This window comes from Lysinibacillus sp. GW821-FHT14F06, from assembly GCF_058803665.1.
Genome location: NZ_JBXAPF010000001.1, coordinates 280,718 through 338,388, shown reverse-complemented (window position 1 = coordinate 338,388; position 57,671 = coordinate 280,718). Strand labels below are relative to the sequence as shown.

The 57,671-nt window shown below is 35.0% G+C and carries 57 protein-coding genes and 6 pseudogenes (2 of these 63 running past the window's edge); 17 read left to right on the top strand and 46 right to left on the bottom strand.

The genetic code is table 11. The features are described from left to right. The 4 genes in view from AC1RNS_RS01680 to AC1RNS_RS01665 are tightly spaced (at most 60 nt apart) and all read right to left on the bottom strand, a layout consistent with a single transcriptional unit that may run on beyond the window. Positions 1-347, bottom strand: the 5' end (the start) of a protein-coding gene (locus tag AC1RNS_RS01680; RefSeq protein ID WP_492990310.1) for an MBL fold metallo-hydrolase. Its footprint begins 730 nt before the window's first position; only the first 347 of its 1,077 coding nucleotides appear in the window; the start codon lies at positions 345-347; its stop codon lies off the left edge, out of view. Further along, positions 340-2,001, bottom strand: a complete 1,662-nt coding sequence (locus AC1RNS_RS01675) for an ABC transporter permease (RefSeq protein ID WP_492990456.1) — start codon at positions 1,999-2,001, stop codon at positions 340-342. The genes AC1RNS_RS01680 and AC1RNS_RS01675 overlap by 8 nt, the downstream gene beginning before the upstream one ends. A gap of 60 nt (positions 2,002-2,061) precedes the next feature. Beyond that, a complete protein-coding gene (locus tag AC1RNS_RS01670) occupies positions 2,062-3,087 on the bottom strand; it encodes an ABC transporter substrate-binding protein (RefSeq protein WP_492990309.1) in 1,026 nt (341 codons plus the stop codon). Beyond that, entirely contained in the window at positions 3,084-4,049 is a 966-nt protein-coding gene (locus AC1RNS_RS01665; RefSeq protein WP_492990308.1) for an ABC transporter ATP-binding protein, read from the bottom strand. The genes AC1RNS_RS01670 and AC1RNS_RS01665 overlap by 4 nt, the downstream gene beginning before the upstream one ends. Positions 4,050-4,185: 136 nt before the next feature. Between AC1RNS_RS01665 and AC1RNS_RS01660 the strand changes: the two genes are divergently transcribed. From AC1RNS_RS01660 to ulaA, 4 genes are all read left to right on the top strand, one after another. Beyond that, complete coding sequence (locus AC1RNS_RS01660; RefSeq protein WP_492990306.1) at positions 4,186-5,082, top strand: LysR family transcriptional regulator; 897 nt, start codon at positions 4,186-4,188, stop codon at positions 5,080-5,082. A gap of 80 nt (positions 5,083-5,162) precedes the next feature. Further along, positions 5,163-5,621, top strand: coding sequence for a PTS sugar transporter subunit IIA (locus AC1RNS_RS01655; RefSeq protein WP_492990304.1), 459 nt, complete (start codon positions 5,163-5,165; stop codon positions 5,619-5,621). After that, positions 5,618-5,881, top strand: coding sequence for a PTS sugar transporter subunit IIB (locus AC1RNS_RS01650; RefSeq protein WP_492990303.1), 264 nt, complete (start codon positions 5,618-5,620; stop codon positions 5,879-5,881). The genes AC1RNS_RS01655 and AC1RNS_RS01650 overlap by 4 nt, the downstream gene beginning before the upstream one ends. A 43-nt stretch (positions 5,882-5,924) precedes the next feature. Continuing rightward, complete coding sequence (ulaA, locus tag AC1RNS_RS01645; RefSeq protein WP_492990302.1) at positions 5,925-7,193, top strand: PTS ascorbate transporter subunit IIC; 1,269 nt, start codon at positions 5,925-5,927, stop codon at positions 7,191-7,193. A gap of 88 nt (positions 7,194-7,281) precedes the next feature. Here the strand turns inward: ulaA and AC1RNS_RS01640 are convergent, their stop codons facing one another. From AC1RNS_RS01640 to AC1RNS_RS01575, 14 genes are all read right to left on the bottom strand, one after another. Further along, positions 7,282-7,581 (bottom strand): hypothetical protein, encoded by a 300-nt coding sequence (locus AC1RNS_RS01640; protein ID WP_492990301.1) that lies wholly within the window; start codon positions 7,579-7,581, stop codon positions 7,282-7,284. Next, complete coding sequence (locus AC1RNS_RS01635) at positions 7,563-8,555, bottom strand: anti-sigma factor (protein WP_492990300.1); 993 nt, start codon at positions 8,553-8,555, stop codon at positions 7,563-7,565. The genes AC1RNS_RS01640 and AC1RNS_RS01635 overlap by 19 nt, the downstream gene beginning before the upstream one ends. Further along, complete coding sequence (locus tag AC1RNS_RS01630; RefSeq protein ID WP_492990299.1) at positions 8,548-9,036, bottom strand: sigma-70 family RNA polymerase sigma factor; 489 nt, start codon at positions 9,034-9,036, stop codon at positions 8,548-8,550. Before AC1RNS_RS01630 ends, AC1RNS_RS01635 begins: the two co-directional genes overlap by 8 nt. 129 nt (positions 9,037-9,165) lie before the next feature. After that, entirely contained in the window at positions 9,166-11,685 is a 2,520-nt protein-coding gene (locus AC1RNS_RS01625; protein ID WP_492990298.1) for an ABC transporter permease, read from the bottom strand. Further along, positions 11,682-12,377 (bottom strand): ABC transporter ATP-binding protein, encoded by a 696-nt coding sequence (locus AC1RNS_RS01620; protein ID WP_492990297.1) that lies wholly within the window; start codon positions 12,375-12,377, stop codon positions 11,682-11,684. Before AC1RNS_RS01620 ends, AC1RNS_RS01625 begins: the two co-directional genes overlap by 4 nt. 94 nt (positions 12,378-12,471) lie before the next feature. Continuing rightward, a complete protein-coding gene (locus tag AC1RNS_RS01615) occupies positions 12,472-13,509 on the bottom strand; it encodes a sensor histidine kinase (RefSeq protein WP_492990295.1) in 1,038 nt (345 codons plus the stop codon). Beyond that, positions 13,506-14,195, bottom strand: coding sequence for a response regulator transcription factor (locus AC1RNS_RS01610; RefSeq protein ID WP_492990293.1), 690 nt, complete (start codon positions 14,193-14,195; stop codon positions 13,506-13,508). Before AC1RNS_RS01610 ends, AC1RNS_RS01615 begins: the two co-directional genes overlap by 4 nt. Before the next feature lie 172 nt (positions 14,196-14,367). Further along, on the bottom strand, positions 14,368-15,642 hold the full coding sequence (locus AC1RNS_RS01605; protein WP_492990291.1) for an NtaA/DmoA family FMN-dependent monooxygenase: 1,275 nt from the start codon (positions 15,640-15,642) through the stop codon (positions 14,368-14,370). Positions 15,643-15,802: 160 nt separating this feature from the next. Then, entirely contained in the window at positions 15,803-16,216 is a 414-nt protein-coding gene (locus AC1RNS_RS01600; RefSeq protein ID WP_492990289.1) for a DUF350 domain-containing protein, read from the bottom strand. A 21-nt stretch (positions 16,217-16,237) separates the two neighbouring features. Then, the gene (locus AC1RNS_RS01595) at positions 16,238-17,530 is read right to left on the bottom strand and encodes a glutathionylspermidine synthase family protein (RefSeq protein WP_492990288.1); all 1,293 of its coding nucleotides are present in this window, start codon (positions 17,528-17,530) and stop codon (positions 16,238-16,240) included. Positions 17,531-17,532: 2 nt separating this feature from the next. After that, positions 17,533-17,841 (bottom strand): hypothetical protein, encoded by a 309-nt coding sequence (locus AC1RNS_RS01590; protein WP_492990286.1) that lies wholly within the window; start codon positions 17,839-17,841, stop codon positions 17,533-17,535. A 15-nt stretch (positions 17,842-17,856) separates the two neighbouring features. Continuing rightward, positions 17,857-18,318 (bottom strand): hypothetical protein, encoded by a 462-nt coding sequence (locus AC1RNS_RS01585; RefSeq protein ID WP_492990285.1) that lies wholly within the window; start codon positions 18,316-18,318, stop codon positions 17,857-17,859. Between the two features lie 329 nt (positions 18,319-18,647). Then, a complete protein-coding gene (gene paiA / locus AC1RNS_RS01580) occupies positions 18,648-19,166 on the bottom strand; it encodes a spermidine/spermine N(1)-acetyltransferase (protein WP_492990283.1) in 519 nt (172 codons plus the stop codon). Between the two features lie 26 nt (positions 19,167-19,192). Further along, positions 19,193-19,645 (bottom strand): MarR family winged helix-turn-helix transcriptional regulator, encoded by a 453-nt coding sequence (locus tag AC1RNS_RS01575; RefSeq protein WP_492990282.1) that lies wholly within the window; start codon positions 19,643-19,645, stop codon positions 19,193-19,195. Positions 19,646-19,758: 113 nt separating this feature from the next. Between AC1RNS_RS01575 and AC1RNS_RS01570 the strand changes: the two genes are divergently transcribed. Beyond that, positions 19,759-20,388, top strand: a complete 630-nt coding sequence (locus AC1RNS_RS01570) for a YczE/YyaS/YitT family protein (RefSeq protein WP_492990281.1) — start codon at positions 19,759-19,761, stop codon at positions 20,386-20,388. Positions 20,389-20,499: 111 nt separating this feature from the next. Next, positions 20,500-21,450, top strand: coding sequence for a LysR family transcriptional regulator (locus tag AC1RNS_RS01565; RefSeq protein WP_492990280.1), 951 nt, complete (start codon positions 20,500-20,502; stop codon positions 21,448-21,450). A 238-nt stretch (positions 21,451-21,688) separates the two neighbouring features. Here the strand turns inward: AC1RNS_RS01565 and AC1RNS_RS01560 are convergent, their stop codons facing one another. From AC1RNS_RS01560 to AC1RNS_RS01545, 4 genes are all read right to left on the bottom strand, one after another. Continuing rightward, positions 21,689-22,459, bottom strand: a complete 771-nt coding sequence (locus AC1RNS_RS01560; RefSeq protein WP_492990279.1) for a DUF817 domain-containing protein — start codon at positions 22,457-22,459, stop codon at positions 21,689-21,691. Between the two features lie 484 nt (positions 22,460-22,943). Next, positions 22,944-23,960, bottom strand: a complete 1,017-nt coding sequence (locus AC1RNS_RS01555) for an alpha/beta fold hydrolase (protein WP_492990277.1) — start codon at positions 23,958-23,960, stop codon at positions 22,944-22,946. A 394-nt stretch (positions 23,961-24,354) separates the two neighbouring features. Continuing rightward, positions 24,355-25,032 (bottom strand): response regulator transcription factor, encoded by a 678-nt coding sequence (locus AC1RNS_RS01550; protein WP_492990276.1) that lies wholly within the window; start codon positions 25,030-25,032, stop codon positions 24,355-24,357. A gap of 2 nt (positions 25,033-25,034) precedes the next feature. Beyond that, complete coding sequence (locus AC1RNS_RS01545) at positions 25,035-26,195, bottom strand: sensor histidine kinase (protein ID WP_492990275.1); 1,161 nt, start codon at positions 26,193-26,195, stop codon at positions 25,035-25,037. Positions 26,196-26,881: 686 nt separating this feature from the next. Between AC1RNS_RS01545 and AC1RNS_RS01540 the strand changes: the two genes are divergently transcribed. Both AC1RNS_RS01540 and AC1RNS_RS01535 read left to right on the top strand, forming a co-directional pair. Next, positions 26,882-28,633 (top strand): protoglobin domain-containing protein, encoded by a 1,752-nt coding sequence (locus AC1RNS_RS01540; RefSeq protein ID WP_492990274.1) that lies wholly within the window; start codon positions 26,882-26,884, stop codon positions 28,631-28,633. Positions 28,634-28,797: 164 nt separating this feature from the next. Then, positions 28,798-30,072: pseudogene (locus AC1RNS_RS01535) on the top strand (hypothetical protein); the annotation flags it as partial. A 112-nt stretch (positions 30,073-30,184) separates the two neighbouring features. On the opposite strand, the gene AC1RNS_RS01530 reads toward AC1RNS_RS01535, so the two are convergent. After that, entirely contained in the window at positions 30,185-30,898 is a 714-nt protein-coding gene (locus AC1RNS_RS01530; protein WP_492990273.1) for a hypothetical protein, read from the bottom strand. A 365-nt stretch (positions 30,899-31,263) separates the two neighbouring features. Between AC1RNS_RS01530 and AC1RNS_RS01525 the strand changes: the two genes are divergently transcribed. Next, a complete protein-coding gene (locus AC1RNS_RS01525) occupies positions 31,264-31,773 on the top strand; it encodes a DUF3231 family protein (RefSeq protein ID WP_492990272.1) in 510 nt (169 codons plus the stop codon). Between the two features lie 833 nt (positions 31,774-32,606). On the opposite strand, the pseudogene AC1RNS_RS01520 reads toward AC1RNS_RS01525, so the two are convergent. The 3 pseudogenes from AC1RNS_RS01520 to AC1RNS_RS01510 all read right to left on the bottom strand — a co-directional run. Then, positions 32,607-32,987: pseudogene (locus tag AC1RNS_RS01520) on the bottom strand (DUF3797 domain-containing protein); the annotation flags it as partial. 247 nt (positions 32,988-33,234) lie between these two features. Continuing rightward, positions 33,235-33,788 (bottom strand): annotated as a pseudogene (locus AC1RNS_RS01515) (hypothetical protein). A gap of 64 nt (positions 33,789-33,852) precedes the next feature. Continuing rightward, positions 33,853-34,676: pseudogene (locus AC1RNS_RS01510) on the bottom strand (tyrosine-type recombinase/integrase). Between the two features lie 776 nt (positions 34,677-35,452). Between AC1RNS_RS01510 and AC1RNS_RS01505 the strand changes: the two are divergent. Then, entirely contained in the window at positions 35,453-36,676 is a 1,224-nt protein-coding gene (locus AC1RNS_RS01505) for an ISL3 family transposase (protein WP_492990271.1), read from the top strand. A gap of 49 nt (positions 36,677-36,725) precedes the next feature. Here AC1RNS_RS01505 and AC1RNS_RS01500 read toward each other — a convergent pair whose 3' ends face one another. The 6 genes and pseudogenes from AC1RNS_RS01500 to AC1RNS_RS01475 all read right to left on the bottom strand — a co-directional run bounded on the left by AC1RNS_RS01500 (position 36,726) and on the right by AC1RNS_RS01475 (position 40,557). Continuing rightward, positions 36,726-37,169: a hypothetical protein gene (locus tag AC1RNS_RS01500; protein WP_492990269.1), complete on the bottom strand. Its 444-nt coding sequence runs from the start codon at positions 37,167-37,169 to the stop codon at positions 36,726-36,728. Positions 37,170-37,371: 202 nt separating this feature from the next. Then, the gene (locus tag AC1RNS_RS01495) at positions 37,372-37,812 is read right to left on the bottom strand and encodes an NUDIX hydrolase (protein ID WP_409368969.1); all 441 of its coding nucleotides are present in this window, start codon (positions 37,810-37,812) and stop codon (positions 37,372-37,374) included. Between the two features lie 348 nt (positions 37,813-38,160). Then, positions 38,161-38,541, bottom strand: coding sequence for a hypothetical protein (locus AC1RNS_RS01490; RefSeq protein ID WP_492990268.1), 381 nt, complete (start codon positions 38,539-38,541; stop codon positions 38,161-38,163). A gap of 244 nt (positions 38,542-38,785) precedes the next feature. Then, positions 38,786-39,165: pseudogene (locus AC1RNS_RS01485) on the bottom strand (DUF6262 family protein). After that, positions 39,158-39,807 (bottom strand): annotated as a pseudogene (locus tag AC1RNS_RS01480) (tyrosine-type recombinase/integrase); the annotation flags it as partial. The pseudogenes AC1RNS_RS01480 and AC1RNS_RS01485, both read right to left, overlap by 8 nt. A 309-nt stretch (positions 39,808-40,116) precedes the next feature. Continuing rightward, the gene (locus tag AC1RNS_RS01475) at positions 40,117-40,557 is read right to left on the bottom strand and encodes a DUF1259 domain-containing protein (protein ID WP_492990267.1); all 441 of its coding nucleotides are present in this window, start codon (positions 40,555-40,557) and stop codon (positions 40,117-40,119) included. 385 nt (positions 40,558-40,942) lie between these two features. Between AC1RNS_RS01475 and AC1RNS_RS01470 the strand changes: the two genes are divergently transcribed. The 4 genes from AC1RNS_RS01470 (at position 40,943) to AC1RNS_RS01455 (ending at position 42,913) form a co-directional block, all read left to right on the top strand. Continuing rightward, the gene (locus AC1RNS_RS01470; RefSeq protein ID WP_492990266.1) at positions 40,943-41,074 is read left to right on the top strand and encodes a hypothetical protein; all 132 of its coding nucleotides are present in this window, start codon (positions 40,943-40,945) and stop codon (positions 41,072-41,074) included. Between the two features lie 73 nt (positions 41,075-41,147). Beyond that, the gene (locus AC1RNS_RS01465; protein WP_492990265.1) at positions 41,148-41,756 is read left to right on the top strand and encodes a stalk domain-containing protein; all 609 of its coding nucleotides are present in this window, start codon (positions 41,148-41,150) and stop codon (positions 41,754-41,756) included. Positions 41,757-42,205: 449 nt separating this feature from the next. Beyond that, positions 42,206-42,373, top strand: coding sequence for a hypothetical protein (locus tag AC1RNS_RS01460; protein ID WP_492990264.1), 168 nt, complete (start codon positions 42,206-42,208; stop codon positions 42,371-42,373). A 309-nt stretch (positions 42,374-42,682) separates the two neighbouring features. Beyond that, positions 42,683-42,913: an integrase core domain-containing protein gene (locus AC1RNS_RS01455; protein ID WP_492990263.1), complete on the top strand. Its 231-nt coding sequence runs from the start codon at positions 42,683-42,685 to the stop codon at positions 42,911-42,913. Positions 42,914-43,020: 107 nt separating this feature from the next. Here the strand turns inward: AC1RNS_RS01455 and AC1RNS_RS01450 are convergent, their stop codons facing one another. From AC1RNS_RS01450 to AC1RNS_RS01420, 7 genes are all read right to left on the bottom strand, one after another. Continuing rightward, on the bottom strand, positions 43,021-43,248 hold the full coding sequence (locus AC1RNS_RS01450; RefSeq protein WP_492990262.1) for a hypothetical protein: 228 nt from the start codon (positions 43,246-43,248) through the stop codon (positions 43,021-43,023). 110 nt (positions 43,249-43,358) lie between these two features. After that, positions 43,359-43,577, bottom strand: a complete 219-nt coding sequence (locus AC1RNS_RS01445) for a hypothetical protein (protein WP_492990261.1) — start codon at positions 43,575-43,577, stop codon at positions 43,359-43,361. 156 nt (positions 43,578-43,733) lie between these two features. Further along, positions 43,734-44,741, bottom strand: coding sequence for a transglutaminase domain-containing protein (locus tag AC1RNS_RS01440; RefSeq protein WP_492990260.1), 1,008 nt, complete (start codon positions 44,739-44,741; stop codon positions 43,734-43,736). Positions 44,742-45,035: 294 nt separating this feature from the next. Continuing rightward, entirely contained in the window at positions 45,036-45,206 is a 171-nt protein-coding gene (locus tag AC1RNS_RS01435; RefSeq protein WP_492990259.1) for a hypothetical protein, read from the bottom strand. A gap of 45 nt (positions 45,207-45,251) precedes the next feature. Continuing rightward, positions 45,252-45,491 (bottom strand): DUF722 domain-containing protein, encoded by a 240-nt coding sequence (locus tag AC1RNS_RS01430; protein ID WP_492990454.1) that lies wholly within the window; start codon positions 45,489-45,491, stop codon positions 45,252-45,254. A gap of 98 nt (positions 45,492-45,589) precedes the next feature. Then, positions 45,590-45,751, bottom strand: a complete 162-nt coding sequence (locus tag AC1RNS_RS01425; RefSeq protein ID WP_492990453.1) for a Holliday junction resolvase RecU — start codon at positions 45,749-45,751, stop codon at positions 45,590-45,592. A gap of 283 nt (positions 45,752-46,034) precedes the next feature. Then, positions 46,035-46,184, bottom strand: a complete 150-nt coding sequence (locus AC1RNS_RS01420) for a hypothetical protein (RefSeq protein ID WP_286924182.1) — start codon at positions 46,182-46,184, stop codon at positions 46,035-46,037. Positions 46,185-46,450: 266 nt separating this feature from the next. On the opposite strand from AC1RNS_RS01420, the gene AC1RNS_RS01415 reads away from it, so the two are divergent. The 3 genes from AC1RNS_RS01415 to AC1RNS_RS01405 all read left to right on the top strand — a co-directional run bounded on the left by AC1RNS_RS01415 (position 46,451) and on the right by AC1RNS_RS01405 (position 48,449). Then, positions 46,451-46,735 carry a hypothetical protein gene (locus AC1RNS_RS01415; RefSeq protein WP_492990258.1) on the top strand — a complete coding sequence of 95 codons (285 nt, stop codon included), beginning with the start codon at positions 46,451-46,453 and terminating at the stop codon, positions 46,733-46,735. Between the two features lie 129 nt (positions 46,736-46,864). Beyond that, positions 46,865-48,292, top strand: a complete 1,428-nt coding sequence (locus AC1RNS_RS01410) for a recombinase family protein (protein ID WP_492990257.1) — start codon at positions 46,865-46,867, stop codon at positions 48,290-48,292. After that, complete coding sequence (locus AC1RNS_RS01405) at positions 48,276-48,449, top strand: hypothetical protein (protein WP_283872963.1); 174 nt, start codon at positions 48,276-48,278, stop codon at positions 48,447-48,449. The genes AC1RNS_RS01410 and AC1RNS_RS01405 overlap by 17 nt, the downstream gene beginning before the upstream one ends. A 67-nt stretch (positions 48,450-48,516) precedes the next feature. On the opposite strand, the gene AC1RNS_RS01400 is transcribed toward AC1RNS_RS01405, so the two are convergent. The 7 genes from AC1RNS_RS01400 to AC1RNS_RS01370 form a co-directional block, all read right to left on the bottom strand. After that, positions 48,517-50,919, bottom strand: a complete 2,403-nt coding sequence (locus AC1RNS_RS01400; protein WP_492990256.1) for a DUF2357 domain-containing protein — start codon at positions 50,917-50,919, stop codon at positions 48,517-48,519. Continuing rightward, on the bottom strand, positions 50,888-52,750 hold the full coding sequence (locus tag AC1RNS_RS01395; protein WP_492990255.1) for an McrB family protein: 1,863 nt from the start codon (positions 52,748-52,750) through the stop codon (positions 50,888-50,890). Before AC1RNS_RS01395 ends, AC1RNS_RS01400 begins: the two co-directional genes overlap by 32 nt. 774 nt (positions 52,751-53,524) lie before the next feature. After that, positions 53,525-53,911, bottom strand: a complete 387-nt coding sequence (locus AC1RNS_RS01390; protein WP_492990253.1) for a GntR family transcriptional regulator — start codon at positions 53,909-53,911, stop codon at positions 53,525-53,527. Continuing rightward, positions 53,908-55,494, bottom strand: a complete 1,587-nt coding sequence (locus AC1RNS_RS01385) for a hypothetical protein (protein WP_492990251.1) — start codon at positions 55,492-55,494, stop codon at positions 53,908-53,910. The genes AC1RNS_RS01390 and AC1RNS_RS01385 overlap by 4 nt, the downstream gene beginning before the upstream one ends. After that, on the bottom strand, positions 55,484-56,185 hold the full coding sequence (locus AC1RNS_RS01380; protein ID WP_492990249.1) for an ABC transporter ATP-binding protein: 702 nt from the start codon (positions 56,183-56,185) through the stop codon (positions 55,484-55,486). Before AC1RNS_RS01380 ends, AC1RNS_RS01385 begins: the two co-directional genes overlap by 11 nt. A gap of 18 nt (positions 56,186-56,203) precedes the next feature. Then, complete coding sequence (locus AC1RNS_RS01375; RefSeq protein ID WP_492990246.1) at positions 56,204-56,983, bottom strand: ABC transporter permease; 780 nt, start codon at positions 56,981-56,983, stop codon at positions 56,204-56,206. 4 nt (positions 56,984-56,987) lie between these two features. After that, positions 56,988-57,671 carry the 3' portion of an ABC transporter ATP-binding protein gene (locus AC1RNS_RS01370; protein ID WP_492990244.1) on the bottom strand. 219 nt of this gene lie beyond the right edge of the window, so the window shows 684 of its 903 coding nt (coding positions 220-903); its start codon lies beyond the right edge, outside the window; it ends in the stop codon at positions 56,988-56,990.

Genomic DNA, 57,671 nt, shown 5'->3' with positions numbered 1-57,671 from the left:
GCAACATCCTTATTAACAATTATCCATTCACCAATGGATTCTGGGTGAAAAATACTTATATTTGGAAATGTCATTTTTAATTGCAGTGCAGTCATATCACTCATAATAATGGGTCCATTATATCCCCACTTTTCGAGTAACGGAATAGCACCGACATGATCAATATGGGAATGGGAAATAAATACTGCCTCAAGCCTTGCTACGTGATCCTCAGTTAAGTTTGGCAAGGTCTTTTGAGGATTATTCATCACACCACAATCAAGTAAAATAGCACGCCCCTCTTTTTCAATAAAAAAACAATTACGTCCATATTCACCGACTCCACCCAAAATCTCGATATTAAGCATTTTCATGTCCTCCCCGCTTTTGCAGCCACTCGAGTAGAAACATGAAAATAACGGTCATGACAACTGTTATGACTGCAACAGCCATTCCTACCCCAACATTTCCTTGCTCAAACTGACTGTAAATAAATGTTGCCCCAGTCTCCACTGATGGAGGCAAAATTAATAATCCAGCAACAAGCTCACGCATGGAAATAATAAATGTCATCATCATACCAGCAAGAATTCCTTGCATTAATAAAGGAATTATAATCTGGCGGTAAACATCCCATTTACTTCGTCCAAAAATAGCTGCTGATTGAAAGATTGATGAATCTATTTGAGATAATGAGGATTTTGTGTATTGCACAGAATATGGTAAGAAAAGAACACAATACGTGACAACAACCATTGTCTTTGTGTTATATATGGTTGCTGGTAACCATGGCGCATTCCAGAACATGATTAACCCAACTACAAAGACAATTCCAGGTACAATAGTGGGCATTAAACTAAAGAAGTCTAATACTTGCTGTTTTTTCGTTTCACCCTTTTTAATATATAGAGCAATACACAATCCAATAATAGCTGTCACAATAGCTGTTATAACAGAAAACATCACACTATTTAAAAATGCCGATAATCCTGCGCTTCCCCCTGTAAACACCTCTTGATAGGATGCAAAGCTAAAATTTCCTGCCTGCAAACCATCTCCCCTTACTTTTTGCAAAGATGTCACAACAATGGAAAAATAAGGAATGACAATTGACAATATAAGAATAATTCCCACAAACATCCAAGAGCCTAATTTGATAGTCCATTTATCCTTAACCACACGCATTGCTGGTGTTTTACCAGATAGAACGCCATATGTATGTTTACGTCCGATAAGATTTTGAATATACCAGATGACAAGACAAACTGATAGTAAAAATAAAGACAGGGATGTCGCCATGCTAATGTCTACTGGCCACCTTGATAGGTAAGTGTGAATTTCCGTTGTAAATACTTGAAATCCAATTCGACTTCCAAAAGTGGCGGGTGTTCCAAACTCTGCAAGCGTTTTTATAAAAATAAGCAAGCTTCCTAGTACATAGCTAGATACCACTAAAGGCAAAACGATTTTAGTCCAATTTCTCCATGGGCTTCGTCCAAAAATGAGTGCTGCATCTAAAAAGGAGCCATTGATACGAAGGAGCGTATTTTTCAACATTAAATATAAAAAGGGAAAGAGATGTAAGCTCATAATCATCACCATACCAAATAAAGAAAAGAAGGTATCCGTCAACCAAGCTGTTCTCGGGAATAGCTGTTGGAGAAAGCCATTATGCTGCATAAACAAAATCCATCCCATTGAACCAATATATGGAGGAGTCATAAAAGGAATAGTTAAGATAATATCGAGCCAATCATAGCGATATAAGCTTGTTTTCGTTCTGATAAATGCCATAGGAAATGCAATAATGGTTGTTCCAACTATTACAAGCACCCCTAATAGTATAGAGTTTCCAAGTGTACGCCACACTCTTTCAGCTTCCAGCATTCGATTGATTTGTGAGATGTCGAATTGCCCATCCTTAATAAAAGTGTAACCTAATATAGCTATTAATGGGGCGATAGCAAATGTGACAACAATTGTCAGTAAAAAACCAAAAGTGCGTCTGCCTTCCATTATCATTGATGTTTCAATCCTTCCATCTAAAAACTTGAAGGAGGTCACAAAACCTCCTCTTATTCCTTAACGAAACATATCATTAAATTTCGTCAATATCTCAAGCTGCTCCGCTTCTGCACCTTTCCAATTCACAGTTAGCTGTGGAATTTCAGCTAATGCAGCACGATTTTTCACAGGTATTTCTTTGTTGCCAGGAAGTAAGTAAGCATCTGTTACAAGCTTCTGTCCTTCATCAGATAATAAAAAATCTACGTATGCTTTTGCAGCCTCAACATGCTTTGCATCCTTTAAAATCCCAACTGCTCTTGGGCTGACAACTGTTCCACTTTTCGGATACATAATTTCCACTGGCTCGCCATCTGCTTTTGCCTTATAGGCCATATAATCGACGCCTGCAATCGTAGCATTTTTATCACCTGTTATGACGGCATCTAATGCTTCCTTATTTGCACCATTTACCTGTAAGCCATTGTTCTTCCACATCTCCATCGTTTTCCAAGCTGCTTTTTCCGCTAGTGCATAGCCATATAGAAAATCTACAGCAGAGCCTGACAAGCTTGGATCGGGTATATTGATTTTATTTTGCCATTGTTTCTTTGCTAAATCTGACCAATCTGTCGGTACTTCCTGTGTATTTTTTGTGTTATAAGCTATACCTAACGCTGAAGCACTGTATCCATAGTAATAGCCCTCAGCATCTGACCAGTCAGAATTAATTTTTTCTGCTTGGTCAGCATCTTTATAGCTTTGTAGGTGTTCTGTTTCCTTTAAGCCATCCATAGATGCCACAGATGCCAGTACAACAACGTCAGCTACAGGGTTATTTTTTTCTGCCTCTAATCGAGACAAAATTTTACCAGTTGTCCCTTGAAACATCTCCACTTTTATACCTGTTTTTTCTTCAAATGCTTGTTGAATATTTGCTGCTAATCCATCTGGACCTGCTGAATATACTGTTAATATTTGCTCTTCTTTTGGCTGTGCACTTGCTTTCTCTATTTTCTCTACTTCTTTGTTACCACATCCAGATAATGTCAATGTCAATAAAATGCCAGCAGCCGCAAATAGTGTTAAACCTCTTTTTTTCAATGTGAACCCTCCAATTGATATATTTGTTTTTTGTCAATAAATACTTCAAGTTTTATACCATGTTCTATGGGCTGAGCCTCATAAAAGCTCCATTGCTTGCCTTCTACCTCAGCCTGTACTAAATACCGATCTCCAACAAAGGTACTTTTTATAATTGTTGCAAATTTTGCAATTGTACCCGGGTGTCGTATTCTGGAGACTCCCTCTGGTCGCACTATATAATTACCTTTTTCAAACCAATTCACTTTACCAATAAAATCAGCCACATATGGAGTTGCAGGTGCATGATATATTTCCTCAGGTGTTCCTATTTGTGCGATTCTGCCTGCCTCCATCACAATAATTTGGTCAGACATTGTCATCGCCTCGGTTTGGTCATGGGTGACAAAAATCGCATGACAATTCAGCTCATTAATAATTTGCATAATTTCAGCCTGCATCTGCTCTCTAAGTACTGCATCAAGAGCTGATAGAGGCTCATCAAACAAAATAAGTTTAGGATTTGTTGCAAGTGCCCTCGCAAGTGCTATCCGCTGCTGCTGCCCACCTGAAAGTTCTCCAGGTTTACGTTTCTCATATCCCTCCATTTTCACTACGTTCATTACATGCTGTACTCGTGTAGGAATATCTGCCTTTGGAACAATACCCTTCAGTCCAAACGCAATATTTTGAAAAATAGTCATATGAGGCCATAGCGCAAAATCTTGAAAAACCATTGCAATATTACGCTTATTGGGTTTCATATTTTGTTGGAGCTTAGATGAATACATAATCGTTTCATCAAAGCGAATTTCTCCATTTGTTGGTTGTTCAAGTCCAGCTAATATTTTTAATAATGTAGTCTTCCCGCAGCCTGACTGTCCTAGAATCGTAATAAATTTACTCTCTAATTCCAAATTAATAGGCCATAGCACCTGAGCATGTCCAAATTTTTTCTCGATATTTGTTAGTGAGATTTTCATCATATCCTCCTCGCTAATACAACTATAAATCCCAGATATTTAGAAAATATTAATCTTCTATTAATAACTCGTTAAAAAAAATCTAATAAAATTAAGCAAATACAAGATTTTTTCTAATTTACTTTAGGAGGATAAAATGAATAATGTAAAATTACAGGCATTTTGCCTACTCGTAGAATTTAAAAAATTAGCCCCAGTTGCCAAAGAGCTTGGCATTACAGCGCCAACAGTTTCCTTTCATATTCGCTCGATTGAGGAGGAATACGGGATACATTTATTTCGTACAAATGCAGGGGGATATCGTTTAACAGAAGCAGGCGAGGGTCTCTATCACTATGCTCGCCAAATTGTCCAACTCCAAAAGGATATGAACCGCTTTGTCCATAATCTTTTGGCAGGTCATATCGGTTCCATTCGTCTTGGTGCTAGTGGGCTGCCTGCCCATATTTTTATGCCTGAACTTATTCATCAGATTTCTACAGCTTACCCAGAAATTCGAATATCACTGGAAGTAAAAACAGCCCCAGACATTGAAAAAATGGTGGCTCTTCAAGAGTTAGACTTTGGTTTGATAATGGAAACAAAACAGGAAAACCCGTCACTAGTTTATGAAACAATTGGAGAAGATTCACTTGTTTTAGCACTAAGCCCTCGTCACGAACTTGCAGTAAAAAAGGACATCACCAAATCGGATGTCCTCAAAAATAAAATATTGTTGCATACTTCCTCTAGTTCAACGAATCACTTTATCGAAAAGTGGATGGACCCAATCCATCCATCCATTTACACAATCGAGCTGGATTCTGTTAGCACAATTAAAAAAATGCTTACTTTTGGACAGACAATTGCATTTCTGTCAGTTGCACTTATTGAGGATGAATTAAAATCAGGACTATTAATGAAGCGGGATTTAGAAGATGAAATACTAAATCGAAAAATCCAACTAATTTACCCTAAATCTCGCTTAGACAGCAAAATAGATTCATTTGTCAAATCATCCATTTACGATTTAGCCAAACAATTAAAAATATAGCGTGCTTTGACATAATTCCACAGGCAGCAATAATAACATGAAATGGGAGCTTTTAATCCCAATTGAGGGGAGGGTTGTATTTGCTGCTGGAGTTCCTAACTAAAGAAACGATACAGCTCGCAAAATTTGTAAACTCTTGGCAAGATGCTATTCGTTTGGCTGCAGATCCACTTTTACTGCACAACAAAATTGAGGCACGTTATATTGAAGCAATGATTCATTCTATTGAAGAACATGGACCATATATCGTCATTACACCTAAAGTAGCCATACCGCATGCACGACCAACAGATGGTGTGAAGGAATCTGCAATAAGCCTTTTAAAACTACAAGAGCCTGTGTGGTTTGACACGGAGAAGCCTGTTTTCATCATTTTCGTCTTAGCTACTACGGATAATACAGCACATTTGCAGGCATTAGCCGATTTAACACAGATTTTACAGAACCGAGAGCGAATTGACAGCATTATTGCCTGTCAGCATACAGACGCTATTATGAAAATAATCCAACACTTTTTGGAAAGGGAGCAATCTTCATGAAAATATTAGTGGTGTGTGGGAATGGATTAGGTAGTAGCTTTATGCTGGAATTGATGATAAAAAAAGCATTAACGGAACTTGGTAAGGTTGCAGAGGTAAGTCATACAGATTTAGCATCTGCTAAGGCTGAACAGGCAGATATTTATATTGGTGCAGAGGATATTGTTAGCCAGTTAGCTAGTAAGAACGGTCACATCGTAAGTGTGGTTAATATGATGAGTGTTGCTGAGATTACATTAAAGCTTGGTCCGCTGCTATAAATTCGATGACTTTCAAAAAATTTGGATAGGATGAGGTGTTAATATGTTAGATGTTATCATGAATGACATTTTAGGAACACCAGCTATATTAGTCGGCCTATTCGCATTTATTGGTTTATTAATTCAAAAAAAGTCAGCTTCAACGGTTCTTTCCGGTACGCTAAAAACAGTAATGGGCTTTGTCATTCTAGGTGCTGGTGCTACTGTGTTAATTGGCTCATTAACTCACTTTAGTAAAATGTTTGATCACGCCTTTACCGTTCAAGGGGTAATTCCAAATAATGAAGCCATTGTAGCAGCCGCTCAAACTTCCTTCGGCACATCCACAGCAATGATAATGGTTTTTGGTATGATAATGAACATTGTGTTTGCACGATTTACGCCCTTTAAATATATCTTTTTAACTGGTCATCATACATTATTTATGGCTTGCTTAATCGCAGCATCACTGTCAGTTGGTGGTATGAGTGGTACCCCTCTTATACTCATTGGCTCCATTTTACTGGGCATTTGTATGGTCTTGTTTCCAGCTATTTTGCAGCCTACTGTACGTCAAATTACAGGCAGTGATGATTTTGCTGTTGGTCACTTTGGCAGTGTTGGTTATTACGTCTCTGCTAAAATTGGCAAGCTTTTTGGAAACAAGGCAAAATCAACAGAGACAATACGTGTTCCTAAGTCTTTAGGATTTTTAAGAGATACCTCTGTAGCCATCTCCTTAACAATGAGTGTATTTTTTATTATTGTTGCTCTTATTGCAGGACCCTCTTATATTGAAGGACAATTATCTGGCGGCTCTAACTTTATCGTCTTTGCTATTATCCAAGCTATTACCTTTGCCGCTGGTGTTTATATCATATTAGCTGGTGTACGGATGTTGATTGCTGAGATTATCCCTGCCTTTAAGGGCATTGCAGATAAACTTGTGCCTAATACAAAGCCTGCTTTAGACTGCCCTACGATTTTCCCATTTGCGCCAAATGCAGTTATCATCGGTTTCCTATTTAGCTTCTTAGCTGGGCTAGTATCTATGTTTATTCTGCCATTAATAGGGCTAAAGGTAATTGTCCCTGGGCTTGTACCTCATTTCTTCACTGGTGCTGCTGCGGGCGTTTTCGGTAATGCGACTGGTGGGAGAGTTGGCTCTATGGCAGGTGCGTTTGCCAATGGATTAATTATAAGCTTTATCCCTGCGATTCTACTCATATTTATGGGTGATATCGGTTATGAAGGAACAACTTTTGGTGATTCTGATTTCGGCATTGTAGGGATTATTATTATTAATGTCTTAAAATTATTTGGTGCAGTTTAGAAGGTAAAGCAAACACCATTGAAGAAAATCCCGAATTCCTTAGATGATGGAATTCGGGATTTCTATAGACCATGGAGCTAAAATCTATTTAAGGAAACGGTATTACAATCCACCCTAAAATAAAAATACATGCTGTAAAAATAGTGATAAATAGTAAAATACTTAATCCAAAAAATCCTAGTGATCTACTTTTTTTAGAGCATATGGCAATGATACTGAAAGGCGCTGCCAAATAAACTGTCCATATATAGAAAAGATTAGAGGTCATATCCATATTCGTTAATATCGTTATATTTAGCAATAAAAGTGGACATAAGCCACAAATAATACCAATCCAGCCCGCTGCTATAAAGCCCTTTTCATAGCGTTTTAACGAGACCAATTCCATAATTTCACCTCACCCATCTTCATTGCTCGTGCAATATTCATTTTTTTTAATGCCAGAATTTCGTTTTTTGGACCAGTAACTACAACGCCATAGGTCTTAACACCATTTTTCTCAATATAAGCAATGCGTTCTGGCAATGCTAAATTTTTTGCGCTTGAAACCGCTGTTGCGAGTTCTTCATGTTGCTCCATTGACTTTAAGATATTGAAAAATACCTCCTCATTTGACGTTGCATCTTGAAACGGAGACCACTTGGTGTTATCACGTTGTACTGGATAACCAATTGGTGAAACAACATGACCGTCTTTGCTTAGGTTTGTTTTTTCAACTCCTGTATCAATAGCTGCCCACACGACATCGACATTTGGCATAGCTTTTACTGCTTCCTGAACGGTCATTAGATCAAAAAATGAAATATAGGCCTCTACAACCGTTTCATTTGGCAAGCCCTCAAGTACCTTCCATTCGCGCGCGGAATTTAATAGTAATTTAACGTTTCCTGGATGTAGTATCCATTGATTTGTTTCAGTTGGATGTTTTGGCGCCACTCGTTCTAAGAAAGTCGTCACTTCTTTTTTAGATAGACCTCCTAGAAAGAAACGTAAATCATAGGTATTAGCCTTATAGTCTTCCTCCCCAATACGCTTATACTGATCAAAGGTAAGCTTCATTGATAGAGGCGTGAAGGACATATCAAATTCTAATTCCTCAAGTGATGTATTAGGTTCTGTAACATACAGTGTTTCACTTGCTACATCCATTAATGTTGTCGAACTGGTTCCAAATGCATAATATATAAAGGTTACCAGAAAGCTAGCCGGCACAATCAATAACATTGTCGTTATTGTTCCAAGAATCAATTTCCATTTTGATGTAAAAATTGTTCTTTTTATAGCTTTTTGATATTTACTTTGATCCTGTGCATTTGCCATTTCTTTTTTGGAGCTAGCTATCAATTTTTCATAGTCATCCATATTGTTGTCTCTCCTTTTCGATTAAAGCTCTCATCTTTTTCCGTCCACGCAATAAATGGCTTTTTAAGGTATTTAATTTTATATCTAAAACATTGGCAGCTTGCTCATAAGTACAGTCATGCACATCACACAGCATAATTGCCTGCTTTTCGTAAGGTGATAGCTGGTCGAGTAAAGTGATTAATGTATGAAAAGATTTCTCAGTTACAGCAATCGTTTCTGGTGTCATAAATGTTGATCGTTCAAGATTATTTGTTAGATCAACACGATGTTCTTTTCGTATGTAATCAATGTAAGTATAGTAAGCTACTTTAAATAGCCACGGTTTAATGTCTTGGACTGTATGTGAAAGTAATGTAATATGTGCTTTATAAAAGGTATCCTGCATTAAATCCTCTGCAACTACTGTATTTTTACATAAGGAATATAAATATCGATAAATATCTTTTATATAGCTTAAATAGAGCTGTTCAATGTCCATCTCTTCCCACCTTTCACTCTATCCTCGATATAGCACGAGAAAAAGTTGCACTTATTAAAATTTTTTTGCTCTCAGCATTGAAAAAGCTGTTCCATCAATGACAACAAATGAGGGAACAGCTATATGACTCTATTCTACTTCACGTAATCGCTCAACTATGGTCTTTTTTGAAAGAGACCGATAGGCGACTAGTGTAACGATTATTGACAAAATCAATAGGATAATGAGTGCTAAAGAGGTTGGCCAAATGGTCATTTCAAATTCTGTAAAATCAATTTGATCAGTTAGTCCTTTAGCAACAAAATAAATAACAATCATTCCAATCGTACACATTAGCCCACCTGTTAGAAGAATACTAATGATGCCTTCAAAGAGCAGCAATTTCTTAACTTGTTTCTTTGTCATACCAACGCTTTCCATCAGGGCAAATTCATTGCGTCGTGTAAGTACACTTGTTAGCATTGTATTTATATAATTCAATACCCCGATAAAGGCAATAATAAAACTTAAACTGTAACCAATTGTTTGAAAAACACGGATAAAGCCATTTAATTCTGCATTATAATCGTCTCTTGATTTCACCACCAGATCAGAGGAAGCTTTAGTTATTGATTGTAAAGTGCGTTCCACCTGTTCTTTCTTATGTTCTTCAGCATGTAGTGTGATGGATAGAAGTTTTGCATCCTTTGCCAACTTCTTCATTTCCTCTGTAGGCATATAAATTTTAAATCCAGCCGGTGTATATGTTTTATTGCCAGCAGCATATATGGCATCCAATGATAGTACAGCTAGCACCTCATAGCTTTGTCCCTGCTCTGTTAGTGTCACAACATCACCTGGCTGATAGTAGCTCTGATGTTGATTGCCCATATAACCTTCTGTGATGATGATATACTTTCCAGAAGCAAATTTTTCCCTATCCAATGTTCCTGCCACAATGTCTTGCTTACTTATCAAATTAAACCAGCCCTCACTGATTCCGTATAGGTCGCTCCAAACCTTGCCCTGATTTAAAATTGAACGATAGATAGGCTCCTTTGCATTTTCCTGTTCTGCGATTAGTTGTAAAACGGCTTGAATAGTATCATCAATTGCAATAGAACTCTCTTGTAGATAAACACGATCTGCACGCTGCACACCGTCTATTGACTCTAATGCTTGCCCTATCTCCTCTGTTAAGCCATTATCATTTTCGGTAGTCTCTTGTGCACTACTTGAGGTACTTTCAGTTATAACAAAATCTCCAGCAATAAAAGAATTGACATACGTATTGACGTTTATGGATGAAATAACAATATATATAATACTAAATAACAGAATACTTAATGAAAGGGAGGAAAGCATCAGGACAAGCTTTTTCTTTTGTCGGAATAAATTGCGTAGCGCCATTTTAGGAAGTCTAGCTCCCTGTGTCGATGTTTTTACTTTTTTCTTTCCTGCCATTGTCATTCCTGAATATTTCACTGCTTCAATTGGGGAAATTTTGGATGCTAATCGACCTGGTTTACTAGCTGCAATTCGCACTGTTAAATATGAAAAAAGCGCTGCGCCTAGAAAAATCATGGGGTGTACAGAGTAGACAATCTCCTCTTCTATATTCGAGATAGACATCATCATTGGGGATAACCACATTCCTACCCCATAGCCGAGTGCAAGACCAATAGGCAAAGCTATTACATATAGTCGATTTGCCTGAAGAGTAATGAGTTTTTTCAGCTGCTTTGGTGTTGTGCCTATGGTTTTTAACAAACCGTAAAAGCGTATATCTCGTATAACAGAAATGTAAAAAATATTATAGATTAACAAATACCCACTTAACATTGTGATAATGATGAGTACTAAAAATGGTATAATCGATGCCAGATTTTCAGACAAGGAAACCGCTGTATAAGCCCAATTAACACCATATACAGTTTTTACACCTGTTTCTTCCATGATCTTCAGTAGCTTTTCTTCGATATTCCAGGAATTATTCAACATAACATTTAAATTTACATTATTTGTATAAGTTCCTGTTTTTCTCGTTTCTACTGGATCAATATGTGAGAGATTTCCTTCTACAAATGCTTCTGAAACATAACCTAGCCCTGCCATAGCAATATATTGATCAGCCTCGTAAAATCCTGCTACCTGAAAATCCTTTGTCACAATCTGTCCGTTCACATTGATTTGAAGCCGGACTTTCTCGCCAAGCTTATGTTGTATATTCAGTAAATCGAGTGTCCAAGTATTTAACACAATATCTTGTTCAGTCTTTGGCAAGCCGCCTGCCTGAAATTTTATAAAGCCATTATTGACAATCTGTTGATCTATTTGCTTTAGTTCAACAGAATATCCCTTTAATTGTTCGTCAACAATTTCTCCAACTGAAACGGATTTTCCATATTTATGTATTGCAGGATGTTTGGATAATTGCTCGGCTTCTTGTGGTGTAAGATATTTGAATACCCCATGGAAATCACTGCCTACGGTTTTCATATAGGTCCGTTCGATTGTTTGATTAATACTAAAGCCAGTTGTAAATACAGCAGTTATCAGTAGTGTGGTTAAAATAATAGCACTGATAATAAGTATATTTCGTTTTTTATGAGCATTCATACTGTTCTTTGCAATTCGAAGCACTGCTTGACGATTTTGAAGTCTAATCATGCTTCATCACCTCGAAGGTGCAAGGTCTTACTAACTATTTTTCCATCTTCAATGCGAATCACACGATCCGCCAACTGTGCAATCTCATCATTATGTGTAATCATAATCATTGTTTGATGGAATCGATCACTTAATTGCTTCATTAAAATAAGTACTTCCTGACTTGTTTTACTATCTAAATTACCAGTGGGTTCGTCTGCTAAAATAATAGAAGGCTTTGTGGCTAAAGCTCGGGCAATTGCCACTCGCTGCTGTTGTCCACCCGATAAATTTGATGGTAAACTGTACATTTTATGCTCTATACCAAGAGCCTCGATAATTTCTTGAATATAAGGCTCATCAACCCTTGCCCCATCCAATTCAATAGGTAAAATGATATTTTCATAGACATTCAAAATTGGAATTAAATTATAATGCTGAAATATAAATCCTACTGCACGGCGGCGAAAGACAGTTAACTGCTCATCATCCATGCTAAATATGTCATGCTCGTCAATGACAACGCGCCCCTCGCTAGCACGATCTAATCCACCTAGCATATGAAGCAATGTACTTTTTCCACTACCGCTTGTACCAACAATGGCTACAAATTCGCCCTTCTTAATCTCTAGCGAAACACCATCTAAGGCTTTGACAATTGTATCTCCCTCACCGTAATATTTCTTTAGGTTCACTACTTTTACAATGGTCAACTTGTTCATCCCCTTCATCATTCATTTGTACAATTTTACTGTAGCAAATGACTATAACCACCAAATGACTTCAATATAACAGTGTTGACACATTTTATGATGAGGCTGGTAGAAATAAGGAAAATACTGACCCCTCGTTCAATTGAGATGTAGCTTTTATATACCCTCCTTGAGAAACGATAATTTCTCTAGCCAAGTATAAGCCAATTCCCACTCCTTCATATTGAGCTGTATTCGCACATCTATAAAATCGTTGGAACACAAGATTTAATTCATGCTCTGCAATGCCAATTCCCGTATCCGCTATATCCAGACGAGTAAACATTTCGCCTTCATAAACAGTAATCTTTATATGACCAGCATTTGGACTATATTTAACCGCATTTTCCAGCAGATTAATGAATGCTTCACACATCCATTTTGAATCATGCTTTGCCTGTATAGTAGGAGAGCAATGAACATCTATCAATATATTTTTTGCCGCTGCAGCCGCTTTGATTTGAGCCACTGCCTTACAAATCGTTGGAAAGACTGGTTGAACCTCTGCTTGAATCCTGATAATACCCGCTTCAAGTCGTGACATTTTTATCAAAGATTGAATAAGCCAATCAAGCTTCTCCGATTGAGCGTCAATTTGTTCAACAATTGAGTGTAGCTTATCACCTGATTCAAGCCTTTCCTCCAATAATTGACTATATAAAATGATATTAGCAAGCGGTGTTTTCGTTTGGTGAGAAATATCAGAGATAAGCGTGTTTATTTTACGTTGCTCCTCCTGTTGCTTGTGCTCCATCGCTTGTACCATTTCCACATAACGAATAACTTTGTGTTCTAGTGATGAAAGTGTTGTTTCTTCAAATCCACTAATGCGAGGATGGCCCGACATTGCCCCCTCTACAATAGCATCCACCGTTTGAATGACTTGAGCTATTTTTGCATGAAGCTGTACAAGAAATAAATACCCAATAAGCAACAAAATAATGATTAAACCAATAGATAACCAGATGACGGTGTCATGCGAATTTGTGATATAGAGCACGCCAAGTATAAAAATAACCAACACAAGGAGTATTACTACAACATATTGCCCATAAAACTGCCTAAGTTTCTGCTCATTTAGATGCCCTTTCATTGTTGCTGCTCTCCAGACCAAGTATAACCAAGCCCATATACAGTTTGAATAAACTTAGGTTTTGAAGGGTCATCCTCAATTTTCCCTCGCAATCTTTTGATAGAAACGGTTAGCGCATTTTCATCAACAAAGGCTGCCTCTTGTCCCCAAACTTTCTCCATTAATTGTTCCCTCGTTAGAATATTCCCACGATTAGAAATAAGTACCCTTAACAGCCTTTGCTCCGTTCGGCTTAGTATAATGGAATCCATTCCTTTGCGGAACTCCATTTTGCCAAAATCAAATGTAAAATGATTGTCAATCGAGATTTTATCCAAACGATCTGTGTCTATTCTGCGAAGAATGGCCATTACTCGTGCACGGAAAACCATTAAACTAAATGGTTTTGTAATATAATCATCCCCTCCAAGCTCAAAGCCAGTAACAATATCAATTTCTAAATCATTAGCAGTTAAAAAAATAATGGGGACCTGTGATTTTTGACGAATTCGTTCACAAAAATCTAGCCCGCTCCCATCTGGTAAGTTAATATCAAGTATTATTAAATCAATGGATGCTTCATGTAAAATTTTTTCTGCATTGGCAATATCATAGGCTTGAAGGATGGTTAAATGATCCTGTGTTAAAGTTAACTTAATTCCTTTATTTAACGTCATATCATCCTCAACAATCAGTAATGTTTTCACTTCATCATCACCTTTCAAGTACTTACAAAATCCAATAATGTGGACTTAATAAATCCTAACTTCCATTAATTATACTATCATCTACTACTAATTACTGATTTACAATTATCGTTAAAAAATAAAAGAGCAAAGCATGTGTTATCGCTTTGCTCCTTCATCTCTATTTAGCAAATTAAGCGTCTAAGCCTAAGTGAGAGCGCAATGTATTTCCTTCATACTCAGCACGGAATAAACCACGCTTCACCAGCGCTGGTATAACATCGCTAAAGAATAAATCTAAAGATTTTGCAGGACCACCTGGCACAGCAATAAAGCCATCTAATGCTCCTTTCTCATAAAATGTGACAATTTGCTCTACAATATCCTGTGGTGTACCAATTGCTACAAGATGTGCAGAGCCAATTACCTCTGGACGTGCTAATAATTCGGCTACTGTCGGTTTATTTTCTATAATGTAACGGCGCACAAGCTGCGCATGTGTTTTACTACGAACCTTTTGATCCTCAGGTGGCAGCATCTCTGCTGTCACATAATCCTGTAACGCTAAATGACGAATATTCATACCAATAACAGATTCTAAAGCACTATAACGTCGTTCGATTGTTAAATGCGCATGTGCTTGACGGTACATTTCTAATGCCTCTTCATATGTATCACCAATAAAGAAATATAGCCCTGGCAATAAACGAATATCATCTACCGAACGTCCTATCTCAACAGCACGCTTTCGTAAATCGTTACGCAGCTCAATACCCACTTCCATCACTGGCGTAGCAGCAAAAATAGCATTCGATACTGTTGCAGCAAATTGACGTCCTGAATCAGATGCACCAGCCTGGAATAATGGAATATCTCCTGCTGGATGCATTGGTATATTTAATGGACCTTTGATCTGGAAAAACGCTCCCTCATAATTGATTGGCTTTACAAGCTCCTTAATTTTCTCTAAGTCACCATCAGCTTCTAATGCTTCAAAAGGATTACTGTGCCAAAGCTGCTCCACAACTTCCTTACATTCTGCTGCCTTTGCATATCGCTCCTCTGAGGAAGGCATCAAATCATTGCTGAAATTGTACGACCCATCAATGGAAGTAACAAGATTCCACCCTACACGCCCCTCACTTATCCAATTCAAGGACTGTATTTGACGTGCAATCAGATAAGGTGGTATGAATGATGTTGATACCGTCGTTACTAAACCAATTTGTTTCGTTTCTCTTGCCACCATCGCCAATAAAAAGCTAGGATCTAGCCCTACTGTTCCTTTCATTTTGGCAATTAACTCTGGATGTGCTATTAAGTAATCTGCCTTAAATACAAAATCTAATTTTGCTGCTTCAGCACGCTTTGCAAATGCTATATGCTCATCGATTAACGTACCTGTCTTCCCTTGCTCACCATGTACAGCTAGATGCATGCCAATTACAAGATGCCTTTTAGTCATCATTAACTCTCTCCTTTAATTGAAAATGATTATCATTACCATCTTATATAATATGTTCATAGATTGCAATAAATGTAAGCGAGACATTAGCTGTTCCTACGTGTGCAAGAAAAAAGCCCTGCTACACGACGTAGCAAAGCTCTTGTAAATCATTATTTATTTGCTAATATGATAGGCTTCCCCCAATAATTAATCCTACCGTAATACCAACCGCAAATAGGCTGAAACCTACTGCCGTATTTCCTTCTTCAACTTTCTTCTCTAAGCTCGTTTTTGGTGTTAACACATATTCAATCACTAAATACACAATAACTTGTGCGGCAATCCCTATTAATCCCCAAATAAACGCATCAAGGATGTGGATACTTGAAGACCATACTGTATATATGGTAATGCCTAATCCAATCACTTTTCCCCATAACTTTAAAGCAACGGCCATATTGCCTTCTTTTATTAAATGCCATTCTGAAAACCTTGTTGTCAGAGAAAATGCAACAATACCAATTGCGATAAGGACAAGCCCAGTTCCTAAATACAATAAAAAATTTATAAAACTATCTAATGAGAAAAACTCCATTCTCTCTACACTCCTTCTTTACTAAGCTTCACTTTCATCTGTTTTACTTCTTTCTGAATAACCTATTGGTAAAAAATAAGAGCTATTATCTGTAATTTGCCCGCCTGCACGAATGCCAATTGCGCTTGCTTTACCATTTATGTAAAAACTCCCATACATATAATGTACTCTTTTTGGTCCTTGTTCTGTTTGGATTGTCGTTACAGGCAGCTCAATAAATTGTTGATAAACGGGAAGTTCGTCTAGATAAGTTTTATGAATATCTTCCTCTATTTTTTTACCTGTATGTGAAAAAATCTCGATAGTGTCTCCCTCCCGTCCAAATGCAGGTTTTTTAACAAATGATTGTCCCTGCTGTAAAAAAACATCCGGATCCAGATAAGTTGGTAAAAAATAATTATCTATGGCATTATGCTCTTCAGGCATATAAAATGAATGTCGTTCCTCGTGCAGCCCCCAAATAAGTGCCATAATTGCCTTCGATTGAAGTAAAAAAGCTGAAGGAGGATTTACAACAGCCACATCTTGTTGTTCTATCAACTTCATTAACATTTGACCTACTCTTTCTTTCGTAATTGGGTCTTTATCATTTAGTAAATGTTCTATCGGATACGTTTGACGATATAATACATCAATTTTTTCACCGTATTTATCATAAAGACCTTGTGATAGGACAACTTCTTCATTTTCTACAATTGGCTTATCAATAAGCTGCAGTTCATTAAAGTCCATATACTGACTTCTTAATCCTATCAGTTCCTTTAAATACATTGTTGTCCATTTATCCTCTTCATGTTCTGAATGTGCGGCAAAAACTATATTGCTAGCATCTTTGGTTGAACGGAGTGACATCATTATAGCCTGTAAAACGGCTTGCCTTAATTGATCTTCACAACCATCATTTGGGTTTTCCAAACCAAATTTTTCACATACTTTTCCATTAACATAAAAGGTTTCTTTTATAAATGTAGGCGTATCTGCGTTTAGCTCCAGTACTTTTATATGTCCATCCGTCATAACTAAATCTAAACGTGCGATGACACTTTCAACTGGTAGTGTTTGCAAGCGAATAAAAGAATGTGTTTCGGCTGGAAAGCCAAGACGCAAAAACGTCTCATCATCTACCTTACGTAATAGTGAAGCAGTCTTATAAAAGATGTGACCAATCTGCTCCGTTGCCTGGTGAATCCTATGAACTGTTTCATAACTTTCCTTTTTTATATCAAATAAAGCATATTCATTGTCATATATATCATGCCAAAAATCCTTTATCTTACTAAAAAATAGCTGTCGATTTCCACGAAATTGGTTCATCCTTATCCTCCAAAACCGCCCTTTGAACCACTGCCTATCCCTGATTTATAATTCGTTGAATATGTTTTATAGTCAGCACTTTTTTGTAACGAATTTTTAGAATTATAATAACGTCCACCATAGTAGTAGCTACCTGAGTGAGTTGAATGACTATCATCACAATAATACGTACCTGTGCTCTTATCCCATTCCCAATCATCGCAATCTGTTCCAGTTGGCGCTGAATAACCCCTTTCTTCCCCACAAGCAGCCAACGACGCCAAAGCCGCAGCTGCCAATGCCCCAGTCATCATTATTTTAGTTTTCTTCATTGTGAAAATACCCTCCTACTTTTCAAACAAATATCCTGTTGATTTCACATACAAAACATACACGCCTCTGTCTTCATCAATCTCGGCAGAGTCACGCTCCCATTCCTCTTCTTCGATATATGTGTAAATACTCCCAACAATACTTAAAATATCTAAATGATTTTTCATATACTCAAAAGTTATTAGCGGATGATTGTTAGAAGCATTTAACTCACGATATTCAAGCTTAATGCCAGTATGGATATCTTTTTCCATTTCAATTGGTGCTTCTTCGTATAGTTCAACATAAATCACAAACAACTTCCCCTCAATGGCAGAAGAAAGCTGTTTGAAGGTTTTGCCCTCTTTAATAAAAAATTCACATTCTCTTCTAGCCAAAATTTGTGGCAAATCAATATGTGAATAGTAAAAAATTGGTTCGAACTTGTCTGAATTTCTCTGCAATCGATACTCTAACATGGCACCTTCAAATTTCATAATACACTTCCCTTACAGATTGATGTGCTAAATTAATATTTTTAAGTAACGTCAGCAAACCAACGAATTTTTATCCTTATGATATACGACTGTAAATGTTAAATAGTTTCATAGCAATACTTTAATTATTAAATGGCATCTTTGCATTCAAGAAATCAATTACCACTTATTTGACCTCATTGTAAGAAACGCCAGCACTTAGAGAAACAATAAAGAAGCATGCCTTAAATCAAGCATGCTCTGAAATATTTGCAGTTCTGAATTGCAACCTACTGTGGGCTTGAACAACTGGACAACAAACCATTTTATTTTAATCTATTTTTTAGGAGTTATTTCAGTGTTTTGGACATTATAATATCAATCTGCTCCTCATCCCCCATATAAAAAGAATGTGCGCCAGTTTGGACAAAACCCAACTTTTTATAAAAGCCAATGGCATTTTCATTCCTTTCCCAAACTCCTAGCCAGATCATCTTTTTACTTTGTTCGATAGCCAGTTTTATCGCTTTATTGATTAAATATTTTCCAAGCCCTTTACCTTGAAATTTATTTCTAATATAAATCCTTTCAATTTCGAGTGACTCGTCACCCATTTTTTCGGATTGGGCATCATTTAAATTTACCTTTAAATATCCGGCAGGCTCATCATTATAATAGATGAAAAAGAAATTCGATGAAATCGTAGACAATTCTTTTTCCAATTGTTTAAGGTTAAAGGCTTTTTCCAAATAAGCGTTCATATTTGCGGCTGAGTTCTGATCTTTAAATGTATCATTGAACGTTTCAATACTTATTTCTTGAAGTAATTGTAGATCTTGTTGATTGCACTTATTTATTTTTATAGCCATTTTATGGTCAGCTCCTATAGATAAAATCAATAATTTCTCTTGTTCCCCTTTTTCACATATTCCCAATCAATTTCTATATTTTTTCTAACTCTTTCTAGAAGATGAAAAAGGGTTTCTGCTTCACTTTCAGAAAGTCCCGCTAGTGCCACACGATTGGAATGATCATTTTCCCTTTTTATAAATGGAAATACTTGTTTCCCTTTCTCTGTTGGAAAGAGTTTTTTTATTTTTTTGTTATGTTCATCATCTTTCTTTTCAATAAAACCATGAACTTCAAGCTGTTTTATTGCGCGCGCTGCGGTTGTTCGGTCTACTTTAATCATCTCAGCTAACTTTTCTTGAATGATTCCTGGGTTTTCACCTATTCGAACAAGGTACAAATATTGTCCTTTTGTAAGATCGATTTCTTTAAATTCTATATTACTTATAGAATCTAATGCCCTAGCAATCATTCCAATCTCTCTTAGGATTTCTTTCATAACTATCTCCTCACATTTTTTTGTTGTAAATACAATAAAAAGGGGGTATATTTAACATAACCTAGTTTTGTTGTATTTACAACAAAAAAGTAATGATAAAGAGGTAGAGCACTATGAAATATATCTTTTATGTAATAGGAATTTTACTATTAACCTTTGGTATTTCTTTGACAATACAATCAGATTTGGGCACTTCACCTTTTGATGCCCTATTAGTAGGACTGTCCAAAAGTGTAGGACTTACGGTGGGTAGCTGGGAAGTAATAATAGCTGTAATATTGATAGGTTGTAATTCACTTTTACAAAGACAAAGACCCGAAGTTTTAGGGTTGCTAACAGCATTGATTACTGGAATAGGAATTGATATGTGGCTGTTCTTAATGCACAATTTAGTAACACCTGAATTATGGTACAGCAAAATAATTTGTTTTTGTATCGGCTTAGTAATTATTGGTTTAGGAACAGCAACCTATTTACAGACAAATTTTGCCCCGATCCCTATTGACCGATTAACATTCATCATACAAAAATTAATTAGAACAAATATATTTTTGGCAAGGACATTCATTTACCTTGTATTCTTGATAATGGCAATAATTTTACATGGACCAATAGGCGTTGGAACTTTATTAACTGTTTGTTTTGGTGGGCTATTACTAAATTACTTTATGCCATTTACTAAAAAAGCTTTAGAGCATTTATTCAGTTACTCTAGTACATTACCAAATGACCATAATATTTAGATAACCCAAAATGATTTCGAAATATTTATTTGGTTTGATTCCCATACATTTCTCTATATGAATAATGCTATAATAGAAGAAATATTTATTTTATTTAAAGAAGGTAAGTATATGGAAATACGACAGCTTGAATATTTTTTTATCCTGTGTAGAGAGCTTCATTTCACAAAGGCTGCCGAAAAATTGAATATTTCTCAGCCTACGCTAAGCCATCAAATTAAAGTATTAGAAAACGAACTTGGCATTCCACTATTCGATCGTCTAGGAAAAAAAATAGCTATTACAGATGCTGGTAAGATTTTGTATGAGCAATGCACCCATATATTTCGAGCCATTGATAATACAACAAACCAAATTATTGAGCTTAAAGAAGTAAAAGCAGGAAAATTAGTTATTGGAACTTTACCTGGTGAATTAACAAATTTAGTGTCAGATTATTTGTTAGACTATCATCTGGAATATCCTGATGTGCAAGTCTGTATAAATAGCTCGGATGATGTACTAAAACAATTTAAAGACAATAAAATTGATTTTGCTATCTCCTACAAACAAGAGTATTTCGATTATGAGGAGGAGCAGCTTAAAATCATTCCACTGTTTACGGAGGAACTACGATTCGTTGCTCATAACAATCATCCATTAGCAGCTTCTAAAATAATTCCATTCCAGGATATTTTAGAGCTCCCACTTATATTATTTCCAACAATCCACCAATGTAGAAAAGTAATTGATAGTGCCGCTCAAAAGGAAAAGCTTCATGTCAAGCCTAAGATAGAGACAGCTAGTATTGACGCTATTTTTAAACTAGTAGAACAAAATGTTGGGGCAACGATAATTTCCAAAACACTTTGTAATTTACATCAATCAAATGCAATTTGTGAGCGCCCAATATGCAATCCGCCTTTAACACGAGAAATTGTCCTTCTATATAGAAAAGATAAATTTATTAATTTTGCTGCTAAAGCCTTTATTCGCCTTATAGTTGAAGATCTTGAAAAAGCAGGATTGACCATTTCAGAAAACAGTAAACGGTTAATTCAATTTTTATTAAAATCCCCATAACAATCAGAATCCTCCTCATTCAGTCATTTGTTTGCTGAATGAGGTGGATTCTTTTTCTAAAACAAAAAATGACTAAGCATTTTTCCTAGTCATCCATCTTGTTATCTTTTCATTGTCTTAGTTTTTGCAATTGTATAGAATGGTTTGATTTTATTGACCTAATAGTTCTTCAACCACATGAAAAGCCATACCACATATGAAATGGCACAAGGCTTTTGAAAGATAATCAATACTGCTTTCACTCGACCGTATTTCGATAGAATAGCTTAAGCTGCGCAACGATCATGATGCTTATCACTACAAGTAAAAACCAAGAGCTTATTTTACCAAAATGAACAATTTTCCATGATATTTCTTGATTGGGATATGACCATGCCCCAAAGAACGTAGCAATATTTTCAGCAATCCAAATAAAAAAACCAATCAAAAAAAATGATACAACAATCGGCATTTTATAGATTTTATTTCGCACTGTAAATTTAACAATCGTACGGTAAAACACTATAAAAAGAACAGCCATTAAGAGCCAGCGAAAATCATAAATAAAATGATGTGTAAAAAAATTCAAGTAGATCATTGCACCAAGCGGGATTGCAAAATAACTTTTTGGCCAGTTAACGATTGCTAAGTCAAACCTGCGCCAAGCTTGACAAATATAGCTTGCCACACTGGCATACATAAAGCCACTATATAATGGCACACCCCAAATTTTTGACCACGCTTCCTCTGGATATGACCAAGAGTTAAAATTCACTTTATATATTTCTAGCACAAGCCCAATCATATGAAAAAGAAAAATAACTTTCAATTCATCTTTTGATTCCAATTTAAATTTATACATAACATATTGTGCCAAAAGACAAATGATTAATATAAAGTCGTATCTGGATACACCAGGTATTTGAATTACATTTGAAAGTGCAAGAGTAATAAATATGACTACAGGAAAAATACAGGATAATGATTGATGATAAACGAAATAAACTAGGCTTATAACAAAACTCTTCAAATTAATTCACCTCAATAGAGCTAACTTTAGATTCTTGTTAGAAGAATATAAGATATTTTATCAAAAATCAATGTTTTTTTATTGATAATCAATAAATTTATTGTTATTTAACTTGGAACTAAAAATTGCGAGAAACGTCTTTTCTTTTCTAAATTCGTGGTATTATGTATGAATCAAAAAACCCGATAGTTAGATTTTCGCTAACAATCAGGTAATTAAATTCCAATATTAATCTTTTCAACTTTACTATCTTGACAGAACCTTATTGTTAATTATCCATTTTGAATAAAGATCATCAAAATAATTATTCTTCGATCGATTTAAGTTCAACATTTAAATAATTTTGATCATTTTTTTACCTGTGCAACCCTACAATCCAAAATATTTTATATAAATAAAGGCTTCCAAAATAGCTTATTTTACTGAGGCTGCCTGCTTAAATACAATTCTTCACAATTTCTCATCCAGTATGAAAAAAGCTTCCCTATTTAAATGTTTCGCACATCCATTTATAAAATTTTTCCTTTTCTTCAAATTGTGGATAATGAGCTGACTCTTCAAAAGAAATAAACTCCTTTTGATCTCCTTCAATCACATCAAAATAATTTTTTGCTGCATTAGAGGATGTCATGGCATCGTATTTACCCATTACAAAATAAAAAGGTAACTCAAGTTTGGTAACTATCTTAGGTAGTGGCTTATCAAAAACCTCTTTAACAAGTTGTGCTTGTGTCTTAGCTACTCCATTGTTATAGCGAATAAAATCCAACAAATTATATTCACGACTTAATAGTATATCGCCATCCGACATATTAATAAGTCTTGTAGCGCCGCCGTACTTCCCTACATAACCTCTTGGAGCCGCTGACTCTCCAGCATGTATTTTTTCAGTGATTCCCTCTAAGTACTTCACATCTTCTGTATTTCCAGCTTTTTTTGCTTCACTTATTGTATAATTCAAATTATCTATTTCACTTTCTTGCATATTACTCACCTGACCAGTTCCAATATAGGCTTCATATTTTTCTGGAGCTTTATAAGCAGCCATTGTTCCTAAATATGTACCATAAGAATGACCTATTAAGATCACTTTCTCTTTATCAAATCGTTTTGAAATATAATCCGTAAGATCTAATAAATCATCTACAAGTACATCTGCCGTTAAGTTAGAATAATCCTCCTTAAAATGATACGATTTGCCGCTTCCTCTTTGATCGTAATTAACGACAGTGAAATCCTTTTCTAATAAGTTTTCGTACTTTGCATAAGGAATTTCGGACACACTCGGTCCCCCGTGTACATATATAATGACCGGGTTATTTTGATCACGACCTCTAATCATGATTTGCTGTTTTGTACCATTGATCTTAACTTGTTCTAAAACGCTAATACTGTTATCCCCTTTTATATTCGAAGTCCATGTAGGTCGAAAAAGTACTAATAATAGTATTAATATAATAATTACTCCAATATATTTTAATATTCTCTTTATATTTTTCATCTAATTCTATTAATTCCTTTCTGCTTAATGCAAACTAAATTTTGATCCAATGCACGCCCTTATTTAGAGTAATTTTCGGAAAATCTTATTGCGCTAAATAACCTATTTGCTTGTTATTTTGAAATGATTTTAAGCGGTTATTTTTTACCTCCCTATTAGTTACTCTACTAATAAAAGGGAATATATTGTAGTGCCGGCAAGTCATTAAAAAGTCATTAGTATTTAAAAATAAAACGACAATTTATGACCTTTGGCTAATACATATTACTTCGTAAGAATAAGTGGCTTTTTGGAAAAGTTATTGATAGCGAAAACCCAAATCCCATGATATTAAATCTGATAATAAAAAAGAGCGTAGATAAAGTCAGTTGAACTTTATCTACACTCTCTTACTTCAATGTTTCTTATCTGCTATAAGACTCTCTTCCATTGCTTTAATAATAGCCGAAGATCTGTTTCTTACGTTTAATTTTGAGTAAATCGCAGAAATATAGTTTTTCACAGTTCCAATTGAAAGAAACATCTTTTCTGAAATGTCTTTATTGGATAGTCCTTGAGTTAAATATTTTAAAACCCTTAATTCTTGATTATTTAAATCATATGGATGATTTATAAGGTTATCGTCAAGTTGTTCTGGGTGCTCGTTTTTCTTTATTTGTATCTGACCAAACACCTCTTTTGCTAATTGTTGAGGAATGAGGGAACCTCCGTGATACACCATTTTAATTCCCTGAATTAAAAATTCTGGATCAACAGCCTTTAATATATAACCATCTGCCCCTACATTTAAAGCATCCAAAACGTGAGAAACATCTTGAAAAGTAGTCAGTATTATCACTTTTATATGGGGCCAACGTTTTTTAATTTCAACTGTCGCCTTTACACCATCCATCACTGGCATTTGAATATCCATTAATAGAACATCAAGTTTTTCCCTTTCGCATAAATCAATTGCCTTTTCTCCATTTTCCGCAGTTCCAACAATCTCAATGTCAGACATGCTTTCAATTACAATTTTTAAACTTTTTCTTAAAATCTCTTGATCTTCAACTATTGCTGCTTTAATCACCATCATTAAACTTCCTTTACTATTGGTATGTTACACGTTATCCTCATGCCATTATTCGATTTAGAATGAAAGTTAACCGTTCCCGCTAATGCCGATATACGATCTTTCATGGAGCGTAATCCAAATCCTAAATTCAATTCATCACAACCTTTCCCATTATCTTCAATAAGAACAATTAATTCTTCTTGTTTAAACGAAATATTTACTTTAATAAAAGTTGACTGCCCATGTCTTTTCGCATTTGTAAGCCCTTCTTGTATACAACGAATAATAGCAAACTGTACTCTTTCACTAACTTTGGTAGCTTCCCCTTCGACATTCAGTTTTATATCTGTTGCTGTATGTTTCATAAAATCAGCAATCAATTCTTTCACCGATTCAACAAGAGTTTGATGATTCATCGGCGACATAGAATGAATTGTTTTTCTCACATCGTTTAATCCATTTCGTGCTAAATCCGAAATCTCTTTAATACTTTTTTCTGCTTCTTTTTTATCTGCCTGATACAGAAAAGGAAGAGCATCTAAACTTGTTATGACAGATGTAAAAATATGGCCTAGTGTATCATGCAAATCTTGTGAAACTCTATTTCGTTCCTCCTTAATCGTTAATTCCTCGATCCTTTTTGAATAATATTCCAAATTCTTGTTTTTTTCCTCAATAGAGGCAATTAACTCTTTATTAGCGTTATTGACAATGGTCATCCTACCTAAACAAAATCCAATACCATAAAAAATAATTGTGTCAATAAAAAGGGCAAAGAAATCCTTATTAATGAAGAGACTGCCAGCCCATGTACCCACTACTAAGAAAGGTCCTAACCAAATTAACGGCTTAACTTGACAAGCATATGCAACAGTAAGGATTGGCACGAGTAGAAAACTATAAGTCACTGATATTTCATGCTGACTTGATAAATAAATAAACAAAGAACCCGTTAACAACAACTCGGTCATTAAATAAAATTGGAACTTTATAAGCCCAGGTCGATAAAATAAATGGGGCATTATATAAGAACAACTTGCCCATAAAAGTAAAATCCACTTTTCTGAATCAATCGTACTAATGAATATCGCATAGCCATTATATGTAAACCATGTCGTACGCATAAGAAATAAAAAATAGTCCAACCAATGCCATTTCCTTTGATCTATTATTGCTTTCATACTTTTATTCTCCCATCTTCGGTGTGTCTACCATCATTCCTATATCTAAATATTTCAAATCATACTTGGTGATGATAAATTAACTGAACTGTCGTTTCAAAGAAGTTAATATTTTCCAATTCTTTTTTGTATGTATTTGGCTGGTTCGCCAAGCTACTATCCTTTATAAAATTTCGGATTAATAATCCTTATTTTATACAAATCTCCATAGGCTTTAAAGAAGGCTTGAGCCATTTTAATATTATTAATTTTGATGCCGTAGATTGTATGAGATTCTGGTAACTTAATGCGTAGATGGTAAGTTCCCTTTCCTTTTCCTTTAATCCTAGATGGGATTGTAATGGGTTCTAATGTTACATTGCCTATTTCTTTTAAGGTAAGGAAATCTCCCTCGTAATAATCCCACTCTCCATATATTTTAACTAATCCAAATCTATCAAAATCCCATGTTCGAAGATCTAAAACTCCAGTAAATAAAATTAATAAAAATACGGTTGGGATAAGAATTCTTTTATATTATTTCATTAATACAAATTCCTTAGTTTTTTTTGAGAATTTTATGAGAATTAATTTATACAATAGATCAATACCTATATTAATGATTTTTTTATTAATTGGAATGAAATCTAGTGGTTTTGCCCTGCGATATGAGATGGATTAAAAAATGACAAGGAGCTAGAAAAACTATGATGTTTGCAAAAAAAAAATCAAAGAATTTTAATTACTTTTCTGAGACAAACTATTCAGATATCCAAACAAACGAACGCTTTCAAGAAAAATTAGATTTCCTCGCTTTGACTAAAATTAGAAGAGACTCTGTAAGCTTTCTACGTTCTATTTACCAAGATAACCGTAAAGACATTTTAGATAAATTCTATAATCGGTTATTAGAAATTCCTGAGTTTAAAAATGTCATTAACACACATTCTACCGTTGATCGTTTAAAAAGCTTATTTGATGCGCACTTCATTAGCTTATTTGAAGATGAATTAAATATAGAATATGTATTTAAACGTCGTAAAATTGCCTTTACACATGCACGTATTGGGGTATTACCAAACTGGATGATTTCAGCGTACACATTATTCAATCAACTAATCATTCCTTTAATTGTAACCAGCCTATCACATCATCAAGAAAAAATGCTTAATGTCCTATTAGCTTACGATAGCTTAGTAACGATTGATCAACAAATAATCGTAGAAACGTATATTGAAATCCAAGGGAGCTCTGTTGTCAATGGTTTAGGGGAAATTATATTGTATAATACACAGCTTGACACCATCAAAGAACTTGTGCAATTTCAAGATGTTCAGCAAGAGGATATTATTGCTGTGAATAATTCTATGCGTCATTTAAATGCAAACATTGAAGAAGTTGCTACTTCTATTGGTGATATTTCTGATGATACGAAAAATGCTTTAGAAGAGTTAAATCAAGATTTAGAATCATTACAACATGTATCATTTATTTTACAAACAACAGACAAGGGTCAGAAAATGATGCAGGAGGATATTAAAAGTTTAGTGGAACGTGTTAATAGTGTAGCAAAACTAATGGAACTTATTAAAGGCATCGCCGATCAAACGAACCTACTTGCGTTAAATGCATCGATTGAAGCAGCTCGTGCGGGTGATGCTGGTAAAGGTTTCGCTGTTGTTGCTGAGGAAGTCCGTAAACTTGCGGATGGAACGAAAACATCTGTTCAGTCAATTAACGCTGATATACAAGAGTTATTACACATCACGAACAATATCAGTACGTTAACAAACCAGTTCTCACAAGATCTGCACAAAGGCGTAGTAGATACGTTACATATTACAAAAACTCTTACAGAATTAAATAAAAACCTACAGCAACAAGGGACACGCTTCGAAGAAATCGCCTCAATTGCGAAAGTACAGGCCATATCTGCATCTGATATTACAGAGAGTAACAACAATCTCACGGAGAGCATGCAGAAAAGTAAGAAAATTGTCTTTGATACAGGCTCTGCGATCTATAAGTTAAGTCAAATGATTGAGAACTATCGCTCTTCGACCATTTCGAAAAACTTCATTATAGGGCAAGAAGATATTATTGAACTAGCAATTACTGATCACTTATTATGGCGATGGAGAATCTATAATCTGTTGCTTGACTTTGGGTCAATAACAGAGCAGGACATTGGCGCCCCTCATGAGTCACGCCTTGGTGAATGGTACTATGGAGTAGGTAAAAAGTTGTTTGGGAATGAACACGCTTATATAAACCTAGAACAACCATTTATTTATGTACTTGATATGGCGAAAAAAGCTGTACAAGAATACAATCATGGTAATAAAGTAGAAGCCGAAAAGTATTTAACAGAAATCACCAAAGAATCGTCTATCGTTATCGAGAATTTAAGAAAGCTAACACAAATTCTTGTGAACGAGAAACAGCAATATCTTAATTAAATGGGTTTATCTCATATTCCAACCCCTTCAGTATCAAGTCTTTATGCTAGTATTGCGATTATTATATTAGAATGATACTTAAGTCAAAATTTTTTCAAAATCATCACCAACTTTTTTTCTCTTCATATTCTATAGAATCAGATTGAATTTTGAGGGGGAAACGTATGGGGATTGAATTCACAGCTCTCCATTGGATTTATGTTGTTTTTATTGTGCTTATCATTGGATTTATGGTTAAACGTCGCGATACCACCCTCATTTGTGTACTAGGCATCTTCATGCTGGCGATTGTTGCTACTGGCGATTTAACTTCATCCATTAGTGGTGTTTTTAACAGCTTTATTTATGCCATTACAGAGCTGTTATCGACCATTCTTATTATTTCAATTATTGTTGCCATGAGCAGGGTGATGATGACTTCTGGTATTAACGAGGTCATGGTGGCACCTTTTACGAAAATCATTAAAACACCTGCACTTGCCTATTGGACAATTGGTCTATTAATGATGTTTATCTCATGGTTTTTCTGGCCATCACCTGCTGTCGCATTGTTAGGAGCGGTACTCTTACCTGTTGCGATTCGTGCGGGCCTTCCAGCTCTTGGCGTTGCGATGGCTATGAATTTGTTTGGGCATGGAATTGCACTATCAAGTGATTTTGTTATACAGGGAGCTCCAAAGCTTACTGCAGATGCTGCGGGGATTCCTGTTGGTGAAGTTGTCTCAGCTAGTATCCCTCTTGTTATCACAATGGGCGTAGTAACGACAATTGCTGCTTATATTTTTTTAAGACGAGATATGAAACGGGGGACTTTGCTACTAAACACTGCCAATGACACAGCTGAAAACATGGAGCAAATAACAGTGAAAAATTTACTGTCTGTTGGGCAAAAACGTTTCTTTGCGGTGCTTATTCCAATCGCCTTTATATTAGACGTTATCGCTATGTCGGTTTTCAAGCTACAAGGTGGGGATGCTACTGCCCTAATCGGTGGGACCTCTGTTTTTATCTTACTTCTGCTTAGTGTTGCTGCTCATAAAAAAGAAGGGCTTGAAAAGACTACAAGCTATTTGATTCAAGGATTCCAATTCGGCTTTAAGGTTTTTGGACCCGTTATTCCAATTGCCGCTTTCTTCTATCTTGGAGATGCTGGCTTCACACAAATTATTGGAGACCACTTACCCAATACCTCTCATGGCATTGTCAATGATCTCGGTGTTGGTCTTGCTGCAGTAGTTCCGTTAACAAAGGAAATTGCGGTCATCACTTTAGCTGTCGTCGGTGCCATTACAGGGTTAGATGGCTCTGGCTTCTCTGGCATTTCCTTAGCCGGCTCTGTGGGCAGTTTGTTTGGCAACGCAATTGGCGGTGGGACAGCAACCTTAACAGCCCTTGGCCAAATTACAGCGATTTGGATCGGAGGAGGTACACCTTCACCAGCATAAGACATATAATTAAGACCACCCATCGAGTGGTCTTAATTGGCAAATTTCTAAAAATTATTTCCATGAATAATTCAGGATTATTATCAAATCCTTAGTTTTTCTTTTATTAATTTATGACCTCTTTAAAGCCTATTCGATGAATGATAAGACGATAGCCAGAGTATCCTTCTTCGTCCAGAAACTGCTCATATTCTCCATAGACAATTATAGGTGTATTGTTTTTATATGCGTGTTCCATGTTTCTGATAATTTTTTCTTTCACGTCAGGGTTAGCGCCCTGAAAGTGACAATTTATAAGCTCAGAGTATTTACTTAGATAAAAAGATAGAGTGCCATCACTATGTTTTTCGAGTCCATCTGGAGGATTACCGGCTGTCCACAATAGAGTATTACGCATTGCATAATAAGCTTTCTCCATTCCTAGTTCTGTAAGCAGCACCTTTGTATATTTATCTTGATCCTCAAAAGTAGAGTCCAGCTCTAACGTATCAAGACGTATTGCTCCTACGTTGTCATACTTTTCAAAACTAGAATCTTCTCCGTCTAAAATGTCCGACTCTTTAAGTTCTACTACAGTTGATTGATTTTCTCCGATAGCAGTATGCTCAGGTGGTATCATATAATCTGAGCCGCCCCGTTCCTCTAGTCGTTCTTTCGCTGCCTCCAGGCTGTCTTCACTGAACATAGACTCTACCTGTTCTTGCGTATAAATTTCCTTTTCAACTTCACCCATAGACTCTTCTTTTGTCCCAGAACTACACCCTGCAATAACTATAACTAAAAGTGCGACAATTGTTATAACAACGCTTTTTATTTTCATATTACATACTTCTCCCTCTAGTTCAATTTTGTTCAAACTCTTTTAATAATACCTCAAATAAAATTTACTTGTATAACTATTTCCATTTATCATTTCAACCAATTTTTGATTTATCAAGACCTAATTTTAAAAAGATAGAAAAATTAAAGGGTTCTACATATTAGATATGACTAATATGTAGAACCTTTTCTTCTTTTACTAAAGCACCCCGTTAGTTGAATAAAAACAGCGACACTTATTCCACAATCGCGCCCTATCGAATAAGCTATTGCATGATGTCCTCATATTGTTCAGTAATGAATTATTTTTAAAATTTTAACCATACTAACCTTGCTTTAGCTAAAATAAGAAAAGGATGTGTAAGTATGGGTATTCTGGGTGGAAATCCAAAAGATGAACCGTTGCATTACGGTGAAGTATTTAGTGTTTGGACAAATTTAATCACAGATTATGGTATAATTTCTGGCTATCAAACGTTTTATAATCATGCTGGTGACGAAGATCTTAAAAAAATTATTGAAGATATAATTGAACTTTGTAGAGATGAAGTAAAGCAATTAGAAAAGATTCTAAAAACGAATGGAATTGCCTTACCTCCAGCTTCACCAGAAAGACCAGTAGCAAGAATGGAAGATATTCCTCCAGGTGCTAAGTTTAATGATCCAGAAATTAGCGCTGCTCTTAGTGCCGACCTAGCTGCTGGATTAGTTGCATGTAGTCAAGCAATGGGGACTTCTACTCGAGAAGATATTGCCTTAATGTATGGTCAATTCCATGCAGCGAAAGCTCTAATCGGTGCAAAACTACTACGACTTAATAAAAATAAAGGTTGGTTAGTACCACCACCATTACATGTAGATTATCCAGAAAAGTAAAAATAATTTAACTGATAAACTGTCTCCCCAGTTTAAAACTGGGGTTTTTTTAATGTATAGAGAACCTTATTTTACACACAATAATCTTGAGTGTATCGCACGCACTGGCTATGACGTTGGTTGACCGTCGCAGCTTTTTTATTTTTAAATCTATTTCAAAGGCAATGAACTATATAGCCCATGTTAACTAATCATATAAATAGTAGTGTTAAGCTAAACTAGTTTAACTTGGCACCTCCGAATTTCGTTACTAAGGGTCACTCCATCCCAAGTGACCCTTTTTATTTCATTGTAATAATTTAAATTCAAATCACATATATTACCTCGGGATAGCATTCTTTTGCATTACCCCAAACTTATCGCACGCGCTATCCCTGTAATTCTCCTCATATCCGTGCAGTGGTTGACTGTAGCATGTGAAAAACGTTACAACTTTTTATAGACATTAATAGGTAATCATCTGTACAAATATGTGTACAATGTCATATTTATATAGTGAAAAGGCATTTAATTTTCTCCTACCTTTTTAAGAGTCACTGAAGGACCAGCAGTGACTCTTTTTTAATTTCCAAAGACTATTACCTATCCAAATTTAACTCTCATAACATATACATAGACTATCACTCATTTAAAAGATGCTCTCTTTAGCCATCCCTTTGAAAAGCGATGGCTTTTTTTAAAATCAAGCGCCTAACTTAATTTAATTTATTTCAAAGGCAATAAACTATATAAACATGACTATGGCGTCATATAAATAGTAGGGTAAAGCTAAAATGCTTTACACCTTCAAAGTCCTTTCCTTTCAAAGGGTCACTCCGCCTAAGTGACCTTTTTTATATCAATTTCCTCTTGCTACACAATATCTTTCTAGAACACATTTGCTGCTGGCACTTCCAATGCCCATTTCCGTCCTTCTGGGCTGTTAAGCCAAGCCTCAATTTTTGAATTACTATTCTCTTTACTCCTGATTTTTCTTTAAGTTCAAGCAAAGGTAAGTATTTATGAGCATTTCGACCATGTATACGCACTTCATAAACACCTCCAACTAATTTTCCACTCCTACGCTGTGTAAGTGTTGCTACATGTTTGATTCTTTGATCTACAGTTACAGACCAACTGCATTTACAGCTCCGTGTAAAGATGTCGTCTTCAATTATTAAAGCTCCTTGTGAAGGTTCTCCGCCTACCTTGTCGTTACCACACTCTGGACAAGTTGAGTATTTTTTTTGTTAATTCCATTGCATCTCTCATATCCATTTATTTTCATCCCTTCTGTACAATATTGTTCAAGTATGCAAAACCACTTTTAAAGATGTTAACTAAAAAGACACAACTCCTTTTATAGGAATTGCGCCCGATTGTGGAAGATTATAAGCATAATTCTTGTTAAACTAAAGCAGCCCGTTAGTTGAAGAACTAATTTTACGCATAACTCCCTTATAATTGTTGTATGGTACTATATTATTCCGCATGTTCTTTCATTAATTTATCAAGTGCTTTACCATAAGCATCTTTGTTTTCCTTACTTAACTCATAAAGTACGCTTTTCCAATTTTATCCATATATACCTGATAAATGTGGAGTACTTTTTAGTACAGCTTCTTGCATATTTGGTTTATCCTCTTTACTAGCGTCTTTAATAAGCTTTGTTGCTTTTCTTGCATCTGTTACCCCTACTTGTATGTCTTTGTGAATGTCTTTGTATTTATCAGGAACTTTACATATTCCATATTGTCTAAAATCTTATCCATCTTGTTTGCTGTTTTTAAAATATCTTTTTCTTTTTCTTTGTCTTCCATAGCTTTCATCGAGTTTACTATGAATAAATCCTTCATGTATTGAAACTCTACTAATTGTTCACAAATAGAATAGGGATACTGTTTCTCTGATATTACTGTTTTCATTGTTGATTTGCTTAACTGCTCAGTCTTAGGAGTAGACTCTTTATTTTCTACCGCACAACCTACTAATAATAGAATAGGTATTGCTAATGATACGAGTTTCGTTGCTTTCATTATATATCCTCCTTTTAGAAAGTATTGTAATTCTACATGAGTGTCTTGATTGAATGAAAGTTTTTTAAAAGTATTTACTGTATAAATCTTGTCTTAGCTTTCCGCTTAGTTGAGCGTATATCTTTGTAGTCTCACTCTTTTCATGACCCAGAAATTTGAATGACATCAATTGGCGCAACGTTATTAATCATATGCGTTGCATAGCTGTGTCGTAATTGATGCTGATGTATACTCTTTTTTATACTAGCACGATTTGATATGCGCTTGATAATATATCATAAATTATCAATGCTCATTCGCCTTTTCGGCCTTCTGTCCGTAATAAACAAACAAGGTTCCTTATCCTCTCGTTCATCTAAATACCTTTTTAACCAAATTGAACAGCGGGTATTAAAGTACACTTCCCTTTCTTTATCACCTTTCCCTTGTACAATTAAAATCGATATCTTCTCGATTTAATTTTACAACTTCACCAATACGGCAGCCGGTTGAATACATAAACTCAAATAGTGCTTTCTCCATCGTTGTTTGACAAGCTTCCCTTAGATGTTCTATCTCTAATTCTGAGAGAAACTTAGGAATCCTTTTACCTAATTTCGGCTCTTTTAATTTAGCTGCAGGATTTTTTAGAATATAACCTTCTTCATGTGACCATCTAAATAGTGATTTAACACAACGAACTCTATGTCCTAAACTTGAAGGCTTTAAGTGGTCTCCTGATCGTATTAAATATTCTTTTAATCTATATGTATTAAATTCGTTCATATCAATATCACCAAAAAATCGCAATAATAGATTGTATTGAAAACAATATGTTTTTAATGTAAGTGATGAATATCCCTCGATTTTTTCCTGTTGATACTTTTTCCACGCTTCGGATAATAACATGTGTCTTTCACTCTCCCACCTATAAATCTATTAATTCTAGATTCTATTATGTTCAATGAAAGATTTTTCCATACAAGGATATTCAACAAACAAAAAATTATTGATAGTTTCGAACTTTAATTAATCAAAGAGGCACTTTCCTTGTTTCCAGGAAAGCGCCCTTTAATGGAATAACTAAACTTGCATTTGGGAACGTTTTTAGGTATATATGTGTATATTTTATTCTACAATTTTTGTTTGGTTGTTTAATTTATATGAGTGAATATAATTTACTGCGTACTTTACTAAAAATATTCCTAAGACTCCACCCAAAACATTAAATAACAAATAGATAATATCCTTATTACCAAAGTTGCTTATAGTAATAGTAAAACCAGACCACCCAAGTAAAAGACGGGCGACATCTATCACTAAACAACTTAAAATAACAATAGAAATTGCTTTTTTGTTACTTTTTAAATTGAAAAGGAGTAATAAGGAAATCCCAAACGGTACAAATATAATAACATTATAAAATAAAGCTGAATAACTCCAAATAGAAATATTAAAGTGCATCGTATCAAATATTCCAAACCAGTCATTCGTTGAAATAAAGCTACTACTATTGTCTGCTGGATTTTGAGGGAGCGTGAATCCACCAAATTTAATTTGAACTAAGCTTATTACGTAAAAAATGGCTCAACACCAAAATCTGTTCTTGCTAAAAAAGAATACAAAAAAACATCTGTATCCGCTAGAGTTGAGAGTACGACCAAACAACACAGCGAGGTATACAGATGCACTCTCATTCTATCAAGGATTTATGGGATTTACCAGAACTAAAAATTACCGCAACCACTAAAATAAATCACCAAATTTTCATTGATGTCATGCCAATTAAATCTAAACAGGCTTGTCCAATTTGTGCATTTGAAAATACGACTCGTCGTGGAATTGGCTATGTTCGAAAAGTGCGGCATCTCGAAGCGTTTGGTTGCCCTGTTTACTTGAACTTACCTGCCATTCGTATGTCATGTACAGCTTGTTTTGCACATTTTGTGTGGGCATATGAGTGTGTGGCACCGAAAAAACGATACACAAAGGCATTTGAAGCCACGCTGCCGAAGCAGGCAATCGGCGCTACAATCACGCATACATCACGTGTGGCAAACACACCTGCTACAACCGTTGCGCGTATCGTCCGTTCATGGAAAATGGAGGAAGCTACACGTGTCCAAAAAACTTGTCAGAAAAAAGCATTGGCGTGTCACAATCTCGTGCTAGGCATTGATGATTTTGCCATTCGTAAAGGGCATACGTATAACACGGGTCTCCATGATTTACGTGGTGGGACATTTTTAGATATTATTCCTGGACGAAGAATCGAGGAATTACTCGCCTATTTCAATACACAATCTACTCTTTGTGCGCTGAAGCCTGTCGCGATTGTCATGGATTTGGCAAAGGCCTATCATACGTTTGCGAAAAAGATGTATCCTGCAGCGATTCGTATTGCCGATCGTTATCATGTCAATTGTTACGTAACTGAAGCGCTTCAAGCCGTACGAAAATCCGTTCAAAAGCAGCTAGCACCGTATGCCAAAAAGGACCTTAAGCAACACTTCCGAATTCTTGGTAAACGACGTGATCAATTGAAGAATGATGAAAAAAATAGCCTACACCGACTGCTTCAATACGCCGAAATCCTGCATCAAGTCTACAGTTGGAAAGAAGCCTTTATCGAATGGTACGACTGTAGTTCCACGTATGAACTGGCGAAAAAAGGCTTCGGACGTTGGCTGGCGCAAGGTACTACAATCAAGCATCCAGCCGTGGAATCCTGTCTGTCAACGATGCGCAATTGGCAAGAAGAAATCTGTAATTATCATCAATTACGCTTTACTAATGCGGCAGTAGAAGGGAAAAATAATCTCATTAAAGCGCTGCAAAGACGCCATTTTTTCACACGCAATCCGCAGCACTATAAAGAGACAATTTTACTAGAATGCAATGCCGAATAGATTCAGTATGGCTCTTAGTCAAGCACACGTTTTGGTGAAGAGCCCAAATTTAAATATTAATTTTCGTACTATTCCTTTTTTTATATCTGAAATACATCGAAAAATATGTTCCTACCAATGCTAGTAGAAAAAAACACAATGCTAGTTGCAAAGTAAAATTCAATAAAAGAAAATAGCTAATACCAAAGTTGCAAATCACTATACCTATCAACGATTTTAAGTTGTCTTTAAAATTACTGAAAAGTGGAATTATCAAGGGTAATAATATAGAGCAACTAATCAATAACATACCTACTAATCCAACGATTAAAACAATTGCCATCATCGCTCCAGCTCCGTTATCTAAATCATTTACAGTAACTAAAGCATCATTTTGGAATTTTTCTATAAACAACTTTGAACAAATAAATAATACGAATAATATAAAGGCTGTAAATAAATTGATTTTCACACATAGCAAAGAACTGTATTCTTTGAACTTGCGAGTTTTCATATATATCTCCTATATCCAATTTTATCTAAATTATATAGATAGACGGTAATTGAAAATGTAAAGTTGCATTTGATTAAAAAAGTCCCCAAAGCGTCGTTAGGTAACATTGCATAAAAGTCTTTTATTCTGAAATATGGCCCTTTCCATGAATAAAGACGCTTTCCTTATTTCAGAAAAGCGCCCTATTATGGAAAATGTATAACTAATATTTCACCTGCAAATTATCTTGTAGTATTTTCTCTGCAAGTTTAATGTTTTCTTTTAGAAATAAAGGTAGTTCCGTATGTGCAAGAACCTCTGATGTAGTCATCCAAATAACATCATCCACTTCTTCAGTACTTTTAGCGTAAGGTTCTCCAGATTTATGATGACATAGGAAAACTATATCGATTACATTTATCCCTGATTCTGTCACGAAGGAGGAGCTATTTACATATTTAATGCCTGTAATTTCGCTACCTACTTCTTCAAAAACTTCTCGTTTTAATGTTCTTTCCAGAATATCAGACGAATCACCTTCAATTTCACACTTTCCTCCTACTAATGAGAGACCTCCACCAGCATGCTCCTCCTTTTCACTTCTGCGGATTAAAAGCCATTTCTCATTGCGACGAATTGCCCCTTCTACATTTACTACAAACATAAAATACCCCCTAAAATTTATACTTTATCCATAAACACTTGGCCCATTTCATTTCGTAGATGCATTTTTTTCTGCAGAAATGCGACCGGTTATAGAACCTTCAAACAATATCCCATTAATCATATCACATACCAATTATTACCACCGCGACCTCAATGATCTTCAAGTAAAGCACCCCGTTAGCGTAACAAAATACTGCCGATTGCGGAGCAATAACGATACCTATGGTTCCCAACGTTCTCGACTCAAGTAAAAAAATATTAGGTATCTCTCTTAATTCGGTTTCCTTCTCGATGGAAACATGGGTTGGAGCGATAGTTGAATATGAACGTTATCAGAAGCGTTCTACTAGTCATATTGTGAGTACAGCGCAAGCATATCATCAGCACAGCCAGCTGTGATCGTATTTGCTTGTTCAGCATGTTTTACCGCCTCAGCGTAAAGTTGTAGATTAAAACTAACAGAAGCCATTATTAAATGCCATTCAGCGTCCGTAATTCCCTTATCAGAAACAGTTTGCAGCAGCCTGTATACTTGGTCAAATGGATTGGTCTGGTCAGAATAATCTTGCAGATAATTCAATGCCCTTGCAAATGCTAAAATCATTTCATATGACCACTGTTCCTGAGGGTACTGCTGCAGGATTGATTTTATTTCATTATAATTACCTACAAGCTTCATTACATCCATCTCTGCCTCAAGATCGTTTATATACTGCATGTCAATCATTCAGCTTGCTCCCTTCTATATTCATGTGCCAATTTTACTAATTATTGATACATGATGTAAAAGAGGATTTCGTCTTATTTTTTGCAATCCTGCCCGTTAGCTTAATGCCGTTCCCAGTCTAATGCTATATTTTCTCAGTCTACAACTTTATTTTTCAGTCTAATACTTTATTTCCCCAAGACACCTGCTTGTTCAACTAACCTGCCCCTTTAGTTGAATAAGAAGGGGAGAATAAAGTTCTCCCTCATAACTTCTTATAAACTTCTGCGTAAGAAACTTTCAGTTGTTCCCTTAATTGCTTGTTTTCTTCTTCTAACTTTTGATTTTTTCTTTTTAGAGATGCAATGAGGGCATCTTTATTTTTTCGTTCATTTTTAGCTTCACTTGTTTTGGTGTAGGTACTTGTGATTGCTGATTTCGTAATGTTTCAATTCTCGAACGGAAGTCCTTATTGTTATATAAGGTTGCTTTTAAAACATCAGCTTCACTCGCTACACTGTTAAAGTTTATTTTCTCATTGGCTCTTATGGGCCTTTTAATGGCTTCATCTACCTTTTGAGAAGTAGTAGCTTTACGATTAGCATGAATCGCTTTTAAGTGGGCAGAGCGGTCATATTCAGACATTTTTAACCCCCAACTTTCTTTTCATTCGATCTTGTCTACCGAAAATAATATTTCCTTCTTGAAGAGTACTTAAAATGTTTTGGTAACGTTGTAGATTCTTTTGGTTTTTCTCCACAATATCTTCTCTTCCTCGTTGTTTTGCTATTTCAATCGCCTTTGTGGTTGTTTTTATATGAAGTTCATATCTTCCTTATCTAACTCTGAAAAACCTACCGCTAAATCCTTACATGGTGTTTGATTATCACCACATGTTAGACAAGGAGGTGCTTCCATATGAGGGCAGTTTCCGTTCAACCGAGCGTGACACGTTCCATAAGGGTTGTCCATCGCATTTAGCTTATGATCCTGCCATAATGCATCCAATATGTCAGTTGGAATATCTTCTCCCGCCTTCATTTCTTGTACTTCACCGTTAAAGTCAAAACTGAATACCCCTTGTTTTATGACTAACTCAAACGCTTTTCTTAATAACCTGGCGTATCTTAATGTCATTTCGGAAGAAGAGTGAGCTAAAAGCTCCTGTACCGTTAGAATATCTGCACCACCATTTAACATCTTCACCCCATAAGTATGTCGGAATTGGTGGGTTTTAAAATGAAACAAATTGCCATTTTCGTCAGTGATATTTTTTTCTTTGCTAATTAAATATTACTCGGTCTAAAGACTTCACTAAACTGAAGGCTACATACATTGCAGCCAAAAAGAGTCATTATATACATATTAAACTATATTTTCAATATCTAAATAACAAATCTAATATGGATAAAAAAGAGGATATATGCTCTTATATTGAACATAATATCCTCTTATTAGTTTAGTCTATTTAAATCTAACGATGGTTCACTATGTACTATTGATTGTGGAAGGATATTCTTCTATCCGTGACAAATTAACTAATACAAAAGACCACCCTCATGGAGTAGTCTTTGTTTAAATTTATATTTATTATCTCTATTTTCCTTTTTTGAACAAGCCTGCTGCAACTGCAGCATTAAAACTTTTTCTTGCAAATTCAGTTGGATCTCCAACATTCTCCCAATGCATGTACATTAATCTAGGATTATCGAAAAGCCAATGGTTATGCACTGCTGTAACAATAAGTCCTCTTTTGCGAAGTTCTGTCATAAATGGATTTATTTCTTCCTGAAGTACAACAGATTCGCCTAGGTTTAGTGTATTAGCCAAAACACCTTCGAATGAAAGGGCAAACGGAAGTGCGAGAGGAGATCGAGTAGTTCGTCCAAGAATGGTAGCTTTAATATCGCGAAGGCGCTGCACAACACAAACTGGTGTTGCAGTAATAACTACACCACCAATGATATTAGCAAGTTGTTGACATTTTATTGGACTTACACAACCGCAAGATTTATCTTGTTGATTTTCATGTTCCATTCTATTCACCTCCTTTTTATTTTCTAGTAATAATATATTCATATGTTATTAAGATAGCTGGGAACTTTAAGGATTACCGCCTTTAATTAAAGAATTTATTTATATACCTATTCATCCATCTACCATTCTAGCCAATTAACTAAATTACCATATCTATTAACTATTGATTGTGGAAGGTCATTACGTTCATTTAACCAATTATAGAAAGGCACCGGACGTTCTTTATAAGGAGTTTCTTCTATAATAAGATGGGATTATTCGACTTTCTATTGGAACGTTCTACAACCTTACTACACGCTCCTACCAATACAGCTCTTTTGATATTTCTAGTAAATTTCAATATTATAAATGTGTAGATAGATAAAATTTAAATGAGGATTTCAAAATGAACAAACTAGAACAAACAACTCAAGAACTTCTGGAAGCTGGTTATACAATTGAGGAGATTAAAGCAGCTTTTGAGGAAGTCATTGAACAAGCTAAACAGTCCAATACGGAACGTGGAACAGATAACTAATAAAGTTGTCTGTTTTTTATTATATACACATAACATAGGTTCAAATAAAATGGAAAAAAAGGAGGTTTTTACAGTGAAAAAATCAACGATTCTATTCAGCGTACTTGTATTACTATTAACTTTCAGCATGGGTGCATACGCTGCAACAAAGTATAATTTCACTTTTGATGGAAAGAAGCAATCTGTTGATGTTCAGATCATCAACAAAAAAGCATATGTACCATTAGATGCTATTGCAGGATTATATGGTGGAAAGGTTACTTATGATAGTAAATCTAATACTTATGCAGTTACATCAAATGCTACTGAATCAACTACTACTCAATCAGATTTGTCAAAAACAATTGATAATTTAACAGTTAAAATTGATAAAGTTGTGCAAGATTCTGATTCATTAAAAATTTATGTTACATATGTAAATAACACTAATGATAAAATTAGCAATGGAAGCGATCTATCTAAGATTGTCGCAAATGGAAAACAGTACAGTTATAACTTTAAATTCAATTATGAAAGATATAATAAAAAAGAAAATGTTCCTCACGCTGATACCTATATTGAGCCTGGCGTAACTGCTGAAGATGTTATTTTCTATGCTCCTGTTGATGCTGATTCAATAAATATTTTAATTCGTGCTAACTGGACAGATTACAGATTTAATAATGTAAAGATTACAAAATAAACTTTCTTTTAGAAAACACGTTCATAGTAAATTTAATTGTTTTAACTACAAAAAACAGATAACTAACAATGTTGTCTGTTTTTTGTATGTACTATTGTCAAGATTTTATGAAATGAAATTACAAAAATCTGTAAGGGGTGCATGGCATTGATATAATAGCAGAAACTATAAAGTTAGTTGGCTTCGGAAAGAAAAAGATGATGGCTAAACAAATTCAATTGTTTGATGATAAAATCAACGATTAAGGTGAAACACTACTCGCTGTATGTGCATCTGTAAAGGGTACTTAGCAATTGTATCTCACAGATAAACGTGTGGTCCTTCATGAAATAAAGGGTATGGCTTTAAATGACTAAAGAAGCATTCCTCTATCTTCAATTAGCAGTATTAACATTTCTAGCAAGCTAGCTAATTCGACTATCGAAATCGTATCTACTGGAAACAAAGCCATGATTGATAATGTGCCAATGCATGTTGCTACTGAAAATAAGAATGCTATTGAAAATTTCAAGGCTATTCAAAAGGAAACTTCCTCTACACCTGTAGCTCCAAAAGAAAAGGATATGTACCATGTTGCTGACGAGATCCGCGAATTGAAGGATTTATTAGATGAGTAAGTCGAAGTGGATATTATGCGTGGCTTAAAAATACAGAGAAACGTGCGATTCACGAGGACCAGGATTACGAAGACTATTTATTACTACGTTGCATTTTTGATGCGTTTAAAGGAAAAGTTGGTTATCAATTATATATGAAGTTAACAGAGGTAATGGTTGTACTAATGAACCACAAGAAAATTCGTCGATTAATGTGTAAATATAATTTTTTTGCGAAAATCAGACGGGCTAAACCATATAAGAAAATCGCAATAGCTACACAAGAGCACTGTATAGTACCCAATTATTTTTCAAAAACGTGTGAAAGAAATGGGCTTATTGCAATCTATGTCACGCCAAGGAAACTGCATCAATAATGCCCCGATTGAATCCTTCTTTGGACATTTTAAAGATGAAGTCGATTATAAGTCAGCAAATAATTTTTTTGAGCTTAAGCAGATGGTAGATACATACATGGAGTATTATAATATGTCACGTAAACATTGGAATCTAAAATACATGGCTCCGACAGAATATCGGAACCATGTAATCGCAGCTTAATCTGCAAAGGTACTTTTTATTAAACTGTCCGTTAAATAGGGCTCAGTTCAGTCCAACAATCGGGGTGCAGTACAAATTGGTTACAACTTAATACTTAATACATTGAATTAATCAAATTCTACAATATCTTGCACTACCGATACCTTATAAACATCTTTGGTATTAATTAATATCGTTTTATAATTTTCTGTTTCAGTAAATGAATACCATGCCTTCTCATTAAAGCCATTAGAAATTTCTTCTGCAAATGTTTCTTGCCCAATATTAGTCTTAATCTTATATTCTTCTTCGCGACTTTCTTCAAAGTAAAACTTTACTTTATATTCATAATCCATTAACCAACACCCCCCATCTACCTATATCATGGGACAAATGGGTTTGAATTAATCAATAGAAATATGAAGCATAATAAAAAGCCACACCTTGTTAGATGTGACCTTATGTATCAGACTTCTTTACCTGTTAACAATTCAATAAAGAACTTAGTTCCCTCTTTCAGATAAAACTTGTGAACATAACCATCATCATCTGTTGGAGGATTTAATATTTCTTCAAGAATATCTTTAGGAATGGTAGACATTGATACTTTTTGTTCCATAACAATTATCATTAATTCCTTCATTCTTTCTGTGAGTTCGTATTTGTCCATTTCATTTACTTTCATACACTTTCCCTCCATCGTGTTCTATTGATGGATTTAGTATAACACAAAAAAGAACGTACGTTTGTTTATGTATTTAATACAAAGCCACACCTTGTTAGATGAGACTTTTATGTATTAGTTAGTTATCTATGTCTACAACAAATAAATTGGTTGTTATTATTTTTTGGGAGCTTGAGCTTTCTTGACTTCTTTCTTTTTGGCTTGGACTTTCTTAACTTCTTGGTAGTTGTATGGTTTTGCCATACTCATGTCGAACTTTGTGTCTGTGGCTTTGAATGCTATCTTGAGTGGTACCTTTGTAGTTATACCGTCGACTGTATTTGTGTAAAATGTATCCGTCACAATCTCACTTTGAGCTCTTTCTGCTTCCGTCATTAAAAGATATTTTGGATTTTTCTTATCTCCTGCATCATAAAAAGTTGCATCAGAATGATACCAATTCCCTCCAACTTTTACGGCGTTCCATGCATGACCAAGACCAGTACGTGTACTAACTCCTGGTAAGGTTCTAGACTCAATTCCAAATCTAACATATAAGGCAGTTGCGAAATCCGTATAACCCATACAAACAGTAGAACTCCAAGTTTCTAAGTATGGATGATCTTTAGGTATTTTCTTACCGTAAGAAATTTGACTACCTACGAAATCATTTATTGCTAACACAACATCATAATCTGTTTCTAATTTGTAGTTATCCACAATGTATTTCTCAGCCTTATCCATCTTTTTGTACCAAGCATCCTCGTCTTCCTTGTCACGTTGATTACTGACACTTATAGTGTTTTTGAAAACACCTTTACTTATTTCTTCAGCGTAACTCGAAACGTATCTCCCATAAAGGGCATAACCAGGAATATCTTGGCTGATATCCCGAGAGAAAAAAGAATATTCCGAAAGTCCTTTATTATAATCCTTGTTAGAATAAACCACTACATCTTTAGGTTCAAATTCAGGGCTGTTGTACAAGTCAATCATCACTTGCTTTACTTCCGCTAAAGTTTTGAACTCACTGGCTTTAGGTATGTACTCCTTGTAAATCCAACTACCTCCTGGCGTTACTTGCCATTCTGCGTAAGCTGTTCCACTTGTGGCTACAGAGGCGAAAACTCCCGTTGCTAATACTGCACCTACTGCCAATACTTTTAATGGCTGTCTTTTTTTCAATCGAATCTCCTCTTTCTTTTTTTGCTTTATTTAAAAATCCGAACAGCCACCTCCCATCTACCTATATGATAGAATAAATGGAACGTATTGTCATTATAAAAAGAGACTACCAATTTAGTAATCTTTGTTTGCTACATGCATGTACAAGCGAACTTGCTCATTACTGTAAGACGTTTATTTGGCGTATTTCTGTTCACTTTAATAAAACTTGATAATATCAAATTACAATGTTTTTTAGTGAATTTCTCTAGTCTTAGGAAGTTCACTATATTAAATACTAGAAATTCCTATTTTCTACACAAACACAAAAACAACAAAATATACTAATGCTGTAGGAACTGCATAAGAAGATACACCCTTTAAACTCCATTTGTCTTCATCAAGTGTCCAAAGAAAAATCAGCAATGTTATCATGGTAATCCCTATAGCGTTCATAATAATATCTAATAATCCAATAACCCCCACCCCCTTTTCTACCCTTTACATTTACATTAATATATTCTTCATACATTAAGCCCATGCTAACCGCTTGGCTGTTTCATCAATTACCGCATTGCGTTTACGTAGCACCTTATTGCACGACATATATAATCGGTCTGCAATGTCTTCCCACTCATAACAGTTCTTTTCAGTATCCCAGTACCGCATGTCCACAATAGTTTTTAAATCATGGTCTAACTGTGAAGGGATTGCTTCAATCGTTTTAACAATATCTTTTAACTTTTGGTAAAGCTTGTCTTCAGCAAGAATTTCTGCCGCCCACTGCAGCGAGATAATGGATTACAATTAGCTCTGAAATATTGAAGCGGTATTGATTTCGCTTCACCATTTTCTTTGGATATCCACGCTTACTCTAATTGCTCAAATTTTAAGACATAATATTCAGGCTCATTTTTGCCTTTTATCCAGAAACAAATTAATAGAAATGCTTTCGCTCCTTTTCTATGCCATGAGTACAATAGAATATATTGATCCTCAGTTAAATTCTTTAAGGGGAAATTTTTTAAAATAACCGCTTGTTCTTTAAAACACCACTATAATCGACCTATGAAGATTTTACTATTTGCCCTTTATCCCCCTATTTTTGATGTGATATTAAAATTAATTATTCTTATAGCACTGAATTTATATTCGGTGAACTACCCCTTTTCAGGTACTGTAAATTGGTTCGTAGGAAGATACGACATAAACGTTCACTCGGCGTCATGTTGAGCCAACACTTTACTAAGATGTTCAAAGCATCAGTCCTTTTACATAGAATAGAATGCTTGTACAAAATGGGACATGACTGCGCTATTTGGCGCAATCTTTTTTATAAACTGTAATGCCTCCTACCGTTAAATCCTTTAATGTCACCTTTCTTCCATATTCCCTTGACAGAATACTTTCAACGATTGGTAACAGTTTTCGAACCTTTTCTTCTGTCATTTTTACTGCTTTCATCACTCACACTCCTTTTTTATCAGAATATGTCGATTGGGCTTGTCACTTTCATACGTGGAATGCCTAAATATTAATCTAGTCCATTTCCGATATCGTTCATTATTTGTGCGCAATCTTCGAATATGTTCCATCATCACACCAAAGAGTACCTGGTTTTTTATAACAAATTGAGCATGTCTCGCTTTCGGATAACAGATCGGATTCTTTATGATATTTGCAGAGAGTTCAATGTAAACGAGTTCTGGCTTCGTAAAGGTGAAGGTGAAATGTTTATTGAACCCGAAACTTTTTCACTGGATGAATACGCAAAAAAAAGCAACCTCACAGAATTGAAGATTGCTATCATGAAGGGCTATATGGATCTTGATCGAGATGTGCGAGGGACATTACTTAACCATGTGGAGCAATTATTTAAAAACCGCTCCGAAATAGCGGTCACAGTTGAAAATAAAATTGATGCTGAATTGGACAGCTATCGTCAAGAATTAGAGGCTGAGCAAAAGGCAGGAACATTATCAGCTTCCGAAGGGCAAAGAGGAAAATTAGGTTAAAAAAGAATAACACTAAAAGTAAGTAGTACAGAAAATTATATGAATGATATGCAATTTTAGTGCTATATATAAATTAAAGAGCAAGGCTCCTTTGTCTCGCTCTTTTCTTATTATTAGGAGTGAATACTGATGAAATGCGTCATCTATGTTCGAGTGAGTACAGATGAACAGGCCAAGCATGGATTTTCAATAGCTGCCCAGATTGAGAAGTTAGAAGCCTATTGTGTATCACAAGGATGGGAAATTATTGAAAAGCCCTATATCGATGATGGTTATTCTGCTAAAGATTTAAACAGACCTCATTTCCAAAATATGCTCGATCGAATTAAGCAAGGGGGCATTGATGTCCTACTAGTGTATAAACTTGATCGATTAACTCGATCTGTGCCTGACCTTCATACTATCTTAGCAGAATTAGATCAATACGAATGTAAATTTAAATCTGCTACAGAAGTCTATGATACTACTAATGCTATGGGGCGTTTGTTTATCACACTAGTGGCAGCTATTGCACAATGGGAGCGCGAAAATACGGCGGAACGAGTGCGCTTTGGATTAGAAAAGAAAGTGAAATTGGGACGCTGGAAAGGTGGCACCCCTCCCTATGGCTATAAGGTCATTGATAGTGAATTAGAGATAGATGAAGAAGAAGCTCAAATTGTAAAAGAAATATTTAAGTTAGCTAGATCGATAGGCTTTTACACTCTAGCTCGTCAACTAACTAGTAAAGGAATCCCTTCAAGAAGAGGCGGAGGATGGCATGTAGACAGTGTGCGAGATATTGCCAATAATCCTACATACGCTGGCTATTTAATGTTCAGCGCTAATCCCAAAGACATCAAAAAACCGCCTCGCGAACGGGAGCTATTCGAGGGAAATCACGAACGCATTATAGATCGTGATGAATTCTGGGAGCTACAGGATTTGTTGGATAAGCGCAGGACCTTTGGCGGAAAACGTGAAACAAGCAATTACTATTTTTCTTCGATTTTAAAATGTGCTAGATGTGGTCACTCAATGTCAGGGCACAAAGTAGGCAAGAAAAAGAACTACCGATGTTCAGGAAAGAAGGCAGGAAAAACCTGTACGAGTCATATGATTTTAGAAAGCAATTTAGTACAAACGGTATTTGCCCAGTGGGATGACTTAGTGGGTGGTCATTTTAAAAGTAATGAAGGCGAAGCCAACTTTCCTAAAGCACAGCTCTCCTCTTTACAGCATGAACTAGCCTCCATACAAAAGCTTTTACTCAAGAAAAAAACCATGTTCGAAAATGATATTATTGATATTGATGAATTAATACTTGAAACCGAAAAGTTACGTGGCAAAGAAAAAGAAATTCAACGTGAGATAAAGAATATTCAGCAGCAGGACACTCGGTATCATGAGGAAATCAGATCCATTATTCGCAACATCGATACTCTTTGGTTAAATGCTGATGATTACGAACGGAAGCAATTAATGACGACCATATTTGAGCAAATTGTAATTGATACAAAGGACGATTATACGAGCAGTAAGCAAGCCAGAGAAATCATAATTGTTACAGCTAAATAATATGTCTTTTATTGGTGGAGGTACATTAATTCCTTGGGCGTTAATTCCTGCTGCTGCCATATGCAATGTAAGTCCCTTTGAACTCGCAAGGCGTAATTTATTGCCTGTAGTGATTGGTCTTGTTATTACGACGATTGTGGCGGTGTTTTTGATTTAATGAAAATTCTTTTGATTTAAAATTTTTCTTCTGAATGAATACAATAATTATCAATCATCCCAAAAGTCTATTCACTTTTGGGATAGTCTGTTAGTAATTTATATAGTTGATTAAATACTTTTGAGGGTGCGTGAGAAATCTCTGAAAGATCAATTTCTATATCTTTATGAATCATTTTGTTATCTATTAACTCGAATAATAAATTGTCTAAATAAAAGTTTTTTACATAACTTCTTTGTGTAAGCTTTTTTTCATTAAGCTCTACAAAGGATTCGTTAGATACTCTTAGGAACATATACCATAATTCTCGTTCTACGCCAGGCTTGATGAAGATTTCAGCTAGTGTTCTTGCTTGAGATAAGCTATTTTTATTTACAATAATATTTTCAGATAATGTATAACTAAGATTCTGCTTATTGGGACTGATTGTATTCCAAGAGGTTACATGGAACACAATAAAATTCCCACGTACTTCATATGAAGTAATTTCACCCAATTCCTTAACTGCTTCAACATCAACTAATGCAATGGTTTTAACATCTCTCCAGTTTGTAGGTAGTTTAGATAGGGAAATTCCAATAAATGGGCTTACTGTAATTTCCTTTAATCGCTCATATGAAACAGGTACTAACAATGCTAATGTATCGTTTTCTTCATTTAGATATTGAACTGTTCCTTGAGGTAAAATTCCATCTCGTTGTAGCTCATCAGCATTTTTAATCAATAAATTAGCAATAATCTGTTCAACTAATTTCGAGTTATTTGGTAGGAACGGAAGACCCCCAATGTTGACTTTTTCAATACTCTTATAGAATTTATGCTGTTTATATTGCTCGTCATCTTTCCAAGGAAATAATACATATGCACCGAAAGCAGTTCGCTCATATTTCCCATTCTTCTCAATGACAATTGAATCTCTATAGCGATGCATTGTGTTAATATCCTCGTTTTTCGGTCCAACCATATCTTCGTTAATTACTTCAACTTTGTATTTAGCATCAAAAATGTACTGGAAATGATAGTCCTTTCCCCTCTTTCCAATACTTAGCATAGAATCTGGTTCTTGTGAAACAGTAGGAGATTTATTTGTTTTGAATTGGTATTGTAATATAATCTCCTCTTCTGTAATAGGATGTAAAAATTTAAAAGTTGATGTTTGATCTTGCCGTAATCTTACATAAATTCCGCCATCATTATATTTAACAACATCTTGATCTATTAACTGACATTTTTCACGAAGTATTTGTCCAAGTTTTAAGAAGGTCCAGTATTCATACAATGTCGCAATGTTTTTCAATGACATTTTATAACTGTCGCCATATAAGATGAGACTTTGAAACAGATAGGCGTAAACTTGGAACACCTCTTTATAGCCAGTAGCCATTTGTAAAACAAGGCTATGTACGGAACGATCTAATTTTCCTACTTGTCGCCATATCGATTGCTTAAGATGCAATAAGAGTGTGTTTTCCATCTTTGTTAAAATACTAACTAACTCTATGTCTGGTTCTCTTTGTTGACCTTTACACCAATATATATATTGATTCATTAACAAGGCAATTTTAGTTTTTAATCGAGTCATAGTCCATTTTATATAACGGTTTTCTTGCGTATCAATTGTATGTTGTTTTTTAATAAGTAAACCCCTCGTCGGCATAACTGATTTCCCTAATATCTGTAAACCATTCTCTACATCTATAAATCGGTTGACATTTTTGCGTAAATAAGCACGACCTGTACTATCCTGTCTACCAAGCTTTTCTCCTTTTGCAAGGGTATATGTCGTTTCAAATTGATGATGTGGCATTCGTTCAATTTGTTGGATTGCATGAATGTATTCATCAAAATGCTTCATAATTAGGCGATAAAATTCCGTAGGAGATGGATCCTTATATATTTTCGCACTCGCCTTTAAATGTGTACGCTGTATAAAACTATACGTAAGATTATAGATTTCATTATTAATTTCATGTAACAACGCTTTATAGTCTTTTTGATAATCCAGTTTTGCAGGAAAAACTTCAACTGTAAAACTTAATATTGTTGAATCTTGTTGCCATATTTCAAAAGTTGATAATCCAATCTCATTCATAAAATGCAATGTACCTAATAAACGATTTTCTTCCTCATCCACAACAGTAATGGCTTCTCGAAAAGGCTGATACTCATGATAAAATGTATACCGCTCCTCATTTTTTGGTCGAACATATACTTGATATTGACCATTTTCAAAAAAGATAGGCTGTGGAAAATTTATGGTATGATAATCCTCTAGTTGATTACTTACAGGATTATATAAGTGCACGCTTGCTTTCTGATCACTAATTGAAAAACTCATTTGAATATCATCAGATAAAGATACAAATTTTGTTGAATTATATTTTCCTTTTATAATCAACTTTAATTCATTTGTTTCTATCTCTAACAATTTAATTGATTTATGAGATCCAGAAGGAAGTGAAACCATCATCAGCTAATCTCCTTAACATTTCAGCTACCTTCTTTGCACTTAGTAAATATGCTGCTGATTGTGGTACATCAGTATCTTGATCAAATTTTTGTCCTGCAAGTTTTTCAAATAAATCTTCTAGTAATTGCTGCACTCGCTGCCCACTTCCAGCAATTCTTGGTAAGATCTTTTGCATGATACAAAAATCGAATGCTTGATCTTCATCTAAAAATTGCATTTGGTTATTATAAATCATATAGAAACAGATCTCATCACGTACACGATATCCAACATGTGCATTAATTGGTTGAAGTAGTTTATTAAATTCAACTATCTTTTCAGTAACATTTTTTATAAGCTTTTCATTTCCTCTATATGCATGCTTTAAATATAAGTATGTAGATTGAATTTGAGAATTGCCAATTACTTTAGACTCTACTTCTATATTTTCAAAACTAAAGTTATCAAGATGAATCTCGTTAAATTCTATTGAATTTGCACGATCCAGAACTTTTTTACTAAAGGGATGAGTTGTTTCATCCATATTAACTGTACCTAAGACATAAAGGTTGTTTGGTAAAGTAAGAGGCTTGTCATCAATTATTGTAAGTGGAGAAGAAATAATTTCACCATTATCATCTTCTCGACGACTCTCCATAACACTTAGCACATCACTAAAATAATACTCTACACGAGCCAAATTCATTTCATCTAATAGGACAAAATGCGGCAAATCAGGATTATTATGTGCTTGCTTAACCATTTCAGTGAAAGGTCCCTCTTTGAACTTTCCTGTTAAATCTGTGTAGCCAATCAAATCTGAACTATCACTCCAATCTGGTCGAACAGGAACAAGTTTAAACTGTTTATTCTCCTCCGTCGCCCCAATCGCCTCCGCAAACAATTGTACAATCTTTGTCTTCCCTGTACCCGAAATTCCCGAAATAATCACAAACGGTTTACTTCGTAGAGAAAGATACAGGTTTTTAATGTTAGCCTCGGCATAAATGAAGCCTTTGGAGGAGATATAGGAGTGAATATGGAAAGAAATGTTTCCATTCAGATTTAATGATTCAAAATCATCATTAATTTCAATGTTTTCATTCAGTACACCTAAGTCAGACAAGTATTTTTTATAGTAATTTAAAGCTGATGTATGAGCTCTATTCCATTTTTCATCAAGTATTAGAAATTTGTCATCATTCATTATCAAATTCAATGTGTTAATATCATAAATCTGAAATAAATCTAATTCGTTTTGAAAATGACTATACTGTTTTAAAGGCTCTTTTAAACTCCGAATAGCTGATATGTATGCTCCAATAGTCTTGCTAGCCAAAGCTGTATTATCCCTTAGCCACTCCCTATAACTATATTCATTAATTAACTTCTTTACTTCGTTTTTTTCGTTTAATTGATTCTGCTGTTGAACAAGTAGAACAAGCTCGTCTTCTGTTACAAGTTGTACCGAATATTCAAATGTACTATTCTTTTGATTAATTATTATATATCTATCATTTTTTCTTCTAACATTAAATTTCCAATTATCTTGCCCTTGTTGTCTTTTTACAACAAATTCTTCTTTTATCATCTTATGCATAAAATCTTTCAAAGGAGCAATTAGAAGTTTTTCAAAAAAACGCAATATCAAAAATCCGTCTTTAGGAGAGTTTTGAACTTTTTTCACATTACCTCTTAATAAATCAAACCACCAACTATCATTCTGAATTGATGGCGATAAAACTATGTAATCATCATTCTCAAAAAACACTGTATTTTTGTCCTGAATCAAATTCAACCTATTCACTAGTACATTCTTATTCAAATTACCTGAACTCTGATTATATGTCATATAAAATCACTCCAAAGTATAATTTCTAGAACAAGGTGCAATAACTTTTATTCAAACTATATTTATGTTGCGGTAATTGTCCACCTACAAAGCTATCAGGTGTAATTTTTGGAAATCATTCGTCAATCAAATATTCTTTTGTCTCAAATAGACAGTAAGTTTTTGTGCGTATTTCACTCCCATCTAGAAACTTTATTTTTCCAAGCTCTCTTTCAATATATGTTTCATCTAACACCCACTTCAACTAACTTTGAAATCATATCCATTTGCTTTTAGTAGGTATTGACTATTAATCATGATTTACAAACCATTGCGTGTTACTGATGTGCCTCCGTGAAATGAAGAATCCCTTAATCATTTAATCCATCCATACACCCATTATTAATTGAAGGAAATTCCCAACTTACTTCCATCAAACCACTCCTTATTTCATAATTTACTTCCATTTATCTTAACATGAACTAGATATATTGACTAATGTAGCTTTTCTTAAAGCTCCTACTTTGAATTAAATATAAAAATTTTAACAGTACTTTACAGCGGTTATGGTTGTAGTTGGTATGTTAATTCCTTGGATATTATTTCAAGCCATTGCAATTTGTAATGTTACCCCATTTGAGCTATCAAGGCATAATTTATTGCCCATGATGATCGGGAGTTAACATAGGAAGTTTTATAGATAGTATAAAGACTATCTGGAATGATTAAGCATGGAAGATGGAAGAAATATATTAAAGAGATGACCCTCGTAGAATCCATCTCTTTCTCTGTATGCTATAGCTCTGTATAATACTTCCCCACCCCCTCCTGAAACAACTGCTTAACCTGCTGCTCACCCAGCCCTAAAACATAAGCCTCGATGATAATCTGTCGCAATTTCTCAGCAATTTGTGGAAGGTTCGCTTCCTGGACTTCGGTAGAAATTTCATTAATTACAAATGCTTTTGAACGAGGTTTTATTGAGATAATGCCCTTTTTTTGTAGCTCCTTGTAGCTTTTATGAACGGTGTGAAGATTGAGGTTTGTTTGCCCTGCTAGATCACGAATAGAGGGTAGCTGGTCACCACATTGCAAAATTCCTGTCGCTATTGCTAATAGAAGTTGTTGTGTTAGCTGCTGATAAAATGGGGTATTACTAGTTATATCTATTTTTACATTCAATTGTTTACGTAATCCTTCCTATTCTTTTGATCAACAATTTTATAAATTATCGTGATTGTACTTATAGTTACAATGATTAAAATAATGACTGCTGATATCCATGGAGAAACAAGGAACGTAAGCAAGCTGAAATGGAGAAGCGCAACGATAATTAATAAAGGTAATCCATATAGTAAGCTAATTAATACTGTAGGATTGGATTTAATAGCCTCTGATGGATTGGTACAGTCAAGTAATGGATGCTTTTTATCATAAAGCGGAGATAATAAATTATAAGAAAAGACTAATAGTAACGTCATCAATAAATACAGCATCATTATCATGTCATTTATTTCAAATAGCATATAAATGATATAGCTTATGATGACTGATAGTGCACTGATACATGAGGAAATCACTACTTTTGCCATATATATTTTGTGTGGCTCCAAGGGCAATGTTTTGCTCGAAGCATAATATTTACCCTCTCTAGAATAAGGTGTTCCACTAATATTGTTCATACAGCTCATAAACAAAATCATATAGACAAAAAGGTAAGCTTTATTGTCAATAATCCAGTCGGCCTTTAGCATATTCATCCGAATCACAATTAGTAAAATTGCTGTGCCGATTGGTGTCATAATGATACCTAAGATCGCTTGCATTTTAAAATAGGGTTCAGATTGAATAATCCAGTATTCTCGTTGTAAGTAATTGCTCCAACTAGTATTGCTTCTCCAAACCTTAGCCGTTTTTTCAATTTTGTTCACAGACGAACCATATTCATAATACTTAGACCCAATGATTGTTATAGTTATGTTAAACAATAAAAAGCACAGTAAGAATACTATAGAGAAATAAAATACACTTTGAGCAGTCGTTAATGGCAATAATTCCGCAAGCCATGTCTGTTGCATTGCAAAACGATAGCCTATGTCGAGAAAATCTGATATGGACGCACTTAAGGATGCGATGGTTGATGTATCTATTTTCGCTAAAACAAGCTTAATTTCCTCAATATTATTTAGCCAAAAAAAGACTATTGGGCAAATGCCAATCCCTAAAATAAACATCATTCTAACCATCAAATAGATGGATATATTCCTAAAAATGGTGCGAAAATAATTCAAAACAGATAAAATACATAGTAGAAATAATGTAATGAAAATGTTTACCATAAGTAAAAATACAATAGATTTAACAGCAAATCCTATATTAAACTCTATTAATAAAATAAAAAATGTAGGTATGGAGAGTACTCCAACGACCAATATTGGTAGAGCTACACCACTTACTATTTTCGCCAATACAATCCGCTTTGCTGAAATCGGCAAATGAGCTAAGATAGAAAAATCACTTTGACTAAACACTACTGAAATCGCAAAATAGGAAATCAGTATATACGTGATACTATTCGATAGTATAAAGCTATAAAATAAAAACACCTCTGAGGTAGCCAAAAAATAAATTATAAAGGTAAATACACAATACTGTAAGGCTATATAAATAAAGGCTAGTATTAAAAGCACTTGCACGATTGGTTGCTTTGGTTTTGTATAAACGGATGTTAAGAAAAATTTAATTAATGGCAAATTATCCTTCATTAGCTTGTTTCTCCATAAAAATAGTTTCTAGGCTCCCATCGACTAGCAGATTTTCTACAGATTCATGTAAAACAATCTTGCCGTCCTTTAAAAAACAAATGGATCGGCAAATTTTTTCAGCAACATCCAACAAATGAGTGGAAAACAGAACCGTTCCACCATTCTTAACATATTCTTTTAGACAATTTTTAAAAGCAACAACAGCAAGTGGATCCAGACCATTTAACGGCTCATCCATAATAAGAATAGGTGGACTAATCGTAAAGGCAGTAATCAACGCCATCTTATGGAGCATTCCATAAGAGTACGTTCCCATTGGTTTATTCATACTTTTTTCCATACTAAATATATGGATGAGGCTTTGTAGTTTTGCATCATCGTTTTTTTCATATAAGCTCAAAACAAAATGTATCCAATCATAGGCAGCTATATTTGGAAAAACATGAATGGTGTCAGGGATAAAATAAAATTGTCTTTTATAGTCAAGTGACTGCGATTTTAGAACATTATTAATCATCACTTTTCCACAATCCTGCTCTACTGAGCCAGTAATACAATTTAATGTTGTTGTTTTACCTGCCCCATTCCCACCTACAAACCCCAATATCTCTCCCTTTTCTACCTTTAATGCCACGCCCTTTAATACTTCATGCTGCCCATACGATTTCTGTAAATCTTCTATTAATAACATGCCTTTATCACATCCCATTTAAAATTTTTTCTTCGCAATGAAACCGTGCATGGTAGTAATCATTAATAGCACCAATAGTAGTGTGACGATAATATGAATGCTGTACCCTGCTTCTAAATTACCCGTCATCAGTATATTCGCTGCAGACAAACTATTACTAGCAGGATTTACAGCATCTATGAAAGGATGTAATCCCGCGATAAAGCGGCATATTAATAGGACAACGATACTTATTAGTGCAATAAATGCAGGACTATTAAAAAATGTACTTATCATCGCAACAAACGTTATGATAAATAACAGCCAAACACAATAAAATACAAAAGCCCACATAGCTTGTGTCATAGGAACAGTAGTAAATAAATACGCTGCATAGCCATAGGATACTGCATAGCCAAGAGCTATACATATAACAGCTAACATATAATGGATAATGATTTTACTATTTAAATAAGAAGATATTGATACTGGTCTTGTTAGGATAAAGCTCATCATACCATTGGCTTTCTCTCCTTGAATAATACTCATAGTAGCAACGACCAAAATAATAATGCCGAGCTGATCAAATTGTGAATTTAATGTTGAGGCAAGTACCTCCTGTCCTTCAGGCTTTGCCATAGTAGGATCAATTATAATACCTTCAATACCACCCGCTGATTGTAAAATAACAGGTAAATAATACATCATAATCGGCTGAGTTAGCCCTAGTAAAATAAATACGATTGGGAGCCACAATAATTTAAACTCCCTTGCCATTTGCTGTACTTCTTTTTTGCTTAATGCAATAAAAGCACTCATTCACTTACACCACCAATTCTAAAAATATTTCTTCTAGACTTTCTTGAATACCCATTTCAAACTTTGTAAACATCACGTTTGAATCCAAACCGTGCTGTAACAATCGATGGGCATCACCTTCCAAATGATGAACATGTATTTTATAGCCATCTCCATAGCTCTCGATATTCTTTACGTATGGCAAATGCTCGATGATTGTTAACCACTTACAATCTTGTTCACGTAATGTCACAAAGATAGCTGATTCTTGATGGTACTCAAGCAGCTCTAATTTTGTCGCATCCTCTATTTTCTGACCATTTTTTATGACAACAAAGCGCTCACAAATTTCCTCCGCATCGCTCAAAATATGCGTTGATAACAGAATAGTCGTTTCTTTTTTTATTTCTTTTAATAGATTTAACACTTCTCTTCTGCCTATTGGGTCTAGCGCTGATACCGGTTCATCCATAATCATTAAAGCTGGCTTATGCAATAAGGCTTGTGCGATGCCAAGGCGTTGCTTCATACCACCGGAAAATGTCCCCACATGCATATGTGCTTCTTTTCCTAAGCCCACCTTTTCTAAAAGCAGTGGGATCTCTCGCTGTAATTCATTTTTTGATAAGCCAGAAAGTGTTCCCATAAAGAACAATGTTTCAAATGCTGTCATCCATGAGTAAAAATTAGGATACTGAGGTAAGTAACC

What these genes read in the sequence shown, in the direction of transcription:
- AC1RNS_RS01380 (WP_492990249.1), bottom strand. Translation starts at nt 56,185, where the DNA reads ATGTTATTAATAGAAGATTTACAGAAATCGTATGGGCAGCATGAAGTA.
- AC1RNS_RS01470 (WP_492990266.1), top strand. Translation starts at nt 40,943, where the DNA reads ATGAACAAACTAGAACAAACAACTCAAGAACTTCTGGAAGCTGGTTAT.
- AC1RNS_RS01530 (WP_492990273.1), bottom strand. Translation starts at nt 30,898, where the DNA reads ATGAAAATAAAAAGCGTTGTTATAACAATTGTCGCACTTTTAGTTATA.
- AC1RNS_RS01525 (WP_492990272.1), top strand. Translation starts at nt 31,264, where the DNA reads ATGGGTATTCTGGGTGGAAATCCAAAAGATGAACCGTTGCATTACGGT.
- AC1RNS_RS01400 (WP_492990256.1), bottom strand. Translation starts at nt 50,919, where the DNA reads ATGATGGTTTCACTTCCTTCTGGATCTCATAAATCAATTAAATTGTTA.
- AC1RNS_RS01675 (WP_492990456.1), bottom strand. Translation starts at nt 2,001, where the DNA reads ATGATAATGGAAGGCAGACGCACTTTTGGTTTTTTACTGACAATTGTT.
- AC1RNS_RS01665 (WP_492990308.1), bottom strand. Translation starts at nt 4,049, where the DNA reads ATGAAAATCTCACTAACAAATATCGAGAAAAAATTTGGACATGCTCAG.
- AC1RNS_RS01475 (WP_492990267.1), bottom strand. Translation starts at nt 40,557, where the DNA reads ATGGAACATGAAAATCAACAAGATAAATCTTGCGGTTGTGTAAGTCCA.
- AC1RNS_RS01590 (WP_492990286.1), bottom strand. Translation starts at nt 17,841, where the DNA reads ATGAAGAAAACTAAAATAATGATGACTGGGGCATTGGCAGCTGCGGCT.
- AC1RNS_RS01395 (WP_492990255.1), bottom strand. Translation starts at nt 52,750, where the DNA reads ATGACATATAATCAGAGTTCAGGTAATTTGAATAAGAATGTACTAGTG.
- AC1RNS_RS01445 (WP_492990261.1), bottom strand. Translation starts at nt 43,577, where the DNA reads ATGAAAGTAAATGAAATGGACAAATACGAACTCACAGAAAGAATGAAG.
- AC1RNS_RS01635 (WP_492990300.1), bottom strand. Translation starts at nt 8,555, where the DNA reads ATGGATGACTATGAAAAATTGATAGCTAGCTCCAAAAAAGAAATGGCA.
- AC1RNS_RS01500 (WP_492990269.1), bottom strand. Translation starts at nt 37,169, where the DNA reads ATGAAAACTCGCAAGTTCAAAGAATACAGTTCTTTGCTATGTGTGAAA.
- AC1RNS_RS01615 (WP_492990295.1), bottom strand. Translation starts at nt 13,509, where the DNA reads ATGAAAGGGCATCTAAATGAGCAGAAACTTAGGCAGTTTTATGGGCAA.
- AC1RNS_RS01410 (WP_492990257.1), top strand. Translation starts at nt 46,865, where the DNA reads ATGAAATGCGTCATCTATGTTCGAGTGAGTACAGATGAACAGGCCAAG.
- AC1RNS_RS01415 (WP_492990258.1), top strand. Translation starts at nt 46,451, where the DNA reads ATGTTTATTGAACCCGAAACTTTTTCACTGGATGAATACGCAAAAAAA.
- AC1RNS_RS01495 (WP_409368969.1), bottom strand. Translation starts at nt 37,812, where the DNA reads ATGTTTGTAGTAAATGTAGAAGGGGCAATTCGTCGCAATGAGAAATGG.
- AC1RNS_RS01550 (WP_492990276.1), bottom strand. Translation starts at nt 25,032, where the DNA reads ATGGTGATTAAAGCAGCAATAGTTGAAGATCAAGAGATTTTAAGAAAA.
- AC1RNS_RS01455 (WP_492990263.1), top strand. Translation starts at nt 42,683, where the DNA reads ATGGGCTTATTGCAATCTATGTCACGCCAAGGAAACTGCATCAATAAT.
- AC1RNS_RS01570 (WP_492990281.1), top strand. Translation starts at nt 19,759, where the DNA reads ATGAAATATATCTTTTATGTAATAGGAATTTTACTATTAACCTTTGGT.
- AC1RNS_RS01630 (WP_492990299.1), bottom strand. Translation starts at nt 9,036, where the DNA reads ATGGACATTGAACAGCTCTATTTAAGCTATATAAAAGATATTTATCGA.
- AC1RNS_RS01385 (WP_492990251.1), bottom strand. Translation starts at nt 55,494, where the DNA reads ATGAAGGATAATTTGCCATTAATTAAATTTTTCTTAACATCCGTTTAT.
- AC1RNS_RS01545 (WP_492990275.1), bottom strand. Translation starts at nt 26,195, where the DNA reads ATGAAAGCAATAATAGATCAAAGGAAATGGCATTGGTTGGACTATTTT.
- AC1RNS_RS01605 (WP_492990291.1), bottom strand. Translation starts at nt 15,642, where the DNA reads ATGATGACTAAAAGGCATCTTGTAATTGGCATGCATCTAGCTGTACAT.
- AC1RNS_RS01540 (WP_492990274.1), top strand. Translation starts at nt 26,882, where the DNA reads ATGATGTTTGCAAAAAAAAAATCAAAGAATTTTAATTACTTTTCTGAG.
- AC1RNS_RS01660 (WP_492990306.1), top strand. Translation starts at nt 4,186, where the DNA reads ATGAATAATGTAAAATTACAGGCATTTTGCCTACTCGTAGAATTTAAA.
- AC1RNS_RS01460 (WP_492990264.1), top strand. Translation starts at nt 42,206, where the DNA reads ATGATTGATAATGTGCCAATGCATGTTGCTACTGAAAATAAGAATGCT.
- AC1RNS_RS01625 (WP_492990298.1), bottom strand. Translation starts at nt 11,685, where the DNA reads ATGATTAGACTTCAAAATCGTCAAGCAGTGCTTCGAATTGCAAAGAAC.
- paiA (WP_492990283.1), bottom strand. Translation starts at nt 19,166, where the DNA reads ATGGCTATAAAAATAAATAAGTGCAATCAACAAGATCTACAATTACTT.
- AC1RNS_RS01650 (WP_492990303.1), top strand. Translation starts at nt 5,618, where the DNA reads ATGAAAATATTAGTGGTGTGTGGGAATGGATTAGGTAGTAGCTTTATG.
- AC1RNS_RS01565 (WP_492990280.1), top strand. Translation starts at nt 20,500, where the DNA reads ATGGAAATACGACAGCTTGAATATTTTTTTATCCTGTGTAGAGAGCTT.
- AC1RNS_RS01555 (WP_492990277.1), bottom strand. Translation starts at nt 23,960, where the DNA reads ATGAAAAATATAAAGAGAATATTAAAATATATTGGAGTAATTATTATA.
- AC1RNS_RS01595 (WP_492990288.1), bottom strand. Translation starts at nt 17,530, where the DNA reads ATGAACCAATTTCGTGGAAATCGACAGCTATTTTTTAGTAAGATAAAG.
- AC1RNS_RS01375 (WP_492990246.1), bottom strand. Translation starts at nt 56,983, where the DNA reads ATGAGTGCTTTTATTGCATTAAGCAAAAAAGAAGTACAGCAAATGGCA.
- ulaA (WP_492990302.1), top strand. Translation starts at nt 5,925, where the DNA reads ATGTTAGATGTTATCATGAATGACATTTTAGGAACACCAGCTATATTA.
- AC1RNS_RS01640 (WP_492990301.1), bottom strand. Translation starts at nt 7,581, where the DNA reads ATGGAATTGGTCTCGTTAAAACGCTATGAAAAGGGCTTTATAGCAGCG.
- AC1RNS_RS01450 (WP_492990262.1), bottom strand. Translation starts at nt 43,248, where the DNA reads ATGGATTATGAATATAAAGTAAAGTTTTACTTTGAAGAAAGTCGCGAA.
- AC1RNS_RS01490 (WP_492990268.1), bottom strand. Translation starts at nt 38,541, where the DNA reads ATGATTGACATGCAGTATATAAACGATCTTGAGGCAGAGATGGATGTA.
- AC1RNS_RS01575 (WP_492990282.1), bottom strand. Translation starts at nt 19,645, where the DNA reads ATGAAAGAAATCCTAAGAGAGATTGGAATGATTGCTAGGGCATTAGAT.
- AC1RNS_RS01600 (WP_492990289.1), bottom strand. Translation starts at nt 16,216, where the DNA reads ATGGAGTTTTTCTCATTAGATAGTTTTATAAATTTTTTATTGTATTTA.
- AC1RNS_RS01585 (WP_492990285.1), bottom strand. Translation starts at nt 18,318, where the DNA reads ATGAAATTTGAAGGTGCCATGTTAGAGTATCGATTGCAGAGAAATTCA.
- AC1RNS_RS01420 (WP_286924182.1), bottom strand. Translation starts at nt 46,184, where the DNA reads ATGAAAGCAGTAAAAATGACAGAAGAAAAGGTTCGAAAACTGTTACCA.
- AC1RNS_RS01505 (WP_492990271.1), top strand. Translation starts at nt 35,453, where the DNA reads ATGCACTCTCATTCTATCAAGGATTTATGGGATTTACCAGAACTAAAA.